A 56,195-nucleotide genomic window follows, 5' to 3' on the forward strand; every position below is an offset into this window, starting at 1 on the left:
ACTGTCGTGCCGGCCTCGACGGTCATGTCACCATCGCCGAGGATCTGCGTGCCAAAGGTGTAGTTGATGCTGGTGTGATTGAACACGAGCTCGCCGTCACCGGACCCGAACTGCAAAGTGGTGGCATTGATTCCGCCTGGCGCGACAGCGGCGCTGCCCGACGCGGCGCCGATATTCACTGTACCGCGAGAGCCGATTTGATCCGCGACTGTAATGCCACCTGCCTGGGCTGTTCCGCCGTTCGAGAGAGTCAAGGTACCGGTGCCGTCTTGACCGACAACCACCTGCTCGGCACGCAGCAAAGAGCCCGCGCCGTCGACCGTGACAGTGCCGGAGCTACCCGCGACCTGACCGATTGTAATGTACCCCGGATGGCCGCCCAGCACCACGCTGCGAACCTCACCGCCATTGGTGACGTTCAGAACACCAGTACCGGAAAAGCCGATGGACAGGCTGCTCGTCTCGAAAAGAGATCCCGCTCCACTCACATTGAGGGTGCCGATCCCGGTCGCGTCCTGACCGACATATGCGCCACCGCCATTGATACCGTAATAGCCGCCAAAGAGCTCACCGCCGTTGATGACGTTGAGAGTGCCCGTGCCGTTAACACCGACGCCGATGTAATAAGTTGCCGTCCACTTCGATCCCGCACCGTCGATGGTCGCTGTGCCGACCGCGCCAGCTGCGGTACCGAGAACGGCGTGGCTTGTCCTCGCTTCTGCGCCATTGGTGATCGAAAGGGTCCCTGTTCCTTGCGTGCCAACGTGCAGCTGGCTGTACAGATAGAAGTATGTACCGGGGCCATCGAGCCTGAGCGTGCCCTCCGACCCCACGCTGTTGGCGCCGAGCATCGCGAAACTGCCCCAAAATTCGGCGCCACCTCGGAGGGAGACCGTTCCAGTCCCATCATAGCCGACGTAAAGATTGCCCCCGGCGTAAACACTCGAATTCGCGCCCGTCGCGCTAAACGTGCCAGAGGCGCCTGCGCCGTATCCTAGCCATATGGGACCCGTCCAGAGCGTCCCGTCGGAAATGGTGAGCGCGCCTGTCGAAGATTGGCCGATGACCAGTTGCGGGGTCTCATGGATGCCGCCGACGATGCGCGGAGCATTCGGCGACGTGGCATCGATAACGGCGTTCACGCTCGACCCGGGCGCGCCGCCGCTCCAGTTGGCTGCGTTCGACCAGTCGCTCGATACGTTGCCGGTCCAGTCGGTAGCGAGACCTGGCGAACCCACACCGAGCGCCGCAAGCCCAGCCGATGCGAGAAGCGTTGTTTTAAGTCTGGATGCGGACTTCGCTTTGGCCACTCGCCCCCCGGCAGATGAACGGCCTGCCGTCGCAGACCGGCAGGCCGAATCACATTTATTATTGTGTGCTGACAAACAGATGTCGTTCTATTTTTCGTAGAGCGAAATTCGACCGGGCTATTTGCCCTTCCAGCCCGATTCCTTGCTGCACTGTTCCATCACCTTGGGATTGGCCTTCTCCCACTCGGTGATCGAGCGCGACTCGTCGTCTGACATCTGGTTGTTCATACAGGTGCAGTACTTGGTGACCACATCGGCGGCTTGTTTCTCGTCCTTGTTCTCGATCACGCAGTCGCCGATCCATTTGGCATCGTCGGAATTTTTGTCGGCAAGGGCAGGCGTTGCGAGGCAAGCAAGCATCGCGATGAGGGCAGCGTGACGTTTCATTTTTTTCCTCCATCCAAAGCGGATGAAGCTCTATGCCCAGGCGAATCAGGCGGTGTCATCTCATTCCGCGCAAAGTGTTGCGGCTAGAGAAGAGAGTGGCACGAATACATCAGCATCCTGAGGGATCTTGTTTGGGAGACTGCAAGGGCGGGTGCCTGACGGGAGCGGCCTCACTCTCGGGGGCGCAGCAACTCCAAGCTATCGAAGCTTCTAGGCGTGCTCTCGATCATGCACGAGCGATCGTCGAACGTGTCCGTGCAAACAACGACAACACCATCCGGATAGGCGTTTACGTCCCGGCAGACAGCCTTGAAGCGCCGCTCGGCTTTGCCGCTCTCAAGGCGGGTCAGATGCTGGACGCCGCAGGACGTTTTCAGATGCAGCAGGCGCCGGATCATGTAGTCGTGGATTTCCGCCGCTGCCTGGACGGCGCCGCCGATTTGTACGCCAAACAGCGCGAGCACGAAAAGCAGAGGCTTCCGGCTCATTGCTCGGACTGTGCCCGGAACAGCTTGCCGTCCGTATCGCGCGCCACAACCGTCAGCGGGACTGGATCGTTGCGGGCGAACGTGAAGCGGAAGTTCGGGTCCTCGGAGATCGCGATCCCGCTTTCAATCGTAAGCAGGCGCATCGCGCCGGCATCGACATCGATGCGATCCACGACCCGGACCGGCGTGTAGGTATTGGTGCGCGTATCGATCTGCATGCCGGAAAAATTTGGATGCCGGATCATGAGCTGCACCTCATTCCATGCCTGCCCTCTGGTCGGCTCGCGCGCAATCTTGAGTTTGATCTTGCCGATGCCGGCAAGCGCCTCGTCCATATCCTTCAGCGACGTCGACGTGCAGCCCCCGGCCCCGCTCACGAACTGGCTCGCCTCATAAAGCGCGCCATCGTCTGACTCGAGGATCGCGCGGACCCGGCTCATGGACTCGAGCCGAACGCGCACCTCGATAGTGCGGTCTCCGATCTCGCCGCCCGACCGATAGGCTTCACCGAATATGAAAACCGCCGCGACGGGCGCCGGGTTCTGATCCACCACCAGCGTCAACTGCTTGGCGCGGGCGACGCGATCGGCTGCGATGTATATCGTCAGCGGAACCAGCGCGGCGTCTTCTGCTCGCTTCGGCGCGAAGAGCTTGACCGATTGGCCGTCGCTCGCGATCGGGCGCTCCTCGAACAGGCTCGCCTTGATCTGCGTCCACGCTTCATCGTCCGCCTGCGCGGACTGTGCCGAAAGTGCCAGCGCCGCGGCCGCGATCCACCTTAGCCACACCTGCCCGTGTCTTGTCCGCTTACGTCGCATGGTGAAGCCTACTCGGGCTGGGAATCGATGTAGGTGCGGATGGCCCAGATGGCTTCCTGGTTCAACAACCCGTCGAACGGCGGCATCTTCTGGCGACCACCGACCGTCGCACCATTGAGAACGCGGGAGATGAACCATGCGTCCTCGGTCTCGCCCTCGCCGAGCTCGCGCAGGTCCGGCGCCATACCACCCGATTTGGCTTCGAGCCCGTGGCAGCGGGCGCAGTTCGAGTTATAGCCGCGCGAGCCGATCTCGATAGCGGCGGCGCGCTGTTTTTCGTCGGTGCGATAAGGATTGATTGCAAGCCATTCGTCACCGAGGGGCGCGAGGCCGGTGGTGTCGACGGGCTGGGGGGCGCCGTCACCATGGGCAAGAGCCGCGGTCGCGGGCATTGCGAAGAAGAGAACGAGGGCCAGAGCGGCCGATCGCGGAATCATTCGTGCTACCTCGTTGCTAGTTGGTTTTCTGATCCGAATGGGGCTCTAGCCATATGCGCCAGGACTCGCTGCCGTTGATGTCGAGGAAGTAAATGCCTGACCGGTCGATCACGTAGCTCGCCTCGCCGCCTCCCCCGAGGTGCAAGTTCTGGATGACCTCGTTGGCGTCTGACTTGAGGTAGAGGACAAAAATCGCGCCATCGCTCTGGAAGCGCAGAGTGGTCGGCGCTTCGATGTGGAAGCGTTCCGTTGTTTTGTTGAGGCGTCCGGAAAAGCTCGGCGTAACGCGCTTTCTCACCTCGCGGTCGTAGCAGGCAAGGCGCGGGGCATCGTCGGCAATAGCGAGGCATTGGAGCGCGCCGTCGCGGCTCTCTGCAGCGCGCGCAGGTTGCGCCCATGCTGCGGCGAGAACCATGCTGGCTCCGAGCCACCAGACCGTTGCGGGACAGCCTCTCATTGGCCCGACGCCGGCTCCCACTTCGTTTTGTCCTGCTCCCAGACCTTTCCGCCCGTCTGCCAATCGTGCGGACAACCGGTGCATCCCTCCATGAACGCATCCTGGAAGATCGCGAAGCGAATCTTCACTCCGTCAAAGACGGCATTGGAGAGGTCTGCTTCGTAGAACTTGGTCTCCTGCAGATCCGTATTGATGAATTTAGCGCCGTTGAAGCGAACGCCTTTCGCCCAAGCGCTTTCGAGCGTCGCGGCGGTGAGATCGGCCTCCGAAAAATCGGCTCGCGCCATGCGTGCGAACGAGAGATCCGCCCCTCGCAGCGTGGCGCGCGAAAGCTTGGCGCCTTGCATAAAGGCGATCTCAAGACGCGCGCCGTCGAGATTGGCTTCGGTCAGGTCGGCACCCTGTAAATTGGCGTGGCGCAGATCGGCACGTGCGAGGCGCGCACCCTTGAGATTTGCGCCTTGCAGATTTGCGTCCTTGAGATCCGCGTGGCGCAGGTCGGCGCCTTCACAGGAGGCGTTCGGCGCGATGGTGCAGCCATTAACGACCCAAGGGCTTGGCCGCTCCTCGACATTCCGTATGACCGGATAGTCCTGGGCCTGTGCGGAGTGGGAAACCGCACCAACGGCGCCAACAGAAACGATCGCAAGCGCAATCGCCTCCGTAGCTCTACGAAAGAATGGGATCATCAGCTTGTTCCCGAGCGGCCACGCTTGCGGGTAAAAGGGCAGTCGGCCTCGCGTGGCTGAGGTCGACTGCCCGGAGGGCTCAAGCGGGGAGAGAGGAACGATCGCCCGCTCGAGTGGGATCACTCGGCCGAAGCCGTGGTGCGCGGAACCTCAAAGACCCAGAACGAACCGCCTTGGCTCACCTGCTTGGTCTGATCGGCCATGTCACCGCCCCACAGCGGCACGGCGCCGCCGTAGCCCGATGCGATGCCGATGTACTGCTTGCCATCTAGCTCCCAGGTGACGGGCTGAGACACGACGCCGGAGCCGGTCTGGAACTTCCACAGCTCCTTGCCGGACTTGGCGTCGAGAGCCTTCACGAAGCCGTCGCTGGTGCCGGTCAGGACCCAGCCACCCTTGGTCGTGAGCGTGCCGGCCCAGAGCGGCATCTCTTCCTTGTGCTCCCAGACGATCTTGCCGTTGGTCGGATCGAGTGCGCGAAGCACGCCGACGTGGGTGTCGAACTGGCGCTTGATGCGGAAGCCTTGACCGAGATAGGCAGCACCCTTCTTGTAGGCGATGTTCTCGGTCCAATAGTCTTCCGACCAGTCGTTCGACGGGATGTAGAAGAGCTTGGTTTCCTGGTTATAGGACATCGGCATCCAGTTGGTGCCGCCGAGGAAGTTCGGCGTCACCTTGATCGCCTGGCCCTTGGTCTCGCCTGCTGCGGGAGCCGGCGGACGCTGGCCTTCAACCTCGTTCGGGCGGCCCGTCGCGAGATCCCAACCCGTTGCCCAGCTGATGTTCGGGACGAACGGATAGATGCCAAGCGCGGTGCCGGCCTGCTTCGAGATCTTGCCGTCGCGGGCCGTCAGCTTGTCGATGTCGGTGATGAACAAGAAGCCGTTGCGATCGGCGTGGGCGCCGGCGCGGATGGTCTTGCCGTCCTTCTCCATCTCGAACAGCGTGATCGGGTTGTTACCCGAATAGTCCCACGCATCGTTCGGCGTGTGCTGGAAGAAGCCAACCGGCTCGCCCGTCGACGGCTCGATGTAGACTTGACCCGACGTGTAGAGGCTGTCGTACGGCTTCCAGTCTCCGTTCGGACCCGAACGGTAGTGGTGGTTCCATGGAGCCGGATTGCCGGTGCCGATGACGATGGTGTTGGTCTTTTCGTCATAGGTTGCCGACTGCCAGGGCGCGCCGCCGCCGTGGTTCCAGGCCTCGACCTTGCCGCCATCCTTGTTGTTCGGCCACGACGGGGCCTTGGGATCGCCGGTGGGCGTCGAGTCCTTGCCGTTCAGGCGACCCTTGTGGCCTTCGACGAGGGGACGCATCCAGATTTCCTCGCCGGTGTCCGGATCGCGCGCATAGAGGCGACCGACGACACCGAACTCGTCGCCCGACGAGCCGTGGATCAGGAGCACCTTGCCGGTCTTCTTGTCCTTGATGATGTTCGGCGCGCCGGTCATCGTGTAGCCGGCAGTGTGGTCCTCGAACTTCTTGCTCCAGACGACCTTACCGGTCTTGCGATCCAGAGCGACAATGCCCGCATCGAGCGTGCCCATGTAGAACTTGTCGCCGTAAAGCGCGCCGCCACGATTGACGACGTCGCAGCAGGGGCGGATGTCGTCGGGCAAGCGGTGCGAATAGGACCAGAGGCGCTTACCGGTCTTGGCATCGAGCGCGAACGCACGCGAATAGGAGGCGGTGACGTAGATCACGCCGTCGTGCACGAGCGCTTGCGTCTCCTGGCCACGCTGCTTCTCGTCGCCGAACGAGAACGACCAGGACGGCTTCATCTGGCCGATGTTGTCGACGTTGATCTGATCGAGCGTGCTGTAGCGATGGTTGCGAACACCCATGCCCCAGCTCACCACATCGCCCGTGGTGCTCTCGTCGTTGAGGATGTCCTCCCACGTCACCGGCTTGCTGCCGGCGGTTTCCGCAGAGCTCGGAATGCTCGAAGTGAAAACGGCAATTGCAAGGGTGGATGCGGCCGCAAAAAGGCTCGCGTTGACGCCCCGAAGGGGGTGTCTACGTTGCATGGCGTTTCTCCCAAATAAGTTTTTCAAAGGCGAACTATTTCGTCGCCGGTTTGCAAAAATCAGAAATGCCAGACAAACGTCTATTCGCCTTTTGGCGAAACCGGCTCAATTGTCGGCCATTCCTAGACGAATGTATAAGAGGCCTGTTCCTATTACTCCCTGCTAGACAGGGAGTAACTCCCAGTTACAATCATACTATTGCAACGCGCCCGTAAAAATGCCCCGATCCCTAGCTAGGTCGCGGGCAGCCCGGCTGGTGTCGAGCCCTTTCCGCTGGCCGATTTCATCGCTCAGGGCTGGGTAGGAATTGGTCTCAGCCTCGTCGCTTCGGGCCGGGGAGATGTGCTAAACACAATAATCCTACGTCGGACGGTCAATCCCAAAGAACACGCCCGAACCCCAAGCCACTTTTCAAACGACCCATGTTTTAAGACGCTCATGGGTCGAACTTCGCTGGAGATCCCACGAATTACAGGCCTGATTGATGAGTAACGGTTTGCGTATTGCAATCACTGTCTGCACACGTGACAGGCGGGAACTTTTACAACTCTGCCTGGAATCGATCCTCCGGCTTGAGGTTCCTCAAAACATTCAGCCTGTTGTCGTTGTCGTTGAGAACAACGCTTCGCCCGCCTCCCAAGTGTTCGTTGAAGATCTTGCACGGGGCGCAGCTGCGCCGTGGAAGATCATTTACGGCCATGAACCCACGCTCGGCATTCCCATTGCGCGGAACCGGTCGCTCGACATCGCGCTCCGTGAAAAACCGGATTGGATTGCGTTCGTCGACGACGATGAGACCGTCGATCCAAAGTGGCTCGAACGGATGCTTGTTGCCGCCGAGGAGTTTCGCTGTGACGTCCTGCACGGCCCGGTTGAATTCTTGTATCCGGACGCGCTTCCGGACTGGTTCGATGCCAAGCAGACCCGGCTCAGACCGCGCGGGCTGAAGCGTGCGGCAGCGGCCACCAACAATACTTTCGTGGCACAGCGGCTCGTATCCGCCGATGGGCTGGCGTTGAGATTTGACGAGACGATGCGGTTCACGGGAGGAAGCGACACCGAATTCTTCCTGCGCGCGGCCGGCTACGGGGCCACGATCCGTTGGGTCGATGATGCCTGGGTTCGAGAAACCGTCGGCCCGTCGCGGCTCACGATGAAATGGCAATGGATGCGCGCGCTCAGAGGCGCGGTCACCGCGTCCCGGGTTCATCGCAAACAGAACGGCCTTGGTGCGACCTGTATCCGATATCTGCCGAAGGCTCTGACGCGTCTGGTTTCCGGCCTCGCGATTGCCGCCGGCGGATCGATGGTCTTTTTGTTAGCGCCCAAGCCGGGACGAAAGATCATTTTTCTGGGTGGTAAGGATTTGGCATCGGGGCTTGGAACCGTCATGGGGCTCATGAACGTCGTGCCGGAACCCTACAAGACTGTGATGGCTATCAACGCGGCTGCTATTGTGTCCGGTGGATGAAAAAAATATCGGGCCGAGCACTCCTCGCGGCGTGACTTTCATCGAACTATCATAGAAGTGGTGAACATAGCGCCCATGGCTATTGCATGGGCAGTCCCTTCTGAAGACGACGCCGAAACGGCGGTCAACGCAGTGATCGCGGCCGGCCGCGCCGCGGCTGCGCGCCATTGGGTTCCGGCCACGTCGGGAAACTTCTCGGTCCGGATCGACGAGACGCGCGTCGCCATTACGCGCAGCGGTGTCGACAAGGGCGCGCTCATTCCGGCGGATGTGCTGATCCAATCCATCGACCGCCCGCTGTTGCCCGGCTCTTCCGCCGAAGCCGCGCTTCATCTGCGGCTCTATGCCGATAGCCCCGAAATCGGTGCGATATTCCATACGCACGGACTCAACGCGACCGTGATCGGGCGCGCTCACGTTGCAGACGGGGCCGTGACACTCCACGGCTGGGAGCTGCAGAAAGCGCTCGCGGGGATAACCAGCCACGAGACGCACATTGAGGTTCCTATTTTCGCCAACGACCAGGATGTCGCCGCGTTGTCGCTTCGCGTGGCAGACCGATTGGCCGAACCACCTTCAGCCGGCCATATCCGGGCGCCTGGCTATCTGCTTGCCGGGCACGGACTCTACGCCTGGGGGCGGAGCGCTGCCGATGCCGCCCGACACCTCGAAGCGTTCGAAGTCCTCTTCAGCCAGATCCTCTTGCTCAGGACCTATCAGCCATGACCCAACTCGTCGTCTACTCTGCGGCAGATGCCGCCCGCGTGCTCCTGGATACCACCGACTTCGAAGCGATCCGCGCCGAATTGGAGCCGACGGGCGCGCAAATCGAGCGCTGGACTGCCGCGACACCGCTGTCGCCCGAGGCAACCTCGGACGAAATCCTCACCGCCTACAAGCCGCAGATCGACCAGCTGAAGGCGGAGCGGGGTTATGTAAACGCCGACGTGATCCACGTGCGTCCCGGCAATCCGAACTGGCCAGCGCTGCGCCAGAAGTTTCTCAGCGAGCACACGCACGACGAGGACGAGGTGCGCTTCTTCGTGGAAGGCAGCGGCGCCTTCTACCTGCATATCGGCGACAAGGTCTATCAGGTGGTCGGAACGGCAGATGACCTGCTTTCGGTTCCGCTGGGCACCAAGCACTGGTTCGATGGCGGCTCCGAGGGCAACTTCACCGTAATCCGTCTGTTCAACGACCCGAAAGGCTGGGTCGCGCACTACACCGGCGACGAGATTGCCGCGTCGGTTCCCAACTTCGAAGCCGCGTGACGCGATGGACGGTGTCATCGACCAGGGGGCGCATCCCGTCGACGCGCCCTTGCACACGTTCGAGGCGCGCGCCGTACTGCTCGATATCGAAGGTACGATCAGCCCGATCCGCTTCGTGCGTGATGTTCTCTTCGGCTATTCGCGGACGCATCTCGCGCGCTTCATCGCGGCGCGGCGCGGCGATCCCGTCGTTGCAGCGATCCTCGAACAGGTCTCTCTTCTTGCCGGCGGCGGCGATCCCGTCGCAGCACTCGAGGCTTGGCAGGCTCGCGACGAGAAGGCTCCGCCGCTCAAGAAGATACAAGGCCTGATCTGGAACGAGGGCTATCGAAGCGGCGCGTTCCGCAGCCCGATCTTTGCCGATGCGCTGGCTGCACTCCGACGCTGGAAGGCGGCCGGCCTCCCGCTCTACATCTACTCGTCAGGCTCGGTTCAGGCGCAGCTGCAGTTTTTCGAGTTCAACGAGGCGGGCGATCTCAGGGCGCTGTTTTCCGGGCACTACGACACCGATATTGGTCCGAAGATCGAGGCGGCTTCCTACATGCGCATCGCGTCGCAAATCGGCGTGCCTTCGCAAAGCGTCGTGTTCCTGTCCGACAACCCCGCCGAACTCGAAGCCGCCAGCGCCGTTGGTTTCAAGGTGGTGCACGTCGTCAAGGACGCAGCAGCGCCTGCACCTCAATTTCCCGAAATCACCGATTTCGAGCAGGTCGACGTTTCGCTCGGCTAGCCAGTTCGGACTGGTTGCACGGTCTCCAGCGATCCTGGTTTACCGCCAGTGCTCCGCGATCCAGGGCGTGGGACGCACATGCTTGTAAGTTTTCTTATACCACGGTGCTGGCCAGCGGCCGTCGCGCGCTTCGTCCGGATCGGGCTTGCCGGTAAAGCAGACGACCTTCGTGCCGGGCGGAAGCGGCGTGGTCTTGAAGAAGTTCATCGGCCAGCGCGGCATCAGGGAATGCTTGAAGCTGACGCACCACGGCGCGGGCCAGTACGTCATGCTCCGGATCGAGCGAGAGATGTAGGTTTGAGAGTTCGGGAACTTCGCGAGGATCGATTCCGGATCGCGCTCGAGATCCTCATAGAGATAGGGATGCGCGCCAACCCTGAACCTATAGACCGACGTGTTGCCGATTTTTGAGCCGGGCTGGGTCCAGTTCTCGATTACGCAGAAGGTCGATTCCGGCGAGTGATCGAAAAACTCGTCGATGGACCCGGTAATCACCACGTCGAGGTCCATGAACAGAACGTCTCCCGAAATGCCGGGCACCTCGTGGTTCCAGAGGCTGATCTTGCGCCACGGCTTGTTCTTGATCCGGTCGGGAAGCGCGATCTTGGGAAGGGGATGGGTTTCGATGGCCGGATCGATCCCGTTCGGATCGTCGGTGTAGCAAACCAGGCGCGTGTCGCGCTTCGTGTTGCGGCGGATCATCGACCAAAGGCAGTTCGCATAGTCCGCGGAATAGCGCTCGCCCCACTTCATGCACACGATCGTCTGCTTCATCGCGCTCAGTTCCGACCTCTGCTAGAGCTGGATTTCTTTTGAGGGACAATGCCCGGGCCTCACCGTCCCGGCGCTCGCCTATCTGAAGCCTCCGACGCGCGCTCCTTTCGGAGGCGTCGGGCGCGGCTTTTCGAGTCAAGGCGCCGAAACGACAGGTTTTTCCTTAACGCTTCTGGTTCCCAGCGCGAGGCAAAACCACGTCAGGATGTAGAGCATGAAAAACCACCGCTGCCAAATCTCCCAGCTCGTGGCCAGCTCGGCCGCGCAAACGGCAAAAGTCGCCAGGGCGAAGGGGTAGACGGCGTCAGGCAAGGTCGATAGGGCGCGCAGGAGCAGAAGCCCCGCGACCAGAAACAGGACCGCGCCCACGAGCCCGAGTTCGTACCAGGTCTGGAGGTAAACGTTGTGGGCATGGCGCGGGACCTTGGCAAGCTCAGTGCCCTTGACGTCCCGCTCGTTCAGCACATAGCCGGTACGCGCGCCCACTCCCAGGAGCGGCGCCTGCATGACGTCGTCGGCGACTTCATGCCAGATGACGACACGTGCGCGGGCCGACTCCTGCAGCCAGCGCGCATCCTGAAGATGCAAATAGTCATGCGCCGCGATCGTCAACGGCACCACGCCGAGCACGACGAGTGACCACGCCGCCATTGCGCCAGCCGCTGCAGCGCGCCGGAAAAAGTAAGCACCCGCGAAAGCGACGAGGCCGCAGATCAAGGCCATCTTCGACGTTTCGTGCGTCGAGGCGGCGGTGGCCAACACGACGCCGCCAACCAAGGCCAAGGCCATGAGCGCGAGCTTCCTGCCGCCCCAATAAGACGCCGCGCACAGCACGACGGGCCACAGCAGCATGTTTACCGCTGCGATCGAGCGATTAAGCTCGAATTGGGCAATGCGAACCGTACCGTCCGCCAAGATGTCGTAGTGCTTGCCGAGTGTCGGCGGGTTGAAGATGGAGGAATACTCCATGAGCATTCGCCGGAGGCCCTGACGCGAGAGCACCTCGATCGTCAACACCGCAAGCCCGATCAGAACCGCGATCGCAAGCCAATAGGCAAGGTGGCGAACCCGACGCGCCGGCTGCACCGAAACCCAGTAGGCAAGAAGTTGTCCGAGCAGGAGAACGGTCAGAAACTGGGCCGAATGCGCAAGCGTGACCGACCAATCAGCGGACCACAACGCACTGGTCCCGGCAAAGATCAACAACGCGGCCAAAGCCAGAACGGGGGCGGAGATCGCCGTGATCCCATTCAAAGGCGCGCGCTCCAGCAACATGCCAATCGCCGCCGCCAACGCCAGGATCGGGAGCATTACGGCGATCGAGCGTGTGAACACAGCCGCGGAGATGCCCAAGACGAGAATCAGGACACCGAATATCCGATCCGTGAATTGAATCTGCCCCAGCTCTACAGCTGCTGAGCTTCTGCTCATCGCTCCCCCCAACTTGCAGATCAAGAACAGAAAAGTCGGAGTTAAATTCCGGCATGACGCCGTATGCCGCACCCATCCCGCGGATGGGGGAACATCATCGGCCAACCTCGGCTGAATGATGCCGGTAGTGTTAATTCAGGGCTTCCCGTTCGGCTAGCTTTTTGTCGACCCGTCCCTCCCAATTTGCTCGCTTTTTGTAACCAGCCGTAACGATCGCCTCTGCCTATCATTCGAGCCGCTGCGGGGCCGTGCGGCTGACGATCAAAAAATTCGTTGAATATGCGCCGTCCTGAGGTAGAGCTTGGCGGCCGCACCAACAATGAGGACCGGGAATGCTTGGGGACATCGTAAACACCGCGGATGTGACCCCTTTGCCCTATGTCGTCGTTGGATTTTTCACGCCGAACTATCGGCCGCTCGCAGATCGCCTGTCGGCCGAGCTGACAAAAACCCAGAACCCGCATCATCTCATCGCGCGCGAGAAGGGCTCCTCCACGTGGCGCGATATCGTCCACATGAAGCCGGGCGTCGTGCTGGAGGCGATGGACCGCTATCCGACGTCCAGCATCATCCTGCTCGATGCGGATTCTTCCGTTCGCGGGTCTCTTGCGCCAATGCTGGATTTTGTCGGCGATATCTCAGCTCGATCGAAGCTGCGGCTGACCAATCACGTCTGGCCGTTCCGTCAGAAAACCGTGCTTCACATTTCGTCGCGCAGCATGGTGTTCAAACCCAACGCGCGCGTCCGGAAATTCCTGGAAGACTGGCAGACCGAGCTCAGGACAGCCAGCTACCACCAGGGCGGCTGTGAAATGGCCATGCGCTTCGTAATCATGCGCTCGACGGGCCTCGCTTTCTGCCCGATGAACCCGGATTACTCGGGCATGGAAGTGGACCAGGCGAGCGACAGCGCCATCGTCGTTCATAGCAGCGAAAGCCGCGTGGCAGGCCGCAAGTAGCAGATCCGCTGCTTCGTGCCCCGCCGTTAACTCAATTCGGACGGGGCGGCTCGGGCCATGCCCATCAACGTCTGATCTTAGCCGTTGCCGGGAAGCTCTAGGCTTACCCCCTCGGCTTCAGCATACTGGCCCGGTCCATTGGCGGCCAAAGTGAAAATCCAGGCAGGACCGATTTCATGTCTCTCGGTGCGCGCGCGTTCGTGTTCGTCGTCTTTTTCTTGCTGGGCCTTTCGTTCGTCGCCCAAACGGCGCTGTTGTTCTGGGAATTCGGCCCGGAGAAGGCGCTGGTGTTCGCAACCTTCGACAGCCACCTTTTCCTGTTTTTCCCGACGCTCGGGCTGGTGGCGCTGGCCGCCTTCTATCTGCCGTCGTGCGCCTTCGTCGACATGTACTGGCGCTATGTCTCGTTCGGGCCGCTCAGATTTCTGATCGGGCTCATCGTGCTCGGCGGGGCGGCCTACTACATCGCGTCCGGGCTTTCCTCGAACCCGCATCGCTCGGTCTGGGATCTCAAGCCAGAAACGCTCGCCCGCGATAAAAGCGAGCCGGCAGGTTGCGGCGATGCCGGGCGCCCGTGCGAACGGATCGCGCTCATCGACGGCGTCTCCAACCTTTCGCAAGTCAGCCGGCGGCGGATCGGCGTTCGGGAATTCTACAGATCGTGCGAAGCCGAGCCGCTGATCGAGCCCGGTACCACGGAAGAGGCCAAACGGTTCTGCTTTGCCTCGACGCCGCTGTCGGAGGCCCCGCGCCTCAGCACGGATGCCGAATGCTGCCAGGCGCAGCGGCGCTACCAATCCGCGATCGACCGCCTCTACGTGGATCCCAGGCAGCAATCGATCACCGGGCGCATCCATAAGCTCTTGATGCCTGCGAAGGTATTCTTCCTGTTCATCCTGCTCGGCATCAGCGCGTTGCTCACGCTGCGGCATGCAGGCGTGAAGCGACACTACCCCGACCGCATTAGCCATATCGAGATCTCGGTGCTGGTCGGCGCGGTCGCGATGATCTTCTTCCCGTTGATGAGCCAGGCGTACGTTCAATCGGCTGATGCGCTGTTCGGCGTGCAGCAGCGCGGCGGGTTCCGATCGATCGTGACGCTGATGAGCTTCCTGTTCGGGGCGTGGGCGGTTCTTCTGCTGCTGTTCTCGTTCCGGCAGCATGACCAGGATCTCGAGCTTGCGGCCAAACTCACCGGCGTCGCGGCAAGTACGATCGCGGTCTTCAAATACGATCTCCTGGTTTCGATCGTGGTGCGCGTGCTCGGCTCGGGTGCGGATGAGAAGTCCGTCGCGATGCTGATCGGCCTCGCGGTGCTGGCTGTACTCGTGCTGCTGTCGCCCTTCGTCCGGCGAATCTTCGTCGGTACGGACAGAACGGTTCCGGAGTGAGGGATTTGCGCGCAACCGAAACTCTTCCGACACGCGGGCGCATGTCAGGTTCGGTAGACGGGTGCATTGAGCGCGTGGTGCACGCCACACAGGATGCGTGACGCGACCGCGATCTGGTGGCGCTCGGCTTAGTGGCGAATGTCAGCCTCGGCTTCATCCATGTGCGACTGGATCACGCTCGCGGTTTCGTCGGCGAGTTTTTGATTGAGCCGCGCGAAGTACTGGAACTCGGCCTGATACTGCTGCTGGGCGCGTTGGAAGAACTCCGAATACGCGGCAAACAGATCCTGGACCGTCTTGCACTCCATGAAGCGCTGAGAGGCGGCCATGTCCTCGTTGACGCGCCGGTTCACGAAACCCAGCCACTCGTTGTTGGCCCGGGACATCTGCTCCAGGAAGCGGCCGTTCAACTCCGTCATGGCCGCGAACATCGGACGATTTATTGTCAGCCAAGCCTCGAAAGAGGCAAGGCCCGGATTTTTATCCAAGCCCTGGTCGGCTAGCGATCTTGACGCATTCGCATTCATTGTACGCTCCTCCACCAGTATGCGACTTCAATGATCAACGTCGCGCCACCGTCTTTCGACGCGCGGTGGCTCTCTCGTGAAATGCAGCACAGTCTCGTCAGTCGCATTTCAACATCGACGGGCCGGATCGGTCATGGACCGCAATCAGCAATCGAGATCCGCCGGACCGCAGCGGGCGCGCCAGCGAGCCAAACGCAAGGCCCTGTGACGCTCACCCTTCCGACGTCGGAAGGGCCCTATAATGTGCGCGCCGCGTGCGTGACGGCGCTTTCAACTTTCATAGTTATCCACAACATCCCGACGCTTTTGCGACGCCACGTTTTCTCTGAGATGCGTTCAGAGAAAGCCGGTCTCGCGTCGAAGACTTCGTTTGCTCTTCAAATTCAAAGAAGTCCGTGCCGTAGTGCCGTTCAATTCATTCTCCGCCTCGAAATTTATATCGAGAGGGCGGCGCAGCTCGGAGCGGGCACATGTCGGATCTCCTCGTCTCTCTGATCGATCGCTGGATCGGCCGGCGCGCCGTGGTGGATCCTCAAGCGCTTGCAGCCGTGCGTGGGTTGAGGCCCGTCGTCGTCGTTAGCGGAGCCTCGCGCGGGATCGGGCGGGCGCTTGCGGCGCGCTTCGCGCAAGCGGGGCGCGACCTGATGCTGATCGCGCGCGATGCGGCCGCCGTCGAAGCTGCGGCGCAGGAGATTTCCAATTCGACAAGCGTTCGCGTGGATGCGCTCGCGCTCGACATCACGAACCCGGATGCGCCGCGCCTGCTCGATCAGGCGCTGCAAGCCAACGGAAGCTATGCCGATGTGCTCATCAACAACGCGGGCATCGGATTTGCCGGGCTGTTCGCGGATCAATCCGCGCCGGAGCTGGATCGGCTGCTCGCGCTCAATGTCACGGCCGCAAGCCGCCTCATGCATCACGTGTTGCCACCGATGATTGCACGCGGGCGCGGCGGCATTCTCAACGTGGCTTCGCTCGGCGGGCTGGTGCCTGGTCCGTATCAAGCGGCCTACTATGCAAGCAAAGCCTATCTCATCTCGCTGACGGAAGCCGTTGCGCACGAAGCACGCGGCCGCGGCGTGCGCATCGCAGTCGTCGCGCCGGGCCCGGTCGACACGACGTTTCACAAATCGATGGACGCGGACGGCGCGCTCTACCGCAGCGTGTTCCCCGCGATCTCGACGAACGCCGTGGCGGCGAGCGCCTATCGCGGTTTCCTCATGGGGCGGACGGTGATGGTGCCGGGCGTGCTGCCGACGGCGAGTGCGCTGGCGCTCAAGTTTCTGCCGCACGCTCTGAGCGTGCCGATGGTCGCCGGGCTACTTTCGGTGAAGCCGGCTCGACGCAGCTAGTTATCTCACCTGCGACCAAATCGAACGAACGATGTTTTCGTGTCCGATGTCCGCCAACGTTTGGAGAGTTGAAACGATTTGGGTGTCTAATCGTCATCAAGCGCCAGGGATTTGGTCCCGCGTACCTTGGTGCGCATATAGCGGCGGCCTGGAGAGCATGCTCGATAGGCCGCCGTAAGTGTTTTCAGGCTCCGTCGGAAAATGCTCAAGGTCCTGTTAGGGGATCTTAATCAGCTCTTACCATTTTGGCCCGCCGCCGCCCGCGTTCGCAAGATCGCGGGGCTATGCCTACGCCGCGCCTTTGTGCTTGGCGGCGACCTGCTTTGCCAACTTCTCGACGAGGGCCTTATCGATCTTGGCCGTTTGTCGGGTCGCGGGGCGCTCAGGGCTGTCGGATGTCACGTCTCCGACCGACACGGGATCGCTCGCGGGAAACGTATTTTCGAGCGCATTGTCGAGCTGCTTTTCGAGCTCCGCTTTCGGAAGCTTGTTTTTTGTGGTCATGGTTTCCTCCCGAGAGCCCGCACCGCTCACGCGGCCGGGCTCTCAAATTCGAACTCGCCTCTCAAGTAGAGTCGCTTTAGATGCGCCGCTTCAATGCGCGGTAACCGGGCTCGACATAGTCCGAGAGGCGCTGAAGCAAATCCTCGTTGTTGCGGCGGGCCGGCGCCATCTTCCACAGCGCGCCGACGGCACAAGCGAATGCCGCTACCGCCCCGAGCGCGAGCAAAGGCTGCTCCTGCACGAAGCGCTTGGTGGCGGAAACAGCGCTATCGACGCTTTCGCCCGCGCTCTTCAACGCCTTGGCGCCTTCGGCCGAGACTTTGTCAGCCACATCCTCAGCCTTCTGTTTCAGCTTGCGAACCGTTTCTTCGGATTCGCTTGCGCCAGTCGCTCGAGAAGCGGACGTGCTCTGATAGGGCTCATAGGCCTGTCCCATGTGCGGCTCCCTTGTTTGAAGTTGAGTGGGCTTCGAAGTGGATCGAGGTCGCCTCCTCAACGCGAGCAGCGGAGGATTCGTTCCGGGGCCTAAAATTCCCAGAGATGCACGCAAGTCGCGCCGGGAACTTTACGTTTCCTAAAGGCGTTCAGTAGACACGATACAATCGCAAATTCCCGCAAACGAGCACGCCCATGAACGTCTCCGGCTACAGCGCAAACGACATCAAGCTGTTCAGAGCCATTCTCGATGCCTCGATGGCCGAGAGCCTGGCGTGCGGGGCGGACATTCCGCTCGACCTGATGACGATGCGCTTGTTCAAGGCCGCGGGGAAAGGCGAACGCGATCCGCGCCGGCTGGTGGCCGCCGTACTCGGGCTCGACGAGAAGCCAGCGGAGCGCTCATATACATTTAGTGCCGGCACGTTCAGCGCTGGCGCCTGAAACGGCTTCTGTTGTTTCCGCGGATTGTCTCTAGGCAGGCCGCATTGCCTGCCATCGGCCGTGCGCAGCCTTCCTGTTCAGCATGCGTCTTTCGGTTTGCGGGTGTCGGGGATGCCTTTGTCCTCCCGCTCGCCGCCGGCAAAGCCGTGCTCGTTGATCTCGTCGGCGGCCTTGGTTTTCTCCTCCGGCCGATAGGACGTTCCTTCGCCGTACTGCTCGCGTTGTCCCTCTCCGTATTTCAGGCGCGGATTTTTCGTGGCCGGCATGGCGTCTCCCTTCGTGCGCGTCGAACAGTTCTGCCGACTAACAATCGGCCGCTGCCGCCGGTTCCTCCGGGTTGCCGATGAATCCCAAAAAGCCGTGCTGGAGCTTTGTTTGCGACGCGCTGTGGTGCGAGCGCACTAGAGCCCTCAGGCGGGGCTCGCAATGATGGTGGGGAGCTGATTCGTTTCGGGGGACTTATGAAGGAAACGCAAAAGCGGACGCTCTGCTACCTGGTGCTTGGGGCGAGCCTGACCGTACTCCTGCAGAACCTAGCCCGGCGCCGGTACGTGGAGACGGCCGCGCGGCCGATCACGCGCAAGCCCGGTGGCGGGGAGGTCATCGACCTCGCGGCCTGGAGAGAATCGAAGGCCCGTACTCAGGCCCTGATGTAAGCGCGCTCGCGCAATCCAATGGGAATTCGTCGGCAGGCGTTGAGACCTGCCGACGCCGTGCCAGCCGTCCCTCGAGCCAGCTGGCACCGTCCTGCTTACCCCTTCAGGACATCCGGTTCATACCGCAGCCTCGCTCCGCCCACGTCTGATCTAGATCAAACCGAAAGGTTGAACGGTGGATAGCGCGTGCGGCTAAGCCTTTGCTGCGCGCAGAGTCGCGCGATCGCCCGACAGCATCACGGCCCCACGCTCATTCAGTTACGAAATTTTTCGGGCTTGGGCTGGTGCCGCAAACAGGACTCGAACCTGTGACCCCGTCATTACGAATGACGTGCTCTACCAACTGAGCTATTGCGGCTTGTGCCACCGTCTCCACGCCGGAAGCATCGCCCCGGCCAAAGCAGCGCGCCTTGATAGGCCGAAACGGCCGGCTGTTCAAGGCCCAGGTTGCGGCAAATTCTACCCCATCACGACCCCGATCCCGCCAATTCAGGGCCTAGCGCAGGCGCTCCACGCCGATCCACGGCTTTTGGGGAACCCTCCTTGGGTGTCAGAGCGTTGGGTAAGATCAAACCCCCGCCATGCGTACCCAACGGAGGGGAGCATCCATGCCAGCGCGGAACCCCGTACTGGACGATCTGATTGCGCGCATGCGCCAGCCCATCAACGTGCGGGACCTCGCCAACGAAGAGGCGCTGCGCATCATGGTGCGCCTCGGCCTTGCCCATCCCATGACGCTTGCGGCCGCGCTCAAGGTCGTCGCGTCGGAGATGCCGCACGGGCGCATGTCGGAAATCGAGGCGACAGCGCGCGCGCTGCACGCGAAGCTGCTGCGCCGGCATGACGAGCCGGAAACGCCTCAGTGATCCGGGGCTTGGTTAGAGCTGCCAGACGGAGGTGCGCTTGATCTCGGCGTCCTCCAGCTCGCGCGTGACGGGTACCTGATATTCCGCCGCGCGCGTGAAAATCCCGTTCGGAAAATAGCTGCGTTTGGGATCGCCGATCAGTACGCGTGCGCCATTGGCTGCGGCCTTCTCAAGGTAAGACGTGACACGCGCGGCAAGCTCGCGCTCATAGAAAAGGTCGCCGACCAGCACGATATCGGAAGGATCGGGATCGCGAGCCAATAGGTCTTCCTGCGTAACGCTCACCTCGACACCATTCAGCGCCGCGTTGAGGCGGACGGCGGCGAGAGAAAACGTGTCGATGTCGGCCGCGAGAACGCGTCCCGCGCCCGCGAGCTTCGCGGCGATCGCGGTGAGACCGGAGCCCGAGCCCAGATCGATGACCGAACCACCGGCCACAAGCGCGGCGTTGTCGAGCAGATAGCGCGCGAGCGCCTGCCCACCGGCCCAGGCGAAGGCCCAGAATGGCGGCGGCACGTTCATCTCACCCAGCTCTTCCTCGGTCTTCTGCCAGATCGGCAGGCTTTCCTCGGCGAGATGCAGGCGGATCTCCGGTACCAACGGCGGGCTCAGGATACGGGTGTTGGCGGCAATGAAGGCCTCGGGGGATCCGCTCATCCCTTGGCTTTTTTGGATTTCTTGGCGGCGGACGGCTTTGGCGGCGCAAGGCCGGCCATGTGGCAGACCTCCGCCCATTCCGCGTCCGTCACCGGCTGCACCGAAAGGCGCGCGGTGGTGACGAGCTTCATTTCGGCGAGCTTCGGATTTGCCTTGATGTCGGCCAGCGAAACCGGCTTCGGCAGCGGCTCGACGGCGCGAACGTCGACGCATTGCCAGGCGCCGGTGTCGTCGGTCTGATCGGGATGGGCGAGGGCGATCACCTCGAGGATACCGACGGCCTCCTTGCCGATGTTCGAATGATAGAAGAAGCCGAGATCACCGATCTGCATGGCGCGCATGTTGTTGCGAGCCTGGAAGTTGCGCACGCCGGTCCACGGCTCGCCCTTGGCCCCCTTGGCGACGAGTTGGTCCCAGGAGAAGGCGTCGGGTTCGGATTTCAGAAGCCAGTAGGCCATCGGCGGTGCCTCGTATTTGTCGTGGCCGGCACCTTACGCGATCCGGCCGGCACCTCAACCCCGAGGCTTTTCAATCCTCGGCTTTGAACGGACGGCGCATGAGGCCGGAGATCGCATCATCCACCGAAAGGCGGCCTTCAAGCACCGCGTGCACGGCCTCGGTGATCGGCATCTCGACGCGCTTCTCGTCGGCGAGGCGCACGACCGCCGCCGCCGTGAACACGCCTTCGGTCACGGCAACGCGCGCGCCGAGGACCGCGTTCAAGCTTTCACCCTGGCCCAGCGCGCGGCCGAGGCTCATGTTGCGGGATTGCGGGCTCCCGCACGTCAACACGAGATCGCCCAGGCCGGAGAGGCCCATCATCGTTTCGGGCTTGGCGCCCAGAGCGCGGCCGAGCCTTCGCATTTCGGCAAAGCCGCGCGTCACGATGGCGGCGTGCGCACTGGCGCCAAGTCCCTTGCCGTGGACGATGCCGGCGGCAATCGCCAGCACGTTCTTCAGCGCACCGCCAAGCTCGACGCCGACGACATCCTCCGACCAGTAGAGCCGGATCTGGCGATCGCCGAGGCGTTCCGCGAGCAGGCGCCCGAGAACCTCATTGCGGCAAGCGATGGTCAGCGCCGCAGGCAGTCCGCGCGCCACGTCGGCAGCGAAGCTCGGACCCGAAAGCACGGCGGTCGTCATGTCGGGGAGCGTTTCGGCGACCACCTCGCCCATCAGCTTGCCGGTCGCCTGCTCGACGCCTTTGGCGCAGACGATCAACGGCTGTCCCGGGCGGACGAGGCGCGCGAGCGTCGCCGTCACCGAGCGCACATGCTGGGCGGGACACACGAGCAGGATTGCGTCGGAAGCCGCGCAGTCCTCTAGCTTCGATGTCGCCCTAAGACGTGGATCGAGCGCAATGCCCGGCAGAAACGCGCGATTGACGAGACGCTCGTTGATGTCGCTCACCGTCTCGGCTTCGCGCGCCCACAAGATCACGTCGCGACCGGCGAGTGTCAGCGTTTGCGCCAGCGCCGTGCCCCAGGCGCCGCCGCCGATCACGGCGATGCGGTTTATCGTCATGGCTTCGCGCTCTCCTCTCGCGTCGCTCCGACTTCGGATCGACCCCCAACCTTCTTATGTTCTACCGTATCTTTATCACGCCTTGACGCCGGCCCCGATGGCGGCCGGCGCATCGGGATCGAGCGGCCAGCGCGGCTTGGCCGCAAAATCGAGCCCGTCGACGAGGCCCAGTGCCAGGCGCTCGGCGCCGGCCCAGGCGATCATGGCCCCGTTATCGGTACAAAGAGATGGCGGCGGAACGGCGAGGCGATAACCCCGCGCCTCGGCCAACGTCGACAGGGCGACGGCGATCTTGCGATTGGCGGCAACGCCGCCCGCGATCGTGAGCCATTTTTGCTGGCCGGGCGTGAAGGCCCCTGCCGCCATTTCCATCGCACGGCCGACGCGATCGGATACGACGTCGCAAACAGCCGCTTCGAAGGCCGCGCAAAGATCGGCGATATCCTGATCCGACAGTGGGGCGGCGGCCTCGGCGCGCTGGCGCAGCGCAGTCTTGAGGCCGGCCAGCGAAAAATGCGGCTCGGCGCGCCCGAGCATGGGGCGCGGCAGCGGAAAGCGAGACGGGTCTCCGGCGCGGGCGGCCTTCTCGACCTCGGGGCCGCCGGGATAGCCGAGCCCCAGGAGCTTGGCGGTTTTGTCAAAGGCTTCGCCAATGGCGTCGTCGATGGTGGTTCCAAGACGGCGATAGCGGCCGACGCCTTCGACCAGCAGGGTCTGGGTGTGGCCGCCAGATACGAGCAGCATCAGGTAAGGCGGGGCGATGCCGTCGGTCAGCCCGACCGTCAGCGCATGGGCTTCGAGATGATTGATGGCGAGGAAGGGCTTATCGGCAGCCAATGCCAGAGTCTTGCCGGTGACGAGCCCGACGACGAGGCCGCCATTGAGGCCAGGGCCAGCAGTCGCGGCAATGCCGGAAAGATCGGCCAAGCCGACGTTGGCCTCGGCGAGGGCGGCCTTGATGATGGCATCCAGACATTCGACATGGGCGCGAGCCGCAATCTCGGGCACCACGCCGCCGTAAGGGCGGTGCTCGTCGAACTGGGAGCGCACGACATTGGACAGCACGCGGCCACGGCCGTCTGCCTCGCGAAGCACGATGGCGGCAGCGGTCTCGTCGCAGCTCGTCTCGATGCCGAGGACGACGAGAGGCTGCCCAGAATGGCCCGATTTACTGTCTTCGTCCGGCACGCGACTGTCCTGTTTGCGTTCAAGTGCCGAGAGGGGCATTAATGGCGCCGCCCGGTCCGTGGCCCTAACATTTGGAGCCTAAGTTTTGCAAGCTCGCACCCTTCGTATCGGAACCCGCGGATCGCCGCTCGCCCTCGCCCAGGCGTATGAAACGCGTGGGCGGCTGATGGCCGCGCACCGCCTGCCGGAGGAGGCCTTCGAAATCCGGACCTACAAGACGACCGGCGATGTCATCCAGGACCGGCCGCTGGCGGAAGTGGGCGGAAAAGGCCTTTTTACCAAGGAGCTCGAGGACGCGCTGCTCAAGCGTGAGATCGACCTGGCCGTGCACTCCATGAAGGACATGCAGACGCAGCTGCCGGAGGGGCTCGGGATCGGCGCCGTGCTGCCGCGCGAGGACGTGCGCGACGCGTTCATTTCGCTCAAGTATCCCTCCCTCGATGCGCTTCCCCAGGGAGCCGTGGTCGGAACATCGAGCCTCAGGCGGCAAGCCCAGGTGAAGCGGGTGCGGCCGGATCTCGAAGTCGTGGGCTTTCGCGGCAACGTCCAGACGCGCCTGCGCAAGCTTTCGGACGGCGTGGCGGATGCGACGCTGCTCGCGTGCGCCGGCCTGAAGCGGCTCGGGATGGCCGACCGCATCACGTCCGAAATCGAGACCGATCAGATGCTGCCGGCTGTCGCGCAGGGCGCCATCGCGATCGAAATCCAACTCGACGACGAAGAGACGGCGCGGCTCCTGGCGCCGCTCAATCACGAGGAAACCGCGCTCTGCGTCACGGCCGAGCGGGCCTTTCTCACGCGGCTCGAAGGCTCGTGCCGGACGCCGATCGCGGGACTTGCCACGCTTCACGGGGACACCCTACATTTCCGCGGCATGACGTTCTCGATCGACGGGGCGGAGTGCTTTGAAATCAAGCTCGAAGCGCCGGCCGGCGACGCCGAGACGCTCGGTCTTTCCGCGGCGGATGCGCTGCTTCAGCGCGGCGCGCACGCGCATCTCGGCCGGGCCTCCTGATGCATCTCCTGATGACGAGACCGGAGACGGAGGGCGAAGCCGATCCGCTCGAAACCTCGCTCATCGCCAGCGGGCACCGGGTCACCCGCGCGCCTCTGCTGGCCGTCACCTATTCCGGAACGATGCCGTCGCTCGATGGCGTGCAGGCGCTGATCGCCACCAGCCGCAACGGGCTCAAGGCCATTGCGAGCTCATTGCCCCCGTCAGCGCTTGCGCTTCCATTGTTTGCCGTCGGCCCGGCCACCGGCAAGCTCGGCCGAAGCCTCGGGTTCCAGCGGGTAATCAAGGGCGCGGGAACAGGACGGGCGCTTCATGAGCTGATCGCAGCCACGGTGCGCCCCGAGGCGGGTTCCCTGGTGCACCTCGCCGGAGATACGCTGGCCTACGACCTCAAAGGCGCCTTGGGAGCCGAGCGCTTCTCCGTCCGGACCGAAGTTGTTTACCAAACCCGTGAGGCGGGTGAATTTCCCGCTTCGGTCGTCGATACATTTCGGGCGGGCGGGTTCGACGGGGTCATCCTGATGTCACCTCGAACCGCCAGAGTTTACGCGCGTTTGACCCATGCGTCCGGGCTCTCCGACGCGGCTGGCGCGGCCGTTCACTTCTGCCTTTCGGAGGCGGTCGGGCAGGAACTCGCCGGGCTGGCACCAGTTAGAATTGAAGTCGCTCGCTTGCCTAATTCGCAAGAAATGCTTGCTCTCATTGCCCACGAGGCGTCAGACTCTTCCTAGGTCCCGCCTCTCCCCCCGAGGCCCGACCGCAGCTCTTGTTTGGTCGTACCTCTCGTCGGAAAACTGCTCGGCGTCCCGGATCAGGTTCGGGACAGGCTTTTTCCCGAAGCGCGACTTAAGCCCCCTGGAGACCCTGCTCCCATGACCGACAAGCCCGATCCCGCGAAGGATGCTGGCCGGACCGACAGTTCTGGCGCAAAGCGTCCGCACGCGACGCTCGATCTCAAGGCGACGGAGGTGAAGTCGCCGCCGACCTCGCAGCCACCCGCTGCAGGGACCAGCGCAAACGCAAGCGCGACATCCGCTGCGTCCTCGACATCATCGGGCACGCCGTCCGCGGCTGCGTCTTCCAGTAGCGCGCCAACGGGCGGCGCTGGCTCGGGCAGTGCCTCGCCGTCGGCGGCAAAGCCGGCCTCGTCCACAGCGAGTGCGCCGGGTTCGGCCGCGAAGCCCACCGCCACTGCCGCCAAGGATGCGCCGCCAAAAGCCGCCGCGACGTCCGCAACCACGAAGCCGGCAAAATCGGGCGGCGGGTTCTTCTCGCATCTCGCAGCCGGTTTGATCGGCGGCGGGCTCGTCTATGCGGGCACGGCGTATCTCGACCCGTCCTGGCTTCCCAAAGGCGGCGCAGGCCAATCGCAGCTCGCGGAGCGGATCGCGGCGCTCGAGGCCGCAGCCAAGGGTAGCGGCGGCGTCAATGCGCTCAACAGCAAGATTGCCGACGCGGAAGCCCGCCTCGCGAAACTCGACCAGCTCGAACAGAGCCTGGCCGCGCTCAATAGCGCGCAGGGCACGCTTCAGGCCGAGACAAAATCTCTGACGGAGGCCGCGCAGCGCGGCGACAACGCTGCGGCAACCGAACGCCTCTCAAAGCTCGAAGAGCAGCTATCGATCATCGCTTCGACGGCTCCGGCTTCGGACGGACGCGTCCCGCAAGTCGCCGCGCTCGCCGGAAAGATCTCGGATCTCGAATCTTCCCTTTCGGCGCAGATCGCGGCTCTGCGCAAGAGCCTGCCCACGGAAGTCGACGAGCGGATCGCAACGACGCAAGAGGCCAGCGAAGCCGCCAAGTCGGCAACGACGCGGCTCGATCGCGAGTTGGCGCAGATCCGAACCGAGCAGGCCCGCGGCGCCCAGAAGATCGAAACCGCAAAGGCCGACACGGATCGTCTTTCCGCAGCGGTCGACGCCGTCAAGGAAGAGACCGGCAAGCTTTCGAGCGCGTTCGGTGAGCTGCGCGGCGCAGTCGAAGGCCAGCTCAAGTCAGCCGCCAAGCCGGCCGACGTGGCCGCCGCCGTAGCGCCGGTCGCGGGCAAGCTTTCTGAACTCGAAAAGAATGTGCAGAGCGTCGTCAAGAGCGAGGAAAGCCGGAAGCAGAACGCCGAGCGGATCGTGCTCTCGCTCGAGCTCTCGAACCTCAAGCGCGCGCTCGATCGCGGCCAGGGGCAGGGCTATGCGGCCGAACTCGCCGAGGTCCAGAAGGTGTCCGGCGGGCAGATCGATCTCAGCGTGCTCGAACGCTTCAAGGACAACGGCGTCGCGACGCTCGCCGAACTCAAGGCCGGGTTCCGCCCGGTCATGAATGCCGTAATCGACGCCGACCTCGAGCCCGCGGACGGCTCCGTATTCGACCGCCTGCTGGCGGGCGCCAAATCCGTCGTGCGGGTTCGCAAGATCAGCCACGATGCGGAAGACAATAGCGCCGAAGCCGTGGTCGCCCGCATCGAGACGGCGCTCAACGACGGACGGCTCGGCGACGTGCTCACGCTCGCCAAGACGCTGCCTCAAAAGGCCCAAGCGCCGCTCGACGACTGGCTGATCAAGGTCACCGCCCGCCAATCCGTCGACCAGGCCATCGCCAAAGTCGAGGACCGGCTCAAGGCGTCGCTGTCGGGCGCTGAAGCCGCGCCGGCTGCTCCCGCTCCCGTGCAGAACTGAGAGGATCGCGGCCGATGACACGTCTCGTCCTTTTCCTCCTCGGTGTGATCGCGTTGGCGACAGGCCTCGCGTGGCTCGCCGATCGCCCGGGATCCTTGCTCGTCACCTGGCAGGGCTATGAAATCGAAACCAGCGTGTTCCGCGCGGTTGTGATCTTCGCGGCGCTCATCGGCTTCGCGCTTCTGGTCTGGACAATCTTGTCCCAGATCTGGTCGAGCCCGGCGGCTGTCAGCCACTTCCTCACGCGGCGGCGCCAGAGGCGCGGCCTCGACGCGCTGTCGAGTGGCATGATCGCGATCGGCGCGGGCGACCGCTCGATGGCCACGCGCTATGCCCTACAGGCGCGGAAATCGCTGCCGAACGAACCCCTGACGCATCTTCTGCGCGCGCAGGCGGCGCAGCTTTCCGGAGATAAGACGACGGCGCGGCGCATCTTCGAAGCCATGCTGGCCTCTCCCGATACCGAACAACTTGGCTTGCGCGGTCTGTTCCTGGAAGCCGGGCGCGAAGGCGAGCGGGAAGCGCAGCGGCAGTTCGCGGAGCGGGCGCTCAAGCTCAATCCGAAGCTGTCGTGGCCGGTTGAGGCGCTGTTCGATCTCCAGTGCAAGGCCGGAGACTGGGCGGGAGCGTTGCAAACCCTCGCGCTGGCCAAGCGGCATCACCACCTGGAGCGGCCGGATTCGGATCGACGCCGCGCGGTGCTGCTGACGGCGCAGGCACAGGCGCTCGAAGAGGACGATCCCGACAAGGCGCTGACGCTAGCACTCGAAGCGCACGGGCTCGCGCCTTCGCTGATCCCAGCCGCCGGCATCGCCGGACGCCTGCTCGCGGCGCGCGGAAACACGCCCCGCGCGGCCAAGGTGATCCAAAAGACCTGGGCCAAGTCCCCGCATCCCGAGCTTGCAACCGCCTATGCCTACGCCCGCATCGGCGACAGCCCGCGCGATCGTCTCGACCGCGTGAAGCAGCTATTCGCGCTCAACCCGCATTCGATCGAAAGCTCGATTGCGGTGGCGCTGGCCGCGATCGAAGCGCACGACTACGCCGAGGCGCGGCGCATCCTGCAGCCGTTCACCGAAACCGGGCTGACGCGCCGGGTGGCCGCACTGCTCGCCCGTACCGAAGCCGAGGAGAGTGGCGACAAAGGGCGCGCGCGCGAATGGCTGGCCCGCGCCGCAACAGCCCCGCGCGATGCCGCCTGGATGGCCGACGGCGTCGTTTCCGACCGCTGGGCGGCGATCTCGCCGGTGACGGGCGCGCTCGACGCGTTCGAATGGCGGGTTCCGGTCGAGGATGTCGAGGGCGGCGAAGATCGCATTCTCGGCAGCGACCTCACCGAGTTCATCGCCTCCGGCGAGCCGGATACCGTGATTGCCAAGGCGGAAGCAATTTCGATCGAGCCGGAACCGAAGGCCGCACGCGCTGCCGATGCTCCGGAGCCCAAAACCGCGCCGCCCGTCAAGACGGCGCCGCCGGCTAAGAACGACGCGGCACCCGCCGCGGCCTCGGCACCCGAAAAGACCGCGCAGCGCCGGTCCGACGGGGGCGAGGAGCCCACTCAGGCACGCGGCGAACGAACGCGTATCTTCACGCCCTCGCACGCTCCGGACGATCCGGGGCTCGATCCGGACGACGAGGACAGCCCTTCCATGCGAGCCACCACCGGCTCGTTCAAGCCGGTCTGACCGAATGATGCCTCGCGATCTTGCGCGGGGCCCTGATGCACGGGCGGGGGCACATCGACGCGGTGCCCGCCCGTTGAGCAGTTTTGACCACTCTGATCCAAATCAATGTGAGCCGGCAGCCCCGGATCCACTCATTCTTCGATATGCATTCGACCAAGGGGGAAGTTGTCGCTCGCTCCCCCTTTGCCCATAATGACGCCAACAATAACCGGTTCCGGGAGGAATTAACGATGTCGGACAAGGCGTATCCTGTTACGCCCGAATGGGCGAGCCGTGCGTGGCTTGACGATGCCAAGTACAAGGCGCTCTACGAGCGCTCAGTGAAGGATCCCGACGGCTTCTGGGGCGAGCAAGGCCGCCGCCTCGACTGGATCAAGCCTTACACCAAGGTCAAGAACACGAGCTACGCGCCGGATAACGTCTCGATCAAGTGGTTCGAGGACGGCACGCTCAACGTTTCCGCTAACTGCATCGACCGGCATCTCGCGACGCGCGGCGACCAAGTCGCGATCATCTGGGAAGGCGACGACCCTACCCAGGGCGAGACGATCACCTATCGCCAGCTGCACGAGCGGGTTTCGAAGTTCGCCAACGTGCTCAAGGCGCATGGCGTCAAGCAGGGCGATCGCGTCACCATCTACCTGCCGATGATCCCGGAAGCGGCCTACGCCATGCTCGCGTCGGCGCGGATCGGCGCCATCCACTCAATCGTTTTCGCGGGCTTCTCACCCGACAGCCTCGCGGGCCGCATCGAGGACGCGGGCTCGAAGTTCATCATCACGGCCGACGAAGGCCTGCGCGGCGGCAAGCCGGTTCCGCTGAAAAAGAACACCGACGAAGCGCTCAAGAAGTGCGCCAAAGGCGACGAGAAGGTGCTCGTCGTGCGCCGGACCGGCAACCCGGTCGCCTGGACGGGCGGACGGGACCTCTGGCTCCACGAAGAGCTTGAGAAGGTGTCGGCCGATTGCCCGCCAGTGGAAGTGAACGCGGAAGATCCGCTGTTCATCCTCTACACCTCGGGCTCGACCGGGAAGCCCAAGGGCGTCGTGCACACGACCGGCGGCTACCTGACCTTCGCGGCGATAACCCACCAGTACGTGTTCGACTATCACGACGGCGACATCTACTGGTGCACCGCGGACGTCGGCTGGGTGACCGGCCACAGCTACATCGTGTACGGGCCGCTCGCGAACGGCGCCACGACGCTGATGTTCGAAGGCATCCCGACCTATCCGACGGCCTCGCGCTTCTGGCACGTGGTCGACAAGTGGAAGGTCAACATCTTCTACACCGCGCCGACCGCGATCCGCTCGCTGATGGGGGCGGGCGACGATCTCGTAACGCGCACCGATCGCTCGTCGCTACGCCTGCTCGGCAGCGTCGGCGAACCTATCAACCCGGAAGCGTGGGAATGGTATCACCGCGTCGTCGGCGAACACCGCTGTCCGATCGTCGATACCTGGTGGCAGACGGAAACCGGCGGCATCCTCATTACGCCGCTGCCCGGTGCAACGACGCTCAAGCCCGGCTCGGCGACGCGACCGTTCTTCGGCGTGCAGCCGGCGCTCGTCGATGAGAAGGGCGGCCTGCTCGAAGGCGCGGCGCAGGGCAACCTCGTTATCCTCGACAGCTGGCCCGGCCAGGCGCGCACGCTCTACGGCGATCACGATCGCTTCGTGCAAACCTACTTCAGCACCTATCCCGGCACGTATTTCACCGGCGATGGCTGCCGGCGCGACGAGGACGGCTATTACTGGATCACCGGCCGCGTCGACGACGTCATCAACGTCTCGGGCCATCGTATGGGCACGGCTGAGGTCGAGAGCGCGCTTGTCGGTCATCCGAAGGTGGCGGAAGCGGCCGTCGTCGGCTATCCGCACGATCTCAAGGGGCAAGGCATCTATTGCTATGTGACCCTGAACGCCGGCGAGAACCCAACCGAGGAATTGCGCAAAGAACTGGTGCAGCACGTGCGTCGCGAGATCGGCCCGATTGCTTCGCCGGACGTCGTGCAGTTCGCGCCGGGTCTTCCCAAGACGCGCTCGGGCAAGATCATGCGCCGCATCCTGCGCAAGATCGCCGAGGACGAGTTCGGCAGCCTGGGCGACACCTCGACGCTCGCCGATCCGTCGGTCGTCGATGACCTGATCACCAACCGCCAGAACAAGAAGGCGAGCTAAGCCTCGCCGTCGCTTGAATTGAAAAAGGCCGCTCGGTTCGAGCGGCCTTTTTTAGTTTTCAGGCGAGGCCGCGCTTCTTGAGCAGGCCTTCGATCTCGGGCGGGCGGCCACGGAAGGCCACGTACGCGTCGAGCGCGTCCTGCCGATTTCCGGCGGCGTAGATGTTGGCCTTGAGCTTGTTTGCGGTCTTGCGGTCGAAGATGTTGCCGCTTTCCTTGAAGGCCGCGAACGCGTCGGCGTCCATCACCTCAGACCACAGGTAGCTGTAGTAGCCGGCCGCATAGCCTCCGATGATGTGCTGGAAATGCGGGATGCGATGGCGCGGCACGATCTCGGCCGGCATCCCGATCTGCGCGAGGATCTCGCTCTCGAAGGCATCGACGTCGAGCCCCTTGGTGTCGGTGAGCGTATGCAGCTCCAGATCGAGCAGGGTGGAAGCGGTGTATTCGACCGTCTGGAAGCCCTGATTGAAGGTGCGCGCGGCCCCGAGCTGCTTCAGCAGGCGTTCCGGGATGGGCTTGCCGGTTTTGGCATTGAGGGCGAAGCGCTTCAGAACCTCCGGCTCCGACAGCCAGTGCTCGTAGAGCTGCGACGGCAACTCGACGAAGTCGTGCAGCACGTTGGTCATGGCGAGAGACGGGTAAGTCACATCGGACAAGAGCCCGTGCAGCCCGTGGCCCAGCTCGTGGAACAGCGTCCGCGCGTCATCGAACGACAGCAGCGTCGGGGTTCCGGGCGCGCCGCGCGCAATGCTCATCACGTTGACGACGATGGGGCGGATGTTGCCGCCGAGCTTGTGCTGGCCGCGATAGGACGACATCCAGGCGCCGGAACGCTTCGAGGGGCGCGCGTAGTAATCGCCGTAGAACACGCCGACGTGCTCGCCGGATTTGGTCTTCACCTCCCAGGCGCGCACATCCTCATGGTAGACGGGGATGTCGGCGCGCTCTTCGAACACGATGCCGAACAGCTTGCCGGCGGTGTCGAAGGCGGCTTCGAGAACGTTGTCGAGCACGAGATAGGAGCGAACCTCGGCCTCGTCCAGGTCGTAGCGAGCCTTGCGCTCCTTCTCGGAATAGTAGCGCCAGTCCCAAGCCGCGATCTTGAAGTTGCCGCCCTCGGCGCGAGCACGCTTTTCGAGGGCGTCGCGCTCCTCGCGGGCGCGCCGGAGCGCGGGGGGCCAGACCTTGTCGAGCAGGCCGCGCACCTCGGCCGGCGTCTTGGCCATCGTATCCTCGAGCACGTAGGCCGCGAAGGTATCGAAGCCGAGCAGGCGCGCCAGCTCGCTGCGCAACGTCATCATCTCGACGACGATCTTGCGGTTATCGGTCTTGCCGCCCAACTCGCCGCGCTTGATCCAGGCTTTCCAGGCTTCCTCACGCAGGTCGCGGCGGGCAGAGAACTGCAGGAACGGCTCAACGCTGGAACGGGCCAGTGTGATGGCGTGCCGGCCGGGCTTGCCGAGGTCGGTGGCGGTCTGAGCGGCGGCATCCCGAACGGAGTCCGGCAGGCCGGCAAGATCGCGCTCACCATCCAGGATCAGGTGCCAGGCCTGCTCGTCGGCGAGCACGTTCTGGGTGAAGGCGGTGCCGAGGGTGGCGAGCTCGGTGTTGATCTCGGCAACGCGCTTCCTGGTCTTGGCGTCAAGCTTGGCGCCGGCGCGCACGAAACCTTTGTAGGTGCGCTCGAGTACGCGCAATCCCTCGGCATCGAGGTCGAGATCGGCGCGGCGCTCGTGGAGATCGGCGATGCGAAGGAACAGGCGGCGATTGAGCAGAACCGCGCTTTGATGTGCTGCGAGGCGGGGAGAGATGTCGCGTTCGATTTCCTGCAGCGCCTCGTTGGTGTCGGCGCTTGCAAGATTGAAGAAGACCTCCGCGACCTTGCTCAGCAGAACGCCGCTCTTCTCCAGCGCAACGATGGTGTTGGCAAACGAGGGCTTGGCGGCGCGGCCGGCGATTTCAGCGATCTCCGCCTTATGGGCTTTCAGCGCGGCATTGAACGCGGGCGGAAAATGGCGCGGCTCGATCGACGCGAAGGGTGGCACCTTGAACGGCGTGCGCCAGGAGGCGAGAAGCGGATTTTGCTGCTTTGCGCCGGACTTCGCGGTTTTGCCGGGTGCTTTCGCCATATCGATCCTCTTTCTCAACCAAGCCAGCGATCGATAGCGGATCACCGGGCTTCCCGCAAAGGCCTTCGCGGCCGTTCAAGATCCCAAAACGACAAAGAGCCGGTGGGGGACCAGCTCTTTGCACAGGGCAGGAGAGGGATTGGAGGCTGACCCGCCCGGCTTCCATGTTCCGACCGGAATGGGGGCTCAAGTTTCCTGACCGGAGATAGCCGCCGGGCGGGGGGTCAACGCTTCAGAGACTGGACTCGATTCTGGGCGGGCTCGCGGCGGCATCGCGACGCCAATCCGGCGTCACAGAGAATTTTCTGTGCCGGTCAGCATTCTCCTGGAGAGGAAAACGGGAGTCTGCGGATTGGAAGGAGAGGGAGATGGCCCGGTCCAGGGAGATTCGCCACGGATTGGGGGCTTGGGGGCGTTAAATCCGAGGCGGTGATGGACCGGGCCGGGGCGCTGATGTTGTCATCGTTGCGCATCAATGCGGCCCGCCAAAGGACGCTTTGTGGCATCGATGTGAAATGTTGGCGCTTGAAAAATCTCGGACCTGGCGCGATCATGACTCACGGCTGAAGGGAGGCGCGCTTGAGCGAATCCGATCCCATACGTTTCCGCCCGCGCGAAACGGGCGTTCGTTTGCGTTCCCAAGGTCCCGCCAGTTCATCCTCCGCCGCTGCCTCCCGCAACAGTGCGCCGGTCGTGGCATTCAACCGTTCCGAGCTCGATGCCATTCTGGCCGTCTACGCCCGCAAGGTGGCGGCCGGCGAATGGCGCGACTATGCGCTCGAGATGGGGCGCGAGAAGGCGGTGTTCGCCATCTTCCAGCGCACGTCGGAGTATCCACTGTTCCGGGTGGAGAAATGCCCACGCCTCGCGCGGCGGCAGGGGGCTTACAGCGTGGTGCTCAGAAGCGGCGCCATCCTGAAGCGCGGGCACGATCTCGCGCGCGTGCTGCTCGCCTGCGAGAGCGTGAAGCTCAGCCATTAGCGGGCAGCTTCGTCCAATATCCTGCCGTCAACCGCACAATGAAAAAGGCCCCGCCGCGAGGCGAGGCCTTTTCCGATTGCAGGGTGTTGGCCCGAACTTTACTCGCGGTCGCCCATCAGCGACAGCAGGTTTACGAAGAGGCCAATGAAGTCCTGGTAGAGCGACAGAGCGCCGAAGATCGAAGCCTTGGCAGCAGCTTCCGCGTTGCCGGCAACCTCGAAGTAGGTGTCCTTGATGCGCTGCGTGTCGTAGGCGGTGAAGCCGGCGAACACGAGCACGCCAATCACCGAGATTGCGAAGCTCATGGCGCTCGACTGCGTGAAGATGTTCACGAGGCTCGCGATGATGACGCCGATGAGGCCCATGAACAGGAACGAGCCCCAGCCCGAAATGTCCTTCTTCGTCGTGTAGCCCCAGATGCTAAGCCCAGCAAACGTGGCGGCCGAGATGAAGAACACGTTGGCGATCGACGAGCCGGTGAAGACCAGCAGGATCGACGAAAGCGACGCGCCGACGAGTGCGGCGTAGATCCAGAACGAAGTCTGGGCGGCGCCGACGCTCATGGTGTTCGCCTTGAAGGCGAAGAAGAACACGAATGCGAGAGGCGCGAAGAACAGAACCCACTTCAAGGGCGTCGTGTAGATCGCCTGGCCGAACGCCGTCAGCGCCTTGGCGCCGGTCGTCGGATCCACGGTTACAGCGAGCGAGAAGATGAGATAGGCGATGATGCCGGTCAGCGCGACGCCGCCCGCCATGTAGTTGTAGACGCCCAGCATGTATGAACGCAGACCCTCGTCGACGTCGGCCCGGCCGACGGTCGTCGGATGCGTATATCTGCTGTCAAACTGTGCCATCGTGTTGCAAGCCCCTTAAAGACCTCTAGCGCAAATTCAATTTGCCCTTGGGATATTGGAACAAGGCCAACCGCTTTCAAGACTTGAAAGCGGAAACCCATCCTGCCGGGCAATTGCGATCATTCATAAGGCATTTCGCCCGGATTGTTAATCTTGAGTGATCAAGAAAATACCTAGGTAGTGCGCCATCCGGCCTGATGAAAGCTTGGTTTTATTGGGATCTTAGGGTCGCGGCAGGCTTCGCCCGCAGTACCGCCCAAGTGCCCAAAGAGCCGAACAGCAGAACCAGGCCGATGGAAACGGCCAGCGCTTTCAAAACGGCATCCACGCTGAAGGTGAAGGGGATCTTCATGACCTCGCCGACCGCGATCCAGGCCGCGAACGCACCAAGTCCGATCGCAAATACACCGGCAATCGTCGCGAGCAGCAGATACTCGGCCACGTGGGATAGCAGCACACGCCGGCGCGTGGCGCCGAGCACTTTCAACACCACGGCCTCCAGCACACGCCGCCGCTGGGCGGTGGCGAGCGCGCCGGCCAGCACCAGCGCACCGGCAATCAAGGTCACGCCTCCCGCAACCCGCACCGCCACCATGACCTTCTCCAGGATGGCCGTCGCGGCGTTCAGCGCATCCTTGACGCGTATGACGGTAACGGTCGGAAACGCCTTGCCGACCGCGCGGCCGAGGTTGGCTTCGGTTTCGAGCGGCACGCCTTCGGGCAAGCGCACTGTCGCCAGGAGGTTGTGCGGCGCGCCCTTGAGGGCATTCGCCGAGAACACCATGACGAAGTTGAGCGTCAGGCTTTCCCACTTCACCTCGCGCAGATTAGCAATGCGCGCGGTGAGATCGCGGCCTAGCACGTTGACCTTCACCTCGTCGCCGATACCGATACCGAGATGGCGCGCGAGCTCACGCTCGAACGAGACCAGAGGCTCGCCGTCGTAGCCCTCCGCCCACCATTCGCCGGCGACGAGGTTCGATCCTTCGGGCAGGGTATCGGAATAGGTGAGGCCACGGTCTCCGTTCAGCACCCATTGCGCTTCCGGCGGCGGCTTGAACTCCTCGACCTTGCGGCCCTTGAGCTCGACCAGGCGCCCCCGCAGCATCGGGGCCTCGGTCACGTGGGCGCCCGGCGCCTCGCGCACGACGACGCGAGACAGCTCCTCTGCATCCGACTTCGGAATGTCGAGCAGGAAGTAGCTCGGCGCTTTCTTCGGCAATCGGCCCGTCAGCTCCTCGACGAGGGAGGCATCGGCGAGTGCGACGGCAACCAACAGCGACAGCCCGGAGCCGAGCGACACCACGACCGAGCGCGTGAGACCACCCGGTGCGCCGAGATTTCCGATGGCCAGCGCCAGCTCGGGCCATTTCGGCCGTGGGATACGTCGCGCAAGCCGCGTGACCAGACCGCCGAGGCCGGTGAAGACCGCGAACACCAGCACGACTGCGCCGCATAGATAGAGCGCGATGCGGGTCGATTCCGCCATCATCAGCACGAAGCCGAGCAGGGTTGCAGCGATAACGGCCGTCAGCGCAATGATGCCGCGGCGCGGCCAGACGGTTTCGGGCGCGACCTCATCGCGGAACAGCACGGACGGCTTGATCAGCTCCGCACGGCCCAGCGGCCACAGCGTGAAAAGCAACGCGACGAGAAGGCCGTAAACCGCGCTCGCAACGATGCTCGTCGCAGAATAGGCGATGTCGGCCTTGATCGGGAGCTGATCGCCGTAAGCCGAGATCAGGAAGTAGGGAGCCGTCACGCCGACGACGAGCCCGATCGCGATGCCGATCAGCGCGATCACCATCACCTGAAGCAGAAAGATCGTGAGCACCAAGCGGCTCGTGGCGCCGATCGTCTTCATGGTGGCGATGACGTTGCGGCGCCGCTCGATGAAGGTTGCGACAGCGCTTGCGATGCCGACGCCGCCGACGAGAAGTGCGGCAAGGCCGAGGAAGGTCAGGAACTGGCGAAGGCGATCGAGCGTGCGCGTCACCTGCGGAGAAGGATCGCGCCGATCCCCGATAACGAAGCCGGATTGGGAAAGCTCCGTTTTTGCGCTTTCGCGAAACGCCGCGACGTCGCTTGCGGTTTCCGCCTTGCCTTCCGGAAGCTTCAAGGCATATCGCCAGCGCACGAGCGTGCCCGGCTGCACGAGGCCCGTCTTGATCAGCGTCGCGTGGGAGGCGAACACACGCGGGCCGTAGGTCAGCCGGTCGGCAACGGCATCGGGCTCGTTCTTGAGCGTGGCGCGAACGACCACTTCGGTTTCGCCAATGCGGAGCTTGTCTCCGATCGCCAACCCGAGCTGGCTCAGTAGCACGGGATCGACGACGGCCCCATCCGCCGCGATGGCCTCGGCGAACGGCGCGCCTTCAACCTCCACCTCGCCGACCAGCGGATAGGCATTGTCCACTGCCTTCAACTCGACGAGCGCCTGCTGTTCTCCGTCGAGACGGCGGGCCATGGTGCGGAGCGTCGCGACCTCACTCAGACGCCCGCGTGCTTCCATCCAGCCGCGTTCGGCGTCGGTGGCGCGGGCGTGCATGCGGGCGAACGTGACGTCGCCGCCAAGAATGACCGCACCCTGGGTTTCAAAGCCGGACCGGAGTGCGTCGGACAGCGTGCTGACCGTGGCGATCACCGCGACGCCGAGCGCAACGCAAGCCATGAAGATGTAGAAGCCGCTGAGGCCAGCGCGCAGCTCGCGCAACGCAATCCCAACGAGGCGAGAGAGAGGCAGACCCGAACGCGTACGCGGCGGCGCGGCAATCACTGTGGTTGCGGTCATGCGGCCACCACGGCCTGCTCGTCGGACACAATACGGCCATCGGCCATGCGGATCGTGCGCTCGCATTCCTTGGCAAGGCGCTCGTCGTGCGTGATCAGAACGAGCGTAGCGCCGCTCTTGCGCTTCAGCCCGAACAGGAGATCGACAACGGCGCGTCCGGTCTTGCCATCGAGATTGCCGGTCGGCTCGTCGGCCAGCAAAAGCTTCGGACGCGGGGCGAGCGCACGGGCCAGTGCCACACGCTGCTGCTCGCCACCCGAGAGCTGGGCCGGGAAATGATCGACACGCGCGCCGAGGCCGACATCATCGAGCAGGGACGACGCCCGCTCGCGCGCGCCTGTCACGCCCGCGAACTCCAGCGGAAGCGCCACGTTTTCAAGCGCCGTCATGGTCGGGATCAGGTGGAACGATTGGAACACGATGCCGACATCCTCGCCCCGGGCGAGCGCCAGGCTGTCCTCGTCGAGGGCATTGAAATCCCGATCGACAACGTGCACATCCCCTGCTGTGGCTTTCTCAAGCCCGGCCAGGATCATGAGCAACGACGTCTTTCCCGACCCAGACGGCCCGACGATGGCCACCGATTGGCCGCGCGCAATGTCGAGCGTGATTCCCTTCAGGATCTCGACAACGCCGGCGCGGCTTTCGAGGCTGAGCCGAACGTCGGCAAGGCGGATGATCGGCTGGGGCACTGTTGCGAGGCTCCGTCAAAAAAGGCGGTTGGGTTCGATAAAGAGCGGGAACGACCAGACACGACGTTTTCCGTCTCATGAGTTGTCGGGTGGTGGTGAGGCAAAAAAATGAAGGCAAAGCAAAGTGCTTCGAGCTTCGTCGGTCAGATGGTGCGGCTCGCCGTGATCGTCAACCTCTGGATTGCCACGGGAATGGGCGGTGCCATGGCTGAAGATAAGGCAGCGCCAATCCGCATCGTCGCGTTTGGCGACAGCCTGACGGCAGGCTATGGCCTCCAGCCCAGCGAGGCATTCCCGGTGCAACTCGCCGCGGCGCTGAAGGCCAAGGGATACGCCGTCGACGTCGCCAATGCGGGCGTCTCGGGCGACACGACGTCGGGCGGCCTGGAACGGTTCGACTGGGCCATTCCCGAAGGCACCGAAGCCGTCATTCTCGAGCTCGGAGCCAACGACGCGCTGCGGGGTATCGACCCGGATCGCGCGCGCGAAAACCTCGACAAGATCCTGACGAAGCTTCGCGCCCGGAACATCGAGGTTCTGGTGGCGGGCATGATGGCGCCGAAGAACTGGGGCAAGGAGTATGAAGCACGCTTCGCACCGATCTTCAGCGATCTCGCGACGAAGCACGGCGCATCGCTCTATCCGTTCTTTCTCGATGGCGTCGCGCTCGATGCCAAGCTCAACCTTCCAGACGGGCTACACCCGACCGGCCCCGGTGTCGGCGTCATCGTCGAGCGCATTCTGCCGAAGGTCGAGGAGCTGATCGGCCGCGTGCGGGAGCGGCGCGTGGCGGTTTCGAAATCTTGATCTCGAGGCAATAGTCCCATGCCGCGCTTGTTTACGGGTATCGAGTTGCCGTCCGCACTTGCGGACGCGCTTTCGGATCTCGCGATGCCGCTCGCGGGCGCGAAGTGGGTCGAGCCCGAGGACATGCACATCACGTTGCGGTTCGCCGGCGACATCGACAATCCCACGGCCAACGACTTTCATGCCGCGCTGTCCGGTATCGACGAACCGGCATTCCAGATCTCCCTTTCGGGCTTCGGCGCATTCGGCGGCCAGCAGCCGCGCGCGTTATGGGCGGGCGTCGAGCAGAGCCCCTGGCTCGACGCGTTGTGGCGAGCCAACGAGCGCGCGGCCCGAAGCGCGGGCCTGACCTCCGAAAAGCATAGCTTCAAACCGCATGTGACACTCGCCCGTCTCAAGGGGACCAGGCCGGAAGCCGTCGCGCGCGTGCTGGAGCAGCTTGGCAGCTTCCGCACCGAGCCGTTCCAGGTCGAACGGTTCGTGCTGTTCTCGTCGCGACCGAAGGTCGGCGGCGGGCCATACGTTGTCGAGGACGCATTCGACCTGCGCGGGGCGGAGTACGCCCGGCAATGGAACGATATCTGAACGCTTTCAATGCCGCCCTGTTTCACCCCCTCAAACAGGACGCGCGAAAGCGATCAAGGTAGGCTATAGCGGAGTGAGAACCGGGGGGACACACCGTGCAGGACGCAGCCACGATCAGCCAGGGAACGGGCCCGGAGAGCCAGCCGATCAAAGCGGCGCCGCGGCGTGCGCTGGTGTCCTGGGTGCTGTTCGATTGGGCGGCGCAGCCCTATTACACGCTTGTTCTTACGTTCCTGTTCGCTCCCTATTTCGCGAACGTCGTCGCGCCAAACCCCGCCGAGGGGCAGGCGCTGTGGGGCTATGCCGCTGCCGCCGCAGGTATCCTGATTGCGCTCGGCAGTCCGTTTCTCGGCGCGGTGGCCGATGGCGGCGGACGGCGCAAACCGTGGATCGCCGCGTTCTCCGTCGTCCTCGTCGTGAGCCTCGCGACGCTTTGGCTAGCGGTGCCGGCGGCCGATACGACGACGCTCGCTGTCGTTCTGGTGGCGTTCGTCGCAGCCACGGCAATGGCGGAGTTCACGACGGTCTTCACCAATTCGATCATGCCGAGCCTGGTGCCGCATAGTCAGCTCGGTCGACTGTCCGGCACGGGCTGGGCCGTGGGCTACGCCGGCGGGCTTTTGAGCCTCGCGATCATGGCCGGGCTGGTGGTGGCCGATCCCACGAGCGGGCGCACGCTGCTCGGGCTCGAGCCGGTCCTGGCGCTCGATGCGGCCACCCGCGAAGGCGACCGACTGGTCGGGCCGTTCTCCGCCATTTGGTACGTGCTGTTCATGATCCCGTTCTTCCTGTTCGTGCCGGATCGCAAACGGCCGCCCGGCGCACGCGGCGACAAGCCCGCGCTGGCCGAGCTTTGGCAAACGCTCCGCTCGTTGCCTTCGAACCGCGACATGCTGCTGTTTCTCGTCGCGCGCATGCTCTACTCGGACGGCCTTGCGGCGATCTTCGCGTTCGGCGGCATCTACGGCGCGTCGGTGTTCGGATGGGGCGCGATGGAGCTGGGATTGTTCGGCATCGTGCTCACGATCGCAGGCGTGTTCGGCGCGCTGATCGGCGGCGTGCTCGACGATCGCGTCGGCTCCAAGACGGTGATCGTGGTTTCGCTGCTGCTGCTGCTCGTGGGCGCGCTCGGCATTCTCTCGGTCGATCAGAACCACGTTCTCTATTTCACGGAGGTAGATCCGAAGGCGGCCGGCTCGAAGCCGTTCTCATCGCACGGCGAGCTGGTGTTCCTCGCTTTCGCGGTGGTCGTCGGCCTCGTCGCTGCGCCCGTGCAGGCGGCCAGCCGCGCGCTGCTCGCACGCCTCGCGCCGCCCGACAAGATCACGCAGTATTTTGGACTGTTCGCATTCTCCGGAAAGGTAACGGCGTTCATGGCGCCGCTACTGGTCGCGGCCGTCACGCAAGCGACTGGAGACCAGCGCATCGGCATGGCGTCGATCGCGGTGTTCCTGATCGCCGGCTTTCTGCTGATGCTGCCCGTGCGCTCACGCGCGTAGCCCCGGGCGGCTCCCTATTCGGCAGCCGCAATCGATGAAATCGGGATGACCTGATCTGCGGGCGAGAAGCTGTCGGCGCGTGCCAGATCCCATGCGTGCCTCAACCTCGGATCGGCAACGCCCGTGAGCAACTCGCCGGGCCTCAGCATGTGATAGAGCTCGGCGAAGGTCACGACGCGATCCGGCGCGGCCCGATGCATGAAATGATAGGGCTTCAAGTCACCGGGACGATCGAGGCCGGCGGCCGCGATCAGCTCGGCCAACGCTTTGACGGTTTCCTTGTGGAACTGCGCAACACGCTCGGCCTTGCTCGGAACGTCGATCGCACGCTGGCGCGTAGGGTCCTGGGTGGTGACGCCGGTCGGGCAGCGGCCGGTGTGGCACTGCTGGGCTTGAATGCACCCGACCGCAAACATGAACCCGCGCGCGGCGTTGCACCAGTCCGCACCAAGCGCCATCACGCGCGCCATGTCGAACGCCGTCGTGATTTTGCCTGACGCGCCGATCTTGATGCGATCGCGCAGGTTGGTGCCGACGAGCGCCGCTTCAACGAAGCTCAGGCCATCGCGCAAAGGCATTCCCATATGATCCATGAATTCGAGGGGCGCTGCGCCGGTGCCGCCTTCCTTCCCGTCGACGACGATGAAATCCGGCGTGATCCCGGTTTGCAGCATCGCCTTGACGAGGGCGAGAAACTCCCAAGGATGGCCGATGCAGAGCTTGAAGCCGATCGGCTTGCCGCCCGAAAGGCGGCGCAACTCGGCAATGAAGTCCATCAGCTCGATCGGCGTCGAGAAGGCCGGATGGCAAGCCGGCGAAATGCAATCGCGACCGACGGGAATGCCGCGGATCTGGGCGATCTCCTCCGTGACCTTTGCGGCCGGCAGCACGCCGCCGTGGCCGGGCTTGGCGCCTTGAGACAGCTTGATCTCCACCATCTTAACCTGCGGGTCGGCGGAAATCTCGGCGAATTTCTCAGGCGAGAATGAGCCGTCCGGGTTGCGGCAGGCGAAGTAGCCCGAGCCGATCTGCAGGATGATGTCGCCGCCATTTTCGCGGTGATAGGGCGTGAAGCCGCCCTCGCCGGTATCGTGGGCGAAGCCGCCAATCCTGGCGCCCTTGTTCAGCGAACGAATGGCGTTGGCCGACAGCGAGCCATAGCTCATGGCCGATATGTTCAGAACGGATGCCGAATAGGGCTTCTTGCAATCCGGGCCGCCGACGAGCACGCGGAACGGCTCGCGAGGCAACGGTCTCGGCGCCATCGAATGGTGCAGCCATTCGTAGCGGCTCTCGTAGACGTCGTACTGGGTGCCGAAGGGGCGCTTATCGAGTTCCTTCTTGGCGCGCTGATAGACGATGGCGCGCTTGTCGCGCGGGAACGGCGAGCCGTCCTTGTCCGCCTCGAAAAAATACTGCCGCATCTCGGGGCGGATGTTCTCGAGCAGGAAGCGCAGGTGCGCCGTGATCGGGTAGTTGCGCAGGATGGCGTGTTTGGTCTGCAGCACGTCGCGGATACCAAGCACCGCGAAGAACAGGAAGAAGATCAGCAGCGGGCCGGTGATGTAGGCGGCCGCGGGCGCGCTCTGCCAGAAGGCGACAGCCAGCACGAGGCTGGCAACGACGGAAAACGACAGAAGAACATAGCGCGGGTAAAATGGCACAAGCAAAAGGCGCATGAGGATACCTTTGCCGATGAGTGCTGCTTCGCAGCCGTTTCAATTCCCGAATTCTACAAATGTCTCACGCAAGATGTATGTCATCGGTTTTGCGAGCCTGACGTCGGCCTATGCTGCGGTCATCCAAGGGTTTTTTGGCCGCCTCGGGTGGCGACCATGAACCAGGACGGCCCCATCTGGGGGTCGTTCCAGACGCGTTGCCAGCGGAAACCGGCCTTTTCGTAGGCGCGGACAGCGCGCTCGTTCTTCACCGATGGGAACACGCAGACCGCAACCGCTAACGTCGTCGCGAACACCTCGTCACGCAACAGGCCGAGCGCCACCTGCCCGACACCCTTGCCCCGATGCTCTTCGGCCGCAACGAAGAGATCGAGGTCCCATGTCCCGGGTTCCAGATCTTCCGGCAGGTTGTCACCCCACAGGGTGGCGTCGACTGCGTGCGCATAGCCGACAGGCACGCCATCCGCCTCGATCACGCGGCAGATCGCGTGCTCTGAAGCGAGTGCCATGTTGACTTCGGCTTCCGTCGCCGAAACCGGCCCCCACCAGTCCTGGATGTCGGGCCACGCCAGCCAGCGGCGAATGAGATCGAAATCCGCCCGTGTGGCTCGCCTCAGGCTTATGCGGGGCGCATCCGTCATTAATGCCGGAAGTGGCGCATGCCGGTCAGCACCATGGTCAGGCCCTTCTCGTCGGCCGTCTTGATGACCTCCTCGTCGCGCATCGAGCCACCCGGTTGGATGACCGCGGTCGCGCCTGCCTCGGCCGCGGCCAGCAAGCCATCGGCGAACGGGAAGAACGCATCCGACGCGACGGCTGAGCCCTTGACGTCGAGACCCGCCATCTCGGCCTTTATGGCCGCGATGCGCGAGGAATTCACGCGGCTCATCTGGCCAGCACCGATCCCGACAGTCGCGCCGCCCTTGGCGTAGACGATGGCATTCGATTTCACGAACTTCGCGACCTTCCAGGCGAACAGGAGATCGGCCATCTCAGCCGGCGTCGGTTGGCGCTTGGTCACGACCTGCAAGCGATCATAGACGGCGAGGTCGCTGTCCTGCACCAGAAGGCCGCCGGCGACCGTGCGGGTCTCGAAGCGCTGCGCAGCAACCAGCGGCCATTCGCCGGTGACCATGAGGCGAACATTCTTCTTCGCGGCGACGGCTTCCTTGGCTTCCTCCGTGACGGAAGGAGCCAGGATCACCTCGACGAACTGCCGCTCGACGATCTTCGCGGCGGTCGCACCATCGAGTTCGCGGTTGAACGCGATGATGCCGCCGAACGCCGATTCCGGATCGGTTTGATAGGCGCGGTCGTAGGCGGCTTCCAGCGTTTCGGCCTCGGCCACGCCGCACGGGTTCGCGTGTTTGACGATCACGCACGCCGGGTGGTCAGAGAACGATTTCACGCATTCGAGCGCGGCATCGCTGTCGGCGACATTGTTGTAGGAGAGTTCCTTGCCGAGAAGCTGGCACGCGCTGGAGACGGTGCCACTTTCCGGCTTGCTCGACACGTAGAATGCGCCACGCTGGTGCGGGTTCTCGCCGTAGCGCATGTCGATGGCCTTCTTGTATTGCGTCGTAAACGTCGGCGGGAAGCCGAGTGCAGTGCCATCTGCATTCGCGGCCACGGCGCCGAGCCAGTTGCTGATCGCGCCGTCGTAGGCTGCGGTGCGAGCGTAGGCCTTGGCTGCCATGCGCTTGCGGAAGGCGGGTGTGGTGCGGCCGCCGTTGGCGGACATTTCTTCGAGAAGCTCGGGATAATCCGCGCTGTCGACGATCACTGTGACGGACGCGTGGTTCTTCGCGGCGGCGCGGATCATGGCGGGGCCGCCGATGTCGATGTTTTCCACGCAGTCGTCGAACGAGGCGCCGCTCGCGAGCGTCGCTTCGAACGGATAGAGGTTCACGATCAGAAGATCGATGGCGGTGATCTTGTGCTTCTCGGCGGCGCGGATGTGCTCCTCGTTGCCGCGCACCGCCAACAAACCGCCGTGGATCGTCGGATGCAGCGTCTTTACGCGACCGTCGAGAATTTCCGGGAAGCCCGTGACGTCGGCGACGTCGGCGACCGAGAAGCCCGCGCCCTTGAGCTTGGACGATGTGCCGCCGGTCGAGATCAGCTCGATGTTCCGCTCCGAGAGCGCGTAAGCGAGCTGCTCGAGGCCCGTCTTGTCCGAGAGAGAAATCAGGGCCCGGCGGATTTTAGGATTGGAATCTTTCATCGGTCGCAATTCGTCCTTTGTGACATCGGTCTTGGCGTTGCCGTGCCGCGCGCGGCCGGCACGCCGTCGTTCTATTCGTCTATTCGCCCAACGTGTCCTGGCCTTCGAACACCCAGCGAACCTCGGTTTCTCCGAAAGTGGCGCCGCGCGCAACAATCTGCAGCGCCCTTCTGGGACCGGAGGAGTCCGAAAAATACGTGCTTTCCTCGATTGCGAGGCGGGCGCCCTCAAGGCTGAACCACCAGGTGTCGCCGCTCGGCAGCGTAATGATCGCAATGTTCGGGTTGTCGTCGCGGCGGCAGCGAACACTCGGATGCAAATGGAAATGGACGGCGAACGGGACGTCCTTGCGCAGCCGCATGGTGCCGGCCCGGCCGGTCAGGCGGTCGATGCCGAGCAGGCGGCGGCCGGATCCCGTCAGCGCCAGCGTGCGATGATGCATGAGGTCGAACCGGCGAATGTAGCCGTCGTGACTCGCGGCGATTTCAAGCGAGCCGTCGTGCTCCTCGACCTTGGAGCGCACGTCATCCGGAAACCGGATCGGAGGTCCGCCGACCAACTCTTCGAGTGTCTTGTGGCGGATCAGCTTCGAAGAGGATTTCTCGCCAAGGCAAAGCGTGTTGTGGCTCGCAGTCGCGCGTGAGGCCGCGCGCCATTCGGTGTTCGCCGAGCTTGGCGCTCCGCCGTTGACCAGCATCAGTTCGGTGCCGACGCTGAACTCGAACGACAGGCAGGCGGCGTGGGCTTCGGCGGCGGCTTCGAGCGGCGGCGGCGAACCGGTGTCCATGATCAGGATCGAGCGGCCGCGCTCGAGCCGGCGATAGTACGAGTGGGGTGCATTGTCGGGAATGGCGCCGGGGTTGTCGTCATAGACGAGCACCGTCGCGAGGCCTGCGGGGGAGGCGACGCCCATGCCGTTGAAGCGGGCCAGCATGCCGTCACCGAGGCGCATGTATTTCAGCGCGGCCAGCATCGTTTTCATGATCGCGGTCAGTTCAGGCGGCGCGGCGCGGCTGCGCGCGGCGAAGCACTGATGCAGCGGCAGGAGATCGAGCATCAGCTCGACAAGCACGCCGGGGTTTCGGCTGATGTGACCGCCATCCGGCAGGATCTGCCGTTCAAGCTCCTGGACGAACAGGCGCTCGGTTTCCGGCACCTGGCCCTCGTGCCCCGAAATGCAAAGCTGCGCGAGAAGCAGAGACAGCAGCGACAACAGACGCGGATAGCCGCTGGGGCTCGAGCGCCAGCCGGCTGCAAGGCGCACAAGCTGTATGCCCAGGCTCTCGGTCAGGATCTCGTAGGTTTCCGCGTCGGCATCTTCCAGCAGCAGCCCCGAATGCGACATCCACGAGATGAGCCGCCGCCCGGTGACGTGCGGCTCGGCCGCCAAGCCGCTGCCGCCCCCGCGATGGCGTAACGCCCATTCGGTGGCCAGAAGGCGCGCCGTCTCGCGCGCTTCCGTTCGCTCCTCAGCGCGCGCGGCGGCCGCAAGGTGGCGAAGCCATCCGAAGCCATGCAACGCGCGCGCCCAGGCTTCGTTGGGCGGAACGATATCGAAGGGTGAAACCTCGTCGGCGAGCGCGACCGTACCGGCGAGCCCGAATTGGCCGATCTCGACTTCGTCCCAGAAGCTCGGGTCGGCGGTTCTCAGATCCTGGGGAACGATGAGCAATTGCTCGGCGGCCGAGGCGCCGAACTGCCAGCGAAACGGCGGCGAATAGAGAACGGACGAGATCGCGCCACGGCGCAGGCGGTCCGCGGCCAAGTGCGTGATCCTGATACGCTCCGATAACTTGAGCCGCGACGCCATTTTATTCCTCAGACCGTCCGCTGCGACGGCCACACTAACCGGCCGCTGACGGCAGCCTGCCTCGTTGCTCGGATGGTAGCATGCCGCACCGCCTGCTCAATCGGCATGCTCGACTTATGGACGGTCAAGCGACCTCAGACGCGGACTTACGTACAAGGCGAGCCGCATAGAACCCGTCGAGACCCGCAAGCGCGGGATCGGGGTTTGGGAGATGACACGGAAGCGTGCGCAGATCGCCTTCGGACGTCAGCCAGTCCGCCACGATACCGGCTTCGCCGGCAGTAACCGGCACCCGCGTGAAATCTTCGTTCGCCGCAATAAAGCGCGTGATCTGGGCGGGCCCTTCCTCGGGCTCCAACGAACACGTGCAATAGACCAACGTCCCGCCGGGTTTCACCAGCCGAGCGGCCTGGGCCAGAAGCTGCTCCTGAAGCGCGACGCGCTCGGAGGTGTCGTCCTTGCGTTTCAGATGCAGGATGTCGGGATGGCGCCGGATGGTGCCCGTCGCACTGCACGGCGCATCGAGGAGCACCGCATCGAACTCGCGCCCCGGCGCCCAGGTTGCGACGTCGGCTTCGACGATGTCGGCGCTGAGCGCGAGCCGCGCGAGGTTTTCCTTGAGACGCAGAAGGCGCTGCGCCGACTGGTCGACGGCCGTCACGTTGGCGCCGGCCACCGCAAGCTCGGCGGTCTTGCCGCCCGGTGCGGCGCAGAGATCCGCCACGTCACGTCCTGCGACCGAACCGAGAAGGCGCGCAGGCAATGACGCGGCCGCATCCTGCACCCACCACGCGCCGTCATTGAAACCTGCAAGATCTTCCACATGCCCGACGCGCGGCAGTCGCACGGAGCCATTCACGAGCACGGTGCCGCCGAGGCGCTCGGCCCAGCCCTCGGGATCGGCTTTGACTGATAGATCGAGGGCCGCTTCGCGAAGCGAGGCCGTCGCGATATCGCGTGCAAGCGCTTCGCCATAAGCCTCGCCCCAGCGGGCGAGCAACGAGACGGGAACGTTCGCGACAACCGGATCGATACCCGCCATCACTTCTTTGCCGGACGTCGCGACGCGGCGGAGCACAGCATTGGTGAGGCGGTCGAAACGATAGGCCTTGCGATCGTCGCGGCATTGATCAACCGCGAGGCTGATGGCGGCGTGAGGCGGCGTGTCGAGCAACAGAAGCTGTGCGGCGGCGGACAGCAAGATCGACCACAGGCGCCCGCTGTCGGCCGGCAGCGGCTTTTCGAGAAACGACGAGACGACGGCCTGCAGCTCGCCTTTGTGGCGCAACACCGTCAGCACGATCAGACGAGCCAGCCCACGGTCGCGCGGATCGAGCGCGCCTGCTTTGTCGGACGCCCAGTCGAAGGCCTCATCGAGCGCATGGCCGCGATCGAAGATCGCGGATAGGCAATGTACCGCCACTTGGCGCGCGCCGTAGCCCGAGGGACGAGGACGGGCGGGAGCCGATGCGCGTTTGTCCGTAGCGTCGCCCTCGGCGTGCCTCCGAGGCCGCGGCTTCTTGGTGTCTGGTCGGCGCGGAGGAGGCATCGGGGTTTTTACCGGGAGCTGAGGCGGTCATCGGGGATCTGAGGAGGCCGCGCCAGGCAAGAATACCGCAGACCTAGAGCGCGGCAGGCAAAATAGGCGACCGCTCCAGCTTCCTTGGCCGGAGCGGCACGGCACGTCAAGCGGCGGAGTATCGCGCCGTTAAGGCCGCGTGACGGCACGTTCCGTGGCTTATCCCCAGGGACCTCGGCTATCCCCACGATCCGACGGGCCTGCCCACGGACCGGAATCGCGCTGGCTTTCTTCATTCGAAGGAAGATCAGGCCCCAGATCCACGCCGTTGCGAGCCAGCTCCTGGGCCAGCGCTTCGAGCGCCGCAATGCGGTTCTCGGTGTTGGGATGGGTCGAGAACAGGTTGTCCATACCCTGGCCGGTCAGGGGATTGATGATGAACATGTGCGCGGCAGCCGGCACCTGCTCGGCTTCCTCGTTCGGGATCCGCTGGGCGGCGTTGTGAATCTTGACCAGCGCCGACGACAACCACCGCGGGTTGCCGGCGATCAGCGCGCCCATGCGGTCGGCCTGATACTCGCGCGAGCGGCTGATGGCCATCTGCACCAGCATGGCCGCAAACGGCGCGACCAGCATCGCCAGGACGGCGCCGATCATACCGAGACCGCCGCCGCCGCGCTCGTCGCGGTGGCCACCGAACAGCATGCCGAACTGGAGATACTGCGCGAGCATCGAGATCGCGCCGCCGATGGTGGCGGCGACCGTCATGGTCAGCGTGTCGCGGTTCTTGATGTGAGCAAGCTCGTGGGCGATGACGCCCGCAATCTCCTGGCGGTTCAGCGATTCGAGCAAGCCGGTGGAGGCCGCGACAGCTGCGCGCGTCGGGCTGCGACCGGTCGCGAAGGCGTTCGGCTGCGCGTTGTGCATGACATAGACGCGCGGCATCGGAAGCTCTGCACGGCGCGCGAGATCGCGCACCAACCCGTAGTATTCGGGGGCGCTCCGCTCATCCACCTCCTCGGCCCCGAACATCTTCAGGACCATGGTGTCCGAGTTCCAGAGGCTGAATGCGTTCATGGCCAACGCCACGACAAAGGCGATGACCATGCCCTGCTGTCCGCCCACCGCCGCGCCCATGGCGACGAAGATGGCTGTCAGAGCAGCCAGTAGGAAAGCGGTCTTGGCGTAGTTCATCGGCATTTCGTCACTCCAACCTGCGTCGTGCAGATCCCAAATTCAGATGGTTGGCGAAGGGCTTGAGGCGCTGTAACGCGCTTTCCGCCCTCTCGCGTTCGTGTTCGGGAATGCTATATAGGAATGAGGCTGGCCAACGACCAGCATCCTTCGGTTTTCACAGGCGGATTGAGGCCGCGGCGCGATCATGACCACCTCCTCGGATACTCCCCCGGCCAAACCCCAGAACGCGACTGCGGCCGAAACGCCGAAACCGGCACTCTCGCCCGAGGCGCAGCGCGCGCTCAAAGAGGCCGAGGAACGCCGTGCCAAAGCCGCTGCTGACGCTGCCCAGCGGCAGCCTGAGCTCGGCGGCTCCACAGGACCGGAGCCCACGCGCTACGGCGATTGGGAAAAAGGCGGGCTCATCAGCGACTTTTGATAATCGCTCCGCCGGCTGACGCCTTTCATCCCTCAGTATTTCCGATACCCGCCGATCTCATAGGGTCGTGCGTCGCTCTGCAAAACCGGTTCCCACTTTTCCGGAAGCACTCTAGGTTATCGGCGGGGACGGTTTAGCCCGCGCGCGCACGGAACAAGCGGAGACATGCGCGCTTGCGGGTACGAGGGGGGCTAATGCGACAGAAGAAGCCACGGCGCATTTTTTCAAAGCTTCTCCTCGCCCTTTTCGCGTTTCTGGCATTCGCTGGCGCCTTCTGGTTCGGTCTCGTGCCGCAGCGCCTGAGCCCGTTTCCACCGATCTCACTCGAGAAGCCGCCATCGTTCTTCGTCGATGCCCGGCTTTCTTCCTTGCGGTTCGATTCCGCGCTCTGCCAATCGGTTCTGAAGCAACCCCACATCGATGCCACCGCCATTCCAGACCGCAACCTGGAAAGCGGCTGCGGATGGACGAACGCGGTCAAGTTCACCAGCACGGGAGGGGCCAAGATCGGTGTCGAGCCGTTGACGTGCGAGATGGCCGCGGCGCTGACGCTATGGGTCGAGCACGAGGTACAGCCGCTGGCCAAGGAGATGTTCGGACAGGAAGTGGTCCGCCTCGGCGACATGGGCACCTATGGCTGCCGCAACATCGTCGGCAATCCGTTCTGGAAGGGCGTCCGCAGCCAGCACGCCACCGCCAATGCGATCGACATCTCCGGCTTCACGTTCGCAGACGGCCGTTCGATCTCACTGCTCAAGGATTGGAAGGGATCGGACAAAGAGAGCGAGTTCCTGCACAAGGTGCATCGGAGCGCGTGCCGCTACTTCCGTGTCGCGCTCGGGCCCGACTTCAACGCCGCCCACGCCAACCACTTCCATTTCGATCGCGGCCTGATGTGGACCTGCAAGTGAGCTTTGCGTTCCGTCAATCGCCGAGGCGGGCCGCGCCGATGATCGGCCCGGCGTTGGCTTCCTGGATGAGCACGACGAGATCTTCCGTTTCGGGGCGCATCACGGCGGCGCGCGCGAGCCGGATCGTTGCCGGGCGCCCGTTCCAGAGGCCGACGGGCGTCAGTTCGCGAACCACGTTGTAGTAGGTGAGGGTCTTGCCGTTGTTCTCGCCGCCCTTGACCGGGACTTCCACCGACTTCTGAACGACCGCTAGCCAGATCGTCGCCTCCTTGGGCTCCGTGCCGGGTGGTGCACCGCCGGTTTCGATGATGATGCTCGCACCGTAGTGCCAGAAATGTACGGGAACCCGGCTGCTGCCGAGTGCCGTCTCCGTCGCGCGGAGTGCGCGGTCGATCTCGGATTGGCTGGAGCCCAGCACCTCGGCCGCGCCATTCACGACGGCTTGGGGCGTGTAAACCGTGCCGGTATCGAAGCGCTTCGCATATTCGCGCTGGCGCTCGGCATTACGCGGCCCCGCCAGCGTATCCTTCCATCCGAGATAGTCCCAGTAGTCGACCGGGAGCGACAGGCCGATCACATTCGATTGATCGAGATACTGCTTGAGCAGAACGTCGGCTGCCGGGCAATCCGAGCAGCCCTGGCTCGTGAACATCTCGATGACCGCTCGTGGCGTGCTCGAGGGTTGCGGAGCGGGAAGCCCCTCCGTCATCTCGGGCCGCGCCAAGGTCGGCGTCAGGGCCGTGGCCGCGACGATCAGGTAACGCAGGGCTCGGGGGAGGGCTCTCGGCATCCTATTCTTCTTGCATGGCTCTTCTGACATGGCCCTGACATGGCCCGAGCGTCCGGCCAGCAGCCGGCGCACTCGTCATCGAACGCCCACCGTCCTCCCGACCGGCAAGCCGCGGGATCCTGCGTCAGGATCCCGCAAAAGTCCCATTAAAAATAGGATTGGAAACGCGTGTGGTCCAGGGCTGCCCGCTACGGACGCATCCGCAGCCAAGCCCTCGAGCTCCCGCCTGCCGCCATGGCCTCATTGGTGAGAGCGGCGATTCACGTTTCAGGCTTTTCCTGCGCCGCCGATTCACGCCGCGTCCAATGGGGCCGCGACGATCGGAGCGGCTTTTCCTGCGCTGCCGATTCACGCCGTGCCTGGTAGGTGGCACGGCGATCGGAGCGCGTGGGCCCGAAGCGATCATGGTGGTTTTTAGTAAGATCGATGATTCACGCTTCAGGCTGGTAAGGCCTGAAGCGATCATGATCTAGGCCGCAAGGTTGCGGAGCACGTACTGAAGGATGCCGCCGTTCTTGAAGTATTCGATCTCGTCCAGCGTATCGATCCGACAGATCAGGGGCACGGCCAGCGTCGTGCCGTCGGACTTGGTGATCTCGGCCTCGACGATCTGGCGCGGCTTGACCGTGGCCAGTCCCTTGAGCGTCACCTTCTCGCTACCGTCGAGCCCCAGCGATTCCCACGTCGTGCCGGCTTCGAATACGAACGGGACGATGCCCATGCCGACCAGATTGGAGCGGTGGATGCGCTCGAACGACTGCGCGACAACAGCTTTTACGCCGAGCAGATTGGTGCCCTTCGCCGCCCAATCGCGCGACGAGCCGTTGCCGTATTCGACGCCCGCGAACACGACCAGCGGCACGCCTTCCTCGGCATAGCGCTGCGCCGCATCATAGATCGCGAGTTTCTCGCCCGATGGATGGTGAATGGTGTAGCCGCCCTCGACGACGTTGCCGGATGCGTCCTTCACCATGAAGTTCTTGATGCGGATATTGGCGAAGGTGCCGCGCATCATCACTTCGTGGTTGCCGCGGCGCGTGCCGTACTGGTTGAAGTCGGCCGGCTGCACGCCCTCGTCGAGCAGATACTTGCCGGCCGGTGACGCGGCCTTGATGGACCCTGCCGGCGAGATGTGGTCGGTGGTGATCTTGTCGCCGAACAACGCAAGCACCCGTGCACCCTCGATATCGGTGATCGGACGCGCGGTCTTGGTGATGCCTTCGAAGTACGGCGGGTTCTGCACGTAGGTGGATTTGTCGTCCCAGCCGTAGGTGAGCCCGGTGCCGGCCTTGATGGTGCGCCAGCGATCGTCGCCGTGGAACACATCCGCGTACTTCGACTTGAAGAGATCGCGGGTGACGTTCTCGATCATGAACTTCTGGATCTCCTGGCTCGAAGGCCAGATGTCCTTCAGATAGACCGGCTTGCCGTCGCTGCCGGTGCCCAACGGCTCGGTCGAGAGATCGCGGACGACGGTGCCAGCCAGCGCGAAGGCAACGACCAGCGGCGGAGATGCCAGATAGTTGGCCTGGACGTCGGGGCTGACGCGGCCTTCGAAGTTGCGGTTACCCGAAAGAACGGCAGCGGCGACGAGACCGTTGTCGTTGATGGTTTTCGAAATCTCGGCCGGAAGCGGGCCGGAGTTTCCGATGCAGGTGGTGCACCCGAAGCCGACGAGATTGAAGCCGATCTGGTCGAGGTAGGTCTGCAGGCCCGCCTTCTCGAGATAGGCGGCGACGACCTGGCTTCCCGGCGCGAGCGACGTCTTCACCCACGGCTTCGACGTCAGCCCCTTGGCGACCGCGTTGCGTGCGAGAAGGCCGGCTGCGATCAGCACCGAAGGATTGGACGTGTTGGTGCAGCTCGTGATCGCGGCAATCGCAACGTCACCATGGCCGAGATCAAAATCGCGTCCCTCGACCGGAGCGCGCTTATCTGCTTCGCCCGGCTTCTTGTATTCGGTTGCGAGCGCGGTCAGGAAACCGGCCTTCACATCCTGAAGCGCGATGCGTCCCTCGGGCCGCTTGGGTCCGGCGAGCGACGGCACAACGGTGGCAAGGTCGAGCTCGAGCGTATCCGTAAACACGGGATCGCCGGCATCCTTGACGCGGAACAGGCCTTGCGCCTTCGCATAGGCATCGACCAGCGCAATGCGGGACGATTCGCGGCCCGAAATGGTGAGATAGTTCAGCGTTTCATCGTCCACCGGGAAGAAGCCGCAGGTGGCGCCGTATTCGGGCGCCATGTTGGCGATGGTGGCGCGATCGGCCAGCGTCAGGTGATCGAGACCCGTTCCATAGAACTCGACGAACTTGTTGACCACGCCCTTCTTGCGCAGCATCTGCGTGACGGTCAGCACGAGATCTGTCGCGGTCACGCCTTCCTTGAGCGAACCGAACAGCTTGAACCCGATGACCTCGGGAATCAGCATCGACTGAGGCTGGCCGAGCATGGCCGCCTCGGCCTCGATGCCGCCCACGCCCCAGCCGAGAACCGCGAGGCCGTTCACCATCGTGGTGTGGCTGTCGGTGCCGACAAGGGTATCGGGATAAGCGATGGTTTCGCCGTTGGACGTGGTTGCTGTCCAAACGGTTTGGGCGAGATATTCCAGATTGACCTGATGGCAGATGCCAGTGCCCGGCGGCACAACGCGGAAGTTCGCGAAGGCGTCCTGGCCCCATTTCAGAAACACGTAGCGCTCGCCGTTGCGGTCGTATTCGAGCTCAACGTTCCGATTCAGAGAGTCGGCATTGCCGAATGCATCGACGATGACGGAGTGATCGATGACCAGATCGACGGGAACGAGCGGGTTGATCTTCTTGGCGTCGCCGCCCAGCGTCAGCATGCCGTCGCGCATCGCCGCGAGATCGACGACCGCGGGCACGCCGGTGAAATCCTGCATCAGAACGCGCGCGGGCCGGAAGCCGATTTCTTTCTCGGCCTTGCCCTTGTTCACGAGCCACTCGGACATCGCCACGATGTCAGCCTTGGTGACGGAGCGGCCATCCTCGTTGCGCAGCAGGTTCTCAAGAAGAACCTTCATCGAGTAGGGAAGCTTCGAAATCCCCGCGAGCCCGTTCTTCTCGGCGTCGGGCAGCGAGTAATAGACGAAAGCCTGACCGTCTACGGTGAGTGTCTTGCGGCAATTGAAGCTGTCTAGGGAGGCCGGCGCGGAAATGGCGTTCGTCGAAGCGCTCACGTTTCTTCTCCTCAAGGCGCGAATTATCTGGTGGTCGCAGACGCGATATCGCCTCGCCACCCTTACGCTTGGCGTTATGTAGCCCAGCATGACGCGGGCCAATTACATTTTTGCAGTAGCGAAGCTGGAAGCAAGCCAATTATATAGGCGACCAAAGTACAGAACTAGCACACTTGTGCTTGTTAATTTTGCAATCCCCTCTATGTCGCAGGCCTTTGCGCGCGAGCGCAAGATCGGGTCGATCACTTGTTTCTTCATGCTGACAATCTAACCGTCGAGCGCGGATCGAGAACCGTACTTTCAGCCGTGTCTTTCACGGCGAAAGCGGGCGAAGCGCTGCTGCTCGTCGGGCCCAACGGCGCGGGCAAAACAACGCTCATTCGCACTATCGCCGGGTTCATCGCTCCCTCGGCCGGGACGATCTCCCTCACTGACGACGCCGACACTAAAGCCGAGTCCAGCGATCGGAATCTGTCGGAGCAGTGCCACTACGTCGGGCATCTCACGGGCGTGAAAGCGAACCTCACCGCCGAGCAGAATCTCACGTTCTGGGGCGAGTATCTTGGCGGCGATGAAACCGAGCCGATCGCCGATCGCGTTGTCGACGCCCTTTCCGATTTCGGTCTGTCGCGGCTCGCCGACTATCCGGCAGGATTGCTCTCAGCGGGACAGAAGCGGCGCCTCGGTCTCGCACGCCTCCGCGTTGCAACGCGTCCTATTTGGTTGCTCGACGAGCCGACCGTCTCGCTCGACGCGGCCTCGACCGAGCTTTTGGCGCGTCTCATCCAACGCCACCTTGCAAACAATGGACTGGTCATCGCGGCGACGCATCTGCCGCTCGGGCTCGAGCAGCCCGCCTACCTGCGGCTCGGCTCCGCGCCGGAAACCGCGTCATCCGCAAACGACGGTGGCCCATGAGCGGTTTTCTCGCGCTGCTCAAACGGGATCTGACGCTTGCGCTCCGGGAAGGATCGGCGCTCGGGACAGCGCTCGGCTTCTTCCTCGTGGTGGTGGCAATGCTGCCGCTCGGGCTCGGTCCCGATCTCAAACTGCTTTCACGGATCGCGCCGGGCGTCTTGTGGATCGCGCTGCTGCTCGCGGCGCTGCTGTCTCTGCCGCGCCTGTTCGAGGCCGATCACGAGGACGGATCGCTCGAAGTGATGGCAACCGCACCGCTGCCGCTCGAGCTGGCGGTGGCCGCCAAGGCGCTCGCCCATTGGATCTCGACCGGCATTCCGCTCGCGCTGATGGCGCCGGTGCTCGGGATCATGCTCAACCTCGATATTACGCTCACGCCCGCGCTGGTCGCCACCATGCTGGCCGGAACCCCGGCCATCAGCTTTCTCGGCAGTGTCGGCGCCGCATTGACGCTGAAGGCCCGCCGCGGGGGCCTGCTGTTGGCCCTGCTGGTGCTGCCGCTCTACATTCCGACCCTGATTTTCGGCATTTCGGCCATAGGCTTCGCAAATCTCGGGCAGGACGGCTTCGGCGCTTCGCTGATGATCCTTGGCGCGATTTCTCTGGCCTCGATCGCTGCCGCCCCGGTTGCAGCGGCGGCCGCGCTGCGGCTTCAGATGTCGTAACGATGCCGAGAGCCTGAAATTGCCGCGTTCGTCAGCGACCGTTACGGTTGTTTAACGCGGCGGCACTGGGAAAAACGGTTTCCACAGGCCGACAACCCCACTAAATGACACCCATGCAAACGCTGACCCAACGCCTCGCCAATCCGACCCGGTTCATGGAACTGTCTCGCGCGCTCCTGCCGT

Annotated in this window: 54 protein-coding genes and 1 tRNA gene (2 of these 55 cut by a window edge); 24 read left to right on the plus strand and 31 right to left on the minus strand. The window is 63.8% G+C overall.

The features are described from left to right. The 8 genes from RCO24_RS06980 to RCO24_RS07015 all read right to left on the minus strand — a co-directional run. On the minus strand, positions 1-1,310 hold the 5' end (the start) of the coding sequence (locus tag RCO24_RS06980) for an autotransporter domain-containing protein (RefSeq protein ID WP_308960998.1). It extends 1,684 nt beyond the left edge of the window; 1,310 of the gene's 2,994 nt are visible here — the first part of the coding sequence; its start codon is at positions 1,308-1,310; its stop codon lies off the left edge, out of view. A gap of 117 nt (positions 1,311-1,427) precedes the next feature. After that, entirely contained in the window at positions 1,428-1,697 is a 270-nt protein-coding gene (locus tag RCO24_RS06985) for a hypothetical protein (protein WP_308961000.1), read from the minus strand. 170 nt (positions 1,698-1,867) lie between these two features. Next, the gene (locus RCO24_RS06990; RefSeq protein WP_308961002.1) at positions 1,868-2,185 is read right to left on the minus strand and encodes a hypothetical protein; all 318 of its coding nucleotides are present in this window, start codon (positions 2,183-2,185) and stop codon (positions 1,868-1,870) included. Further along, entirely contained in the window at positions 2,182-3,003 is an 822-nt protein-coding gene (locus RCO24_RS06995) for a quinoprotein dehydrogenase-associated SoxYZ-like carrier (RefSeq protein ID WP_308961004.1), read from the minus strand. The genes RCO24_RS06990 and RCO24_RS06995 overlap by 4 nt, the downstream gene beginning before the upstream one ends. An 8-nt stretch (positions 3,004-3,011) precedes the next feature. Continuing rightward, complete coding sequence (gene pedF / locus RCO24_RS07000) at positions 3,012-3,440, minus strand: cytochrome c-550 PedF (protein WP_308961006.1); 429 nt, start codon at positions 3,438-3,440, stop codon at positions 3,012-3,014. Positions 3,441-3,456: 16 nt separating this feature from the next. Further along, the gene (locus RCO24_RS07005; protein ID WP_308961008.1) at positions 3,457-3,855 is read right to left on the minus strand and encodes a hypothetical protein; all 399 of its coding nucleotides are present in this window, start codon (positions 3,853-3,855) and stop codon (positions 3,457-3,459) included. Positions 3,856-3,893: 38 nt separating this feature from the next. Beyond that, the gene (locus tag RCO24_RS07010) at positions 3,894-4,586 is read right to left on the minus strand and encodes a pentapeptide repeat-containing protein (RefSeq protein ID WP_308961010.1); all 693 of its coding nucleotides are present in this window, start codon (positions 4,584-4,586) and stop codon (positions 3,894-3,896) included. 119 nt (positions 4,587-4,705) lie between these two features. Continuing rightward, entirely contained in the window at positions 4,706-6,613 is a 1,908-nt protein-coding gene (locus RCO24_RS07015) for a PQQ-dependent methanol/ethanol family dehydrogenase (RefSeq protein ID WP_308961011.1), read from the minus strand. 484 nt (positions 6,614-7,097) lie between these two features. Here RCO24_RS07015 and RCO24_RS07020 point away from each other — a divergent pair, with 484 nt between their 5' ends. From RCO24_RS07020 to mtnC, 4 genes are all read left to right on the plus strand, one after another. Beyond that, a complete protein-coding gene (locus RCO24_RS07020; RefSeq protein ID WP_308961013.1) occupies positions 7,098-8,084 on the plus strand; it encodes a glycosyltransferase family A protein in 987 nt (328 codons plus the stop codon). Positions 8,085-8,159: 75 nt separating this feature from the next. Then, positions 8,160-8,810, plus strand: coding sequence for a methylthioribulose 1-phosphate dehydratase (gene mtnB / locus RCO24_RS07025; protein WP_308961015.1), 651 nt, complete (start codon positions 8,160-8,162; stop codon positions 8,808-8,810). Further along, the gene (locus RCO24_RS07030; RefSeq protein ID WP_308961017.1) at positions 8,807-9,355 is read left to right on the plus strand and encodes an acireductone dioxygenase; all 549 of its coding nucleotides are present in this window, start codon (positions 8,807-8,809) and stop codon (positions 9,353-9,355) included. The genes mtnB and RCO24_RS07030 overlap by 4 nt, the downstream gene beginning before the upstream one ends. Positions 9,356-9,359: 4 nt before the next feature. Continuing rightward, a complete protein-coding gene (mtnC, locus tag RCO24_RS07035; protein WP_308961019.1) occupies positions 9,360-10,085 on the plus strand; it encodes an acireductone synthase in 726 nt (241 codons plus the stop codon). Between the two features lie 39 nt (positions 10,086-10,124). Here mtnC and RCO24_RS07040 read toward each other — a convergent pair whose 3' ends face one another. Then, entirely contained in the window at positions 10,125-10,859 is a 735-nt protein-coding gene (locus RCO24_RS07040; protein ID WP_308961021.1) for a hypothetical protein, read from the minus strand. Between the two features lie 135 nt (positions 10,860-10,994). Beyond that, positions 10,995-12,290, minus strand: coding sequence for an O-antigen ligase family protein (locus tag RCO24_RS07045; protein ID WP_308961023.1), 1,296 nt, complete (start codon positions 12,288-12,290; stop codon positions 10,995-10,997). A 332-nt stretch (positions 12,291-12,622) separates the two neighbouring features. On the opposite strand from RCO24_RS07045, the gene RCO24_RS07050 reads away from it, so the two are divergent. Together RCO24_RS07050 and RCO24_RS07055 are read left to right on the plus strand one after the other, a co-directional pair. Further along, positions 12,623-13,249: a hypothetical protein gene (locus RCO24_RS07050; RefSeq protein ID WP_308961025.1), complete on the plus strand. Its 627-nt coding sequence runs from the start codon at positions 12,623-12,625 to the stop codon at positions 13,247-13,249. Between the two features lie 176 nt (positions 13,250-13,425). Continuing rightward, on the plus strand, positions 13,426-14,640 hold the full coding sequence (locus tag RCO24_RS07055; RefSeq protein WP_308961026.1) for a hypothetical protein: 1,215 nt from the start codon (positions 13,426-13,428) through the stop codon (positions 14,638-14,640). Positions 14,641-14,768: 128 nt separating this feature from the next. Here the strand turns inward: RCO24_RS07055 and RCO24_RS07060 are convergent, their stop codons facing one another. Continuing rightward, positions 14,769-15,167, minus strand: a complete 399-nt coding sequence (locus RCO24_RS07060; protein ID WP_308961028.1) for a phasin family protein — start codon at positions 15,165-15,167, stop codon at positions 14,769-14,771. A 470-nt stretch (positions 15,168-15,637) separates the two neighbouring features. Between RCO24_RS07060 and RCO24_RS07065 the strand changes: the two genes are divergently transcribed. After that, positions 15,638-16,519, plus strand: coding sequence for an SDR family NAD(P)-dependent oxidoreductase (locus RCO24_RS07065; protein ID WP_308961029.1), 882 nt, complete (start codon positions 15,638-15,640; stop codon positions 16,517-16,519). Positions 16,520-16,807: 288 nt separating this feature from the next. Here the strand turns inward: RCO24_RS07065 and RCO24_RS07070 are convergent, their stop codons facing one another. Continuing rightward, entirely contained in the window at positions 16,808-17,023 is a 216-nt protein-coding gene (locus RCO24_RS07070) for a hypothetical protein (protein ID WP_308961031.1), read from the minus strand. Between the two features lie 76 nt (positions 17,024-17,099). Further along, positions 17,100-17,459: a hypothetical protein gene (locus RCO24_RS07075; RefSeq protein WP_308961033.1), complete on the minus strand. Its 360-nt coding sequence runs from the start codon at positions 17,457-17,459 to the stop codon at positions 17,100-17,102. 194 nt (positions 17,460-17,653) lie between these two features. On the opposite strand from RCO24_RS07075, the gene RCO24_RS07080 reads away from it, so the two are divergent. Beyond that, positions 17,654-17,902 (plus strand): hypothetical protein, encoded by a 249-nt coding sequence (locus RCO24_RS07080; RefSeq protein ID WP_308961034.1) that lies wholly within the window; start codon positions 17,654-17,656, stop codon positions 17,900-17,902. Between the two features lie 77 nt (positions 17,903-17,979). Here RCO24_RS07080 and RCO24_RS07085 read toward each other — a convergent pair whose 3' ends face one another. Continuing rightward, positions 17,980-18,168, minus strand: a complete 189-nt coding sequence (locus RCO24_RS07085) for a hypothetical protein (RefSeq protein ID WP_308961036.1) — start codon at positions 18,166-18,168, stop codon at positions 17,980-17,982. A 195-nt stretch (positions 18,169-18,363) separates the two neighbouring features. Between RCO24_RS07085 and RCO24_RS07090 the strand changes: the two genes are divergently transcribed. Further along, positions 18,364-18,558, plus strand: a complete 195-nt coding sequence (locus RCO24_RS07090) for a hypothetical protein (protein ID WP_308961038.1) — start codon at positions 18,364-18,366, stop codon at positions 18,556-18,558. Between the two features lie 282 nt (positions 18,559-18,840). On the opposite strand, the gene RCO24_RS07095 is transcribed toward RCO24_RS07090, so the two are convergent. Further along, positions 18,841-18,916, minus strand: a tRNA-Thr gene (locus RCO24_RS07095). 250 nt (positions 18,917-19,166) lie between these two features. Here RCO24_RS07095 and RCO24_RS07100 point away from each other — a divergent pair. Further along, positions 19,167-19,424: a hypothetical protein gene (locus RCO24_RS07100; protein ID WP_308961040.1), complete on the plus strand. Its 258-nt coding sequence runs from the start codon at positions 19,167-19,169 to the stop codon at positions 19,422-19,424. Positions 19,425-19,436: 12 nt separating this feature from the next. Here RCO24_RS07100 and RCO24_RS07105 read toward each other — a convergent pair whose 3' ends face one another. The 4 genes from RCO24_RS07105 to tsaD form a co-directional block, all read right to left on the minus strand. After that, positions 19,437-20,159 carry a methyltransferase gene (locus RCO24_RS07105; RefSeq protein WP_374990929.1) on the minus strand — a complete coding sequence of 241 codons (723 nt, stop codon included), beginning with the start codon at positions 20,157-20,159 and terminating at the stop codon, positions 19,437-19,439. Then, the gene (locus RCO24_RS07110; RefSeq protein WP_308961044.1) at positions 20,078-20,539 is read right to left on the minus strand and encodes an EVE domain-containing protein; all 462 of its coding nucleotides are present in this window, start codon (positions 20,537-20,539) and stop codon (positions 20,078-20,080) included. The genes RCO24_RS07105 and RCO24_RS07110 overlap by 82 nt, the downstream gene beginning before the upstream one ends. A 70-nt stretch (positions 20,540-20,609) precedes the next feature. Beyond that, the gene (locus RCO24_RS07115; RefSeq protein ID WP_308961045.1) at positions 20,610-21,605 is read right to left on the minus strand and encodes an NAD(P)H-dependent glycerol-3-phosphate dehydrogenase; all 996 of its coding nucleotides are present in this window, start codon (positions 21,603-21,605) and stop codon (positions 20,610-20,612) included. A gap of 75 nt (positions 21,606-21,680) precedes the next feature. Beyond that, positions 21,681-22,832, minus strand: a complete 1,152-nt coding sequence (gene tsaD / locus RCO24_RS07120; RefSeq protein WP_374990930.1) for a tRNA (adenosine(37)-N6)-threonylcarbamoyltransferase complex transferase subunit TsaD — start codon at positions 22,830-22,832, stop codon at positions 21,681-21,683. Between the two features lie 46 nt (positions 22,833-22,878). On the opposite strand from tsaD, the gene hemC reads away from it, so the two are divergent. The 5 genes from hemC (at position 22,879) to acs (ending at position 30,342) form a co-directional block, all read left to right on the plus strand. After that, positions 22,879-23,808 (plus strand): hydroxymethylbilane synthase, encoded by a 930-nt coding sequence (hemC, locus tag RCO24_RS07125; protein ID WP_308961047.1) that lies wholly within the window; start codon positions 22,879-22,881, stop codon positions 23,806-23,808. Positions 23,809-23,819: 11 nt separating this feature from the next. Then, complete coding sequence (locus RCO24_RS07130) at positions 23,820-24,539, plus strand: uroporphyrinogen-III synthase (RefSeq protein WP_308961048.1); 720 nt, start codon at positions 23,820-23,822, stop codon at positions 24,537-24,539. Positions 24,540-24,680: 141 nt separating this feature from the next. After that, a complete protein-coding gene (locus RCO24_RS07135; protein WP_308961050.1) occupies positions 24,681-26,477 on the plus strand; it encodes a hypothetical protein in 1,797 nt (598 codons plus the stop codon). A 14-nt stretch (positions 26,478-26,491) separates the two neighbouring features. Further along, positions 26,492-28,162 (plus strand): heme biosynthesis HemY N-terminal domain-containing protein, encoded by a 1,671-nt coding sequence (locus RCO24_RS07140; protein ID WP_308961052.1) that lies wholly within the window; start codon positions 26,492-26,494, stop codon positions 28,160-28,162. 230 nt (positions 28,163-28,392) lie between these two features. Then, positions 28,393-30,342 (plus strand): acetate--CoA ligase, encoded by a 1,950-nt coding sequence (gene acs / locus RCO24_RS07145; protein WP_308961053.1) that lies wholly within the window; start codon positions 28,393-28,395, stop codon positions 30,340-30,342. 58 nt (positions 30,343-30,400) lie between these two features. Here acs and RCO24_RS07150 read toward each other — a convergent pair whose 3' ends face one another. Further along, the gene (locus RCO24_RS07150) at positions 30,401-32,473 is read right to left on the minus strand and encodes a M3 family metallopeptidase (RefSeq protein WP_308961055.1); all 2,073 of its coding nucleotides are present in this window, start codon (positions 32,471-32,473) and stop codon (positions 30,401-30,403) included. Positions 32,474-33,052: 579 nt separating this feature from the next. Between RCO24_RS07150 and RCO24_RS07155 the strand changes: the two genes are divergently transcribed. After that, the gene (locus RCO24_RS07155; RefSeq protein ID WP_374990931.1) at positions 33,053-33,454 is read left to right on the plus strand and encodes a DUF2794 domain-containing protein; all 402 of its coding nucleotides are present in this window, start codon (positions 33,053-33,055) and stop codon (positions 33,452-33,454) included. 98 nt (positions 33,455-33,552) lie between these two features. Here RCO24_RS07155 and RCO24_RS07160 read toward each other — a convergent pair whose 3' ends face one another. From RCO24_RS07160 to RCO24_RS07170, 3 genes are all read right to left on the minus strand, one after another. Next, positions 33,553-34,308: a Bax inhibitor-1/YccA family protein gene (locus RCO24_RS07160; protein ID WP_308961057.1), complete on the minus strand. Its 756-nt coding sequence runs from the start codon at positions 34,306-34,308 to the stop codon at positions 33,553-33,555. A 211-nt stretch (positions 34,309-34,519) separates the two neighbouring features. Continuing rightward, entirely contained in the window at positions 34,520-37,099 is a 2,580-nt protein-coding gene (locus RCO24_RS07165; protein ID WP_308961059.1) for an FtsX-like permease family protein, read from the minus strand. Further along, a complete protein-coding gene (locus RCO24_RS07170; protein ID WP_308961061.1) occupies positions 37,096-37,791 on the minus strand; it encodes an ABC transporter ATP-binding protein in 696 nt (231 codons plus the stop codon). The genes RCO24_RS07165 and RCO24_RS07170 overlap by 4 nt, the downstream gene beginning before the upstream one ends. A 108-nt stretch (positions 37,792-37,899) precedes the next feature. Here RCO24_RS07170 and RCO24_RS07175 point away from each other — a divergent pair, with 108 nt between their 5' ends. From RCO24_RS07175 to RCO24_RS07185, 3 genes are all read left to right on the plus strand, one after another. Beyond that, positions 37,900-38,598, plus strand: a complete 699-nt coding sequence (locus tag RCO24_RS07175) for an arylesterase (RefSeq protein ID WP_374990932.1) — start codon at positions 37,900-37,902, stop codon at positions 38,596-38,598. An 18-nt stretch (positions 38,599-38,616) separates the two neighbouring features. Next, a complete protein-coding gene (gene thpR / locus RCO24_RS07180; RefSeq protein ID WP_308961062.1) occupies positions 38,617-39,183 on the plus strand; it encodes an RNA 2',3'-cyclic phosphodiesterase in 567 nt (188 codons plus the stop codon). Positions 39,184-39,278: 95 nt separating this feature from the next. Continuing rightward, positions 39,279-40,682, plus strand: coding sequence for an MFS transporter (locus RCO24_RS07185; RefSeq protein ID WP_308961063.1), 1,404 nt, complete (start codon positions 39,279-39,281; stop codon positions 40,680-40,682). Between the two features lie 14 nt (positions 40,683-40,696). On the opposite strand, the gene RCO24_RS07190 is transcribed toward RCO24_RS07185, so the two are convergent. From RCO24_RS07190 to htpX, 6 genes are all read right to left on the minus strand, one after another. Beyond that, complete coding sequence (locus RCO24_RS07190) at positions 40,697-42,361, minus strand: FMN-binding glutamate synthase family protein (RefSeq protein ID WP_308961065.1); 1,665 nt, start codon at positions 42,359-42,361, stop codon at positions 40,697-40,699. Between the two features lie 119 nt (positions 42,362-42,480). Next, positions 42,481-43,002, minus strand: a complete 522-nt coding sequence (locus tag RCO24_RS07195) for a GNAT family N-acetyltransferase (RefSeq protein ID WP_308961067.1) — start codon at positions 43,000-43,002, stop codon at positions 42,481-42,483. Next, positions 43,002-44,585, minus strand: a complete 1,584-nt coding sequence (gene purH / locus RCO24_RS07200; RefSeq protein ID WP_308961068.1) for a bifunctional phosphoribosylaminoimidazolecarboxamide formyltransferase/IMP cyclohydrolase — start codon at positions 44,583-44,585, stop codon at positions 43,002-43,004. The genes RCO24_RS07195 and purH overlap by 1 nt, the downstream gene beginning before the upstream one ends. Positions 44,586-44,664: 79 nt before the next feature. Next, complete coding sequence (locus tag RCO24_RS07205; protein ID WP_308961070.1) at positions 44,665-46,350, minus strand: heparinase II/III family protein; 1,686 nt, start codon at positions 46,348-46,350, stop codon at positions 44,665-44,667. Positions 46,351-46,519: 169 nt separating this feature from the next. After that, positions 46,520-47,944, minus strand: a complete 1,425-nt coding sequence (locus RCO24_RS07210; RefSeq protein ID WP_374990933.1) for an RsmB/NOP family class I SAM-dependent RNA methyltransferase — start codon at positions 47,942-47,944, stop codon at positions 46,520-46,522. 189 nt (positions 47,945-48,133) lie between these two features. Next, positions 48,134-49,114 (minus strand): zinc metalloprotease HtpX, encoded by a 981-nt coding sequence (gene htpX / locus RCO24_RS07215; RefSeq protein ID WP_308961074.1) that lies wholly within the window; start codon positions 49,112-49,114, stop codon positions 48,134-48,136. Between the two features lie 181 nt (positions 49,115-49,295). Here htpX and RCO24_RS07220 point away from each other — a divergent pair, with 181 nt between their 5' ends. Both RCO24_RS07220 and RCO24_RS07225 read left to right on the plus strand, forming a co-directional pair. Continuing rightward, positions 49,296-49,529 (plus strand): DUF1674 domain-containing protein, encoded by a 234-nt coding sequence (locus RCO24_RS07220; RefSeq protein WP_308961076.1) that lies wholly within the window; start codon positions 49,296-49,298, stop codon positions 49,527-49,529. 194 nt (positions 49,530-49,723) lie between these two features. Then, on the plus strand, positions 49,724-50,440 hold the full coding sequence (locus tag RCO24_RS07225) for an extensin family protein (protein ID WP_308961078.1): 717 nt from the start codon (positions 49,724-49,726) through the stop codon (positions 50,438-50,440). A 13-nt stretch (positions 50,441-50,453) separates the two neighbouring features. On the opposite strand, the gene RCO24_RS07230 is transcribed toward RCO24_RS07225, so the two are convergent. After that, positions 50,454-51,230 carry a DUF1223 domain-containing protein gene (locus RCO24_RS07230; RefSeq protein ID WP_308961080.1) on the minus strand — a complete coding sequence of 259 codons (777 nt, stop codon included), beginning with the start codon at positions 51,228-51,230 and terminating at the stop codon, positions 50,454-50,456. Positions 51,231-51,699: 469 nt separating this feature from the next. Then, a complete protein-coding gene (acnA, locus tag RCO24_RS07235; protein WP_374990934.1) occupies positions 51,700-54,429 on the minus strand; it encodes an aconitate hydratase AcnA in 2,730 nt (909 codons plus the stop codon). Between the two features lie 246 nt (positions 54,430-54,675). On the opposite strand from acnA, the gene ccmA reads away from it, so the two are divergent. From ccmA to RCO24_RS07250, 3 genes are all read left to right on the plus strand, one after another. After that, positions 54,676-55,347: a heme ABC exporter ATP-binding protein CcmA gene (gene ccmA / locus RCO24_RS07240; protein WP_308961082.1), complete on the plus strand. Its 672-nt coding sequence runs from the start codon at positions 54,676-54,678 to the stop codon at positions 55,345-55,347. Continuing rightward, positions 55,344-56,012, plus strand: coding sequence for a heme exporter protein CcmB (ccmB, locus tag RCO24_RS07245; protein WP_308961084.1), 669 nt, complete (start codon positions 55,344-55,346; stop codon positions 56,010-56,012). The genes ccmA and ccmB overlap by 4 nt, the downstream gene beginning before the upstream one ends. Positions 56,013-56,125: 113 nt before the next feature. Continuing rightward, a protein-coding gene (locus tag RCO24_RS07250) for a heme ABC transporter permease (RefSeq protein ID WP_308962383.1) crosses the window boundary here: on the plus strand, positions 56,126-56,195 show its beginning. 686 nt of this gene lie beyond the right edge of the window; only the first 70 of its 756 coding nucleotides appear in the window; it begins with the start codon at positions 56,126-56,128; its stop codon lies beyond the right edge, outside the window.

It is taken from the genome of Hyphomicrobium sp. LHD-15, from assembly GCF_031157355.1.
In the GTDB taxonomy this organism is placed as follows: Bacteria; Pseudomonadota; Alphaproteobacteria; order Rhizobiales; family Hyphomicrobiaceae; genus Hyphomicrobium_C.

Excerpts from the sequence above, each read along its gene's own strand:
- acs (WP_308961053.1), top strand. The coding sequence starts at position 28,393 with ATGTCGGACAAGGCGTATCCTGTTACGCCCGAATGGGCGAGCCGTGCG.
- tsaD (WP_374990930.1), bottom strand. The coding sequence starts at position 22,832 with ATGCCCCTCTCGGCACTTGAACGCAAACAGGACAGTCGCGTGCCGGAC.
- RCO24_RS06985 (WP_308961000.1), bottom strand. The coding sequence starts at position 1,697 with ATGAAACGTCACGCTGCCCTCATCGCGATGCTTGCTTGCCTCGCAACG.
- RCO24_RS06990 (WP_308961002.1), bottom strand. The coding sequence starts at position 2,185 with ATGAGCCGGAAGCCTCTGCTTTTCGTGCTCGCGCTGTTTGGCGTACAA.
- RCO24_RS07015 (WP_308961011.1), bottom strand. The coding sequence starts at position 6,613 with ATGCAACGTAGACACCCCCTTCGGGGCGTCAACGCGAGCCTTTTTGCG.
- RCO24_RS07030 (WP_308961017.1), top strand. The coding sequence starts at position 8,807 with ATGACCCAACTCGTCGTCTACTCTGCGGCAGATGCCGCCCGCGTGCTC.
- ccmB (WP_308961084.1), top strand. The coding sequence starts at position 55,344 with ATGAGCGGTTTTCTCGCGCTGCTCAAACGGGATCTGACGCTTGCGCTC.
- RCO24_RS07060 (WP_308961028.1), bottom strand. The coding sequence starts at position 15,167 with ATGAATGCGAATGCGTCAAGATCGCTAGCCGACCAGGGCTTGGATAAA.
- RCO24_RS07160 (WP_308961057.1), bottom strand. The coding sequence starts at position 34,308 with ATGGCACAGTTTGACAGCAGATATACGCATCCGACGACCGTCGGCCGG.
- RCO24_RS06995 (WP_308961004.1), bottom strand. The coding sequence starts at position 3,003 with ATGCGACGTAAGCGGACAAGACACGGGCAGGTGTGGCTAAGGTGGATC.
- RCO24_RS07010 (WP_308961010.1), bottom strand. The coding sequence starts at position 4,586 with ATGATCCCATTCTTTCGTAGAGCTACGGAGGCGATTGCGCTTGCGATC.
- RCO24_RS07130 (WP_308961048.1), top strand. The coding sequence starts at position 23,820 with ATGACGAGACCGGAGACGGAGGGCGAAGCCGATCCGCTCGAAACCTCG.
- RCO24_RS07115 (WP_308961045.1), bottom strand. The coding sequence starts at position 21,605 with ATGACGATAAACCGCATCGCCGTGATCGGCGGCGGCGCCTGGGGCACG.
- RCO24_RS07190 (WP_308961065.1), bottom strand. The coding sequence starts at position 42,361 with ATGCGCCTTTTGCTTGTGCCATTTTACCCGCGCTATGTTCTTCTGTCG.
- RCO24_RS07225 (WP_308961078.1), top strand. The coding sequence starts at position 49,724 with ATGCGACAGAAGAAGCCACGGCGCATTTTTTCAAAGCTTCTCCTCGCC.
- RCO24_RS07140 (WP_308961052.1), top strand. The coding sequence starts at position 26,492 with ATGACACGTCTCGTCCTTTTCCTCCTCGGTGTGATCGCGTTGGCGACA.
- pedF (WP_308961006.1), bottom strand. The coding sequence starts at position 3,440 with ATGATTCCGCGATCGGCCGCTCTGGCCCTCGTTCTCTTCTTCGCAATG.
- RCO24_RS07085 (WP_308961036.1), bottom strand. The coding sequence starts at position 18,168 with ATGCCGGCCACGAAAAATCCGCGCCTGAAATACGGAGAGGGACAACGC.
- RCO24_RS07070 (WP_308961031.1), bottom strand. The coding sequence starts at position 17,023 with ATGACCACAAAAAACAAGCTTCCGAAAGCGGAGCTCGAAAAGCAGCTC.
- mtnB (WP_308961015.1), top strand. The coding sequence starts at position 8,160 with ATGGCTATTGCATGGGCAGTCCCTTCTGAAGACGACGCCGAAACGGCG.
- RCO24_RS07080 (WP_308961034.1), top strand. The coding sequence starts at position 17,654 with ATGAACGTCTCCGGCTACAGCGCAAACGACATCAAGCTGTTCAGAGCC.
- RCO24_RS07195 (WP_308961067.1), bottom strand. The coding sequence starts at position 43,002 with ATGACGGATGCGCCCCGCATAAGCCTGAGGCGAGCCACACGGGCGGAT.
- htpX (WP_308961074.1), bottom strand. The coding sequence starts at position 49,114 with ATGCCGATGAACTACGCCAAGACCGCTTTCCTACTGGCTGCTCTGACA.
- RCO24_RS07220 (WP_308961076.1), top strand. The coding sequence starts at position 49,296 with ATGACCACCTCCTCGGATACTCCCCCGGCCAAACCCCAGAACGCGACT.
- RCO24_RS07020 (WP_308961013.1), top strand. The coding sequence starts at position 7,098 with ATGAGTAACGGTTTGCGTATTGCAATCACTGTCTGCACACGTGACAGG.
- RCO24_RS07175 (WP_374990932.1), top strand. The coding sequence starts at position 37,900 with ATGAAGGCAAAGCAAAGTGCTTCGAGCTTCGTCGGTCAGATGGTGCGG.
- mtnC (WP_308961019.1), top strand. The coding sequence starts at position 9,360 with ATGGACGGTGTCATCGACCAGGGGGCGCATCCCGTCGACGCGCCCTTG.
- RCO24_RS07135 (WP_308961050.1), top strand. The coding sequence starts at position 24,681 with ATGACCGACAAGCCCGATCCCGCGAAGGATGCTGGCCGGACCGACAGT.
- RCO24_RS07150 (WP_308961055.1), bottom strand. The coding sequence starts at position 32,473 with ATGGCGAAAGCACCCGGCAAAACCGCGAAGTCCGGCGCAAAGCAGCAA.
- RCO24_RS07050 (WP_308961025.1), top strand. The coding sequence starts at position 12,623 with ATGCTTGGGGACATCGTAAACACCGCGGATGTGACCCCTTTGCCCTAT.
- RCO24_RS07230 (WP_308961080.1), bottom strand. The coding sequence starts at position 51,230 with ATGCCGAGAGCCCTCCCCCGAGCCCTGCGTTACCTGATCGTCGCGGCC.
- RCO24_RS07110 (WP_308961044.1), bottom strand. The coding sequence starts at position 20,539 with ATGGCCTACTGGCTTCTGAAATCCGAACCCGACGCCTTCTCCTGGGAC.
- RCO24_RS07100 (WP_308961040.1), top strand. The coding sequence starts at position 19,167 with ATGCCAGCGCGGAACCCCGTACTGGACGATCTGATTGCGCGCATGCGC.
- RCO24_RS07210 (WP_374990933.1), bottom strand. The coding sequence starts at position 47,944 with ATGCCTCCTCCGCGCCGACCAGACACCAAGAAGCCGCGGCCTCGGAGG.
- RCO24_RS07005 (WP_308961008.1), bottom strand. The coding sequence starts at position 3,855 with ATGGTTCTCGCCGCAGCATGGGCGCAACCTGCGCGCGCTGCAGAGAGC.
- RCO24_RS07040 (WP_308961021.1), bottom strand. The coding sequence starts at position 10,859 with ATGAAGCAGACGATCGTGTGCATGAAGTGGGGCGAGCGCTATTCCGCG.
- RCO24_RS07075 (WP_308961033.1), bottom strand. The coding sequence starts at position 17,459 with ATGGGACAGGCCTATGAGCCCTATCAGAGCACGTCCGCTTCTCGAGCG.
- RCO24_RS07045 (WP_308961023.1), bottom strand. The coding sequence starts at position 12,290 with ATGAGCAGAAGCTCAGCAGCTGTAGAGCTGGGGCAGATTCAATTCACG.
- RCO24_RS07165 (WP_308961059.1), bottom strand. The coding sequence starts at position 37,099 with ATGACCGCAACCACAGTGATTGCCGCGCCGCCGCGTACGCGTTCGGGT.
- thpR (WP_308961062.1), top strand. The coding sequence starts at position 38,617 with ATGCCGCGCTTGTTTACGGGTATCGAGTTGCCGTCCGCACTTGCGGAC.
- RCO24_RS07065 (WP_308961029.1), top strand. The coding sequence starts at position 15,638 with ATGTCGGATCTCCTCGTCTCTCTGATCGATCGCTGGATCGGCCGGCGC.
- purH (WP_308961068.1), bottom strand. The coding sequence starts at position 44,585 with ATGAAAGATTCCAATCCTAAAATCCGCCGGGCCCTGATTTCTCTCTCG.
- RCO24_RS07105 (WP_374990929.1), bottom strand. The coding sequence starts at position 20,159 with ATGGGCGGAGGTCTGCCACATGGCCGGCCTTGCGCCGCCAAAGCCGTC.
- RCO24_RS07055 (WP_308961026.1), top strand. The coding sequence starts at position 13,426 with ATGTCTCTCGGTGCGCGCGCGTTCGTGTTCGTCGTCTTTTTCTTGCTG.
- RCO24_RS07090 (WP_308961038.1), top strand. The coding sequence starts at position 18,364 with ATGAAGGAAACGCAAAAGCGGACGCTCTGCTACCTGGTGCTTGGGGCG.